This window comes from Streptomyces sp. 4F14 (genome assembly GCF_048159485.1).
Lineage (GTDB): Bacteria > Actinomycetota > Actinomycetes > Streptomycetales > Streptomycetaceae > Streptomyces.
Genome location: NZ_JBLRVY010000015.1, coordinates 53,875 through 110,481 on the forward strand (window position 1 = coordinate 53,875; position 56,607 = coordinate 110,481).

Annotated in this window: 49 protein-coding genes and 2 pseudogenes (2 of these 51 cut by a window edge); 33 read left to right on the forward strand and 18 right to left on the reverse strand. The window is 71.3% G+C overall.

Features of this window, described 5'->3' with window-relative positions:
* On the forward strand, positions 1-610 hold the 3' portion of the coding sequence (locus ACLZOT_RS25595; protein ID WP_416971407.1) for an HAD family hydrolase. Its footprint begins 101 nt before the window's first position; 610 of the gene's 711 nt are visible here — the last part of the coding sequence; the start codon falls outside the window, past its left edge; the stop codon is at positions 608-610.
* Here the strand turns inward: ACLZOT_RS25595 and ACLZOT_RS25600 are convergent.
* Positions 565-837, reverse strand: a complete 273-nt coding sequence (locus tag ACLZOT_RS25600; protein ID WP_079057066.1) for a hypothetical protein — start codon at positions 835-837, stop codon at positions 565-567. The two genes, ACLZOT_RS25595 and ACLZOT_RS25600, sit on opposite strands and share 46 nt — an antisense overlap.
* A gap of 227 nt (positions 838-1,064) precedes the next feature.
* Between ACLZOT_RS25600 and ACLZOT_RS25605 the strand changes: the two genes are divergently transcribed.
* A complete protein-coding gene (locus ACLZOT_RS25605) occupies positions 1,065-1,448 on the forward strand; it encodes a cold-shock protein (protein WP_416971408.1) in 384 nt (127 codons plus the stop codon).
* 24 nt (positions 1,449-1,472) lie between these two features.
* On the opposite strand, the gene ACLZOT_RS25610 is transcribed toward ACLZOT_RS25605, so the two are convergent.
* From ACLZOT_RS25610 to ACLZOT_RS25625, 4 genes are all read right to left on the reverse strand, one after another.
* Positions 1,473-2,324: a 1,4-dihydroxy-6-naphthoate synthase gene (locus ACLZOT_RS25610; protein ID WP_416971542.1), complete on the reverse strand. Its 852-nt coding sequence runs from the start codon at positions 2,322-2,324 to the stop codon at positions 1,473-1,475.
* A 14-nt stretch (positions 2,325-2,338) separates the two neighbouring features.
* Positions 2,339-3,097 carry a futalosine hydrolase gene (locus ACLZOT_RS25615; protein WP_416971409.1) on the reverse strand — a complete coding sequence of 253 codons (759 nt, stop codon included), beginning with the start codon at positions 3,095-3,097 and terminating at the stop codon, positions 2,339-2,341.
* Positions 3,067-3,558, reverse strand: a complete 492-nt coding sequence (locus tag ACLZOT_RS25620; protein WP_416971410.1) for a DUF2771 domain-containing protein — start codon at positions 3,556-3,558, stop codon at positions 3,067-3,069. The genes ACLZOT_RS25615 and ACLZOT_RS25620 overlap by 31 nt, the downstream gene beginning before the upstream one ends.
* A gap of 170 nt (positions 3,559-3,728) precedes the next feature.
* Entirely contained in the window at positions 3,729-5,174 is a 1,446-nt protein-coding gene (locus tag ACLZOT_RS25625) for an MFS transporter (protein WP_416971411.1), read from the reverse strand.
* 335 nt (positions 5,175-5,509) lie between these two features.
* On the opposite strand from ACLZOT_RS25625, the gene ACLZOT_RS25630 reads away from it, so the two are divergent.
* On the forward strand, positions 5,510-6,454 hold the full coding sequence (locus ACLZOT_RS25630) for a DUF3027 domain-containing protein (protein WP_416971412.1): 945 nt from the start codon (positions 5,510-5,512) through the stop codon (positions 6,452-6,454).
* A gap of 49 nt (positions 6,455-6,503) precedes the next feature.
* On the opposite strand, the gene ACLZOT_RS25635 is transcribed toward ACLZOT_RS25630, so the two are convergent.
* Both ACLZOT_RS25635 and ACLZOT_RS25640 read right to left on the reverse strand, forming a co-directional pair.
* Entirely contained in the window at positions 6,504-7,574 is a 1,071-nt protein-coding gene (locus ACLZOT_RS25635) for a helix-turn-helix domain-containing protein (protein WP_416971413.1), read from the reverse strand.
* A gap of 239 nt (positions 7,575-7,813) precedes the next feature.
* Positions 7,814-8,293 (reverse strand): ATP-binding protein, encoded by a 480-nt coding sequence (locus ACLZOT_RS25640; RefSeq protein ID WP_416971414.1) that lies wholly within the window; start codon positions 8,291-8,293, stop codon positions 7,814-7,816.
* A gap of 143 nt (positions 8,294-8,436) precedes the next feature.
* Between ACLZOT_RS25640 and ACLZOT_RS25645 the strand changes: the two are divergent.
* From ACLZOT_RS25645 to ACLZOT_RS25665, 5 genes and pseudogenes are all read left to right on the forward strand, one after another.
* A pseudogene (locus tag ACLZOT_RS25645) lies at positions 8,437-9,203 on the forward strand (helix-turn-helix domain-containing protein).
* The gene (locus ACLZOT_RS25650; protein WP_416971415.1) at positions 9,200-9,403 is read left to right on the forward strand and encodes a DUF397 domain-containing protein; all 204 of its coding nucleotides are present in this window, start codon (positions 9,200-9,202) and stop codon (positions 9,401-9,403) included. The pseudogene ACLZOT_RS25645 and the gene ACLZOT_RS25650 overlap by 4 nt, the downstream one beginning before the upstream one ends.
* Positions 9,404-9,467: 64 nt before the next feature.
* The gene (locus ACLZOT_RS25655; RefSeq protein WP_416971416.1) at positions 9,468-12,704 is read left to right on the forward strand and encodes a sacsin N-terminal ATP-binding-like domain-containing protein; all 3,237 of its coding nucleotides are present in this window, start codon (positions 9,468-9,470) and stop codon (positions 12,702-12,704) included.
* Positions 12,705-12,899: 195 nt separating this feature from the next.
* On the forward strand, positions 12,900-13,661 hold the full coding sequence (locus tag ACLZOT_RS25660) for a calcium-binding protein (protein WP_416971417.1): 762 nt from the start codon (positions 12,900-12,902) through the stop codon (positions 13,659-13,661).
* Between the two features lie 100 nt (positions 13,662-13,761).
* On the forward strand, positions 13,762-14,550 hold the full coding sequence (locus tag ACLZOT_RS25665) for a hypothetical protein (RefSeq protein ID WP_416971418.1): 789 nt from the start codon (positions 13,762-13,764) through the stop codon (positions 14,548-14,550).
* Positions 14,551-14,669: 119 nt separating this feature from the next.
* On the opposite strand, the gene ACLZOT_RS25670 is transcribed toward ACLZOT_RS25665, so the two are convergent.
* Both ACLZOT_RS25670 and ACLZOT_RS25675 read right to left on the reverse strand, forming a co-directional pair.
* Positions 14,670-17,051: a cation-translocating P-type ATPase gene (locus ACLZOT_RS25670; protein WP_416971419.1), complete on the reverse strand. Its 2,382-nt coding sequence runs from the start codon at positions 17,049-17,051 to the stop codon at positions 14,670-14,672.
* Between the two features lie 113 nt (positions 17,052-17,164).
* Entirely contained in the window at positions 17,165-17,431 is a 267-nt protein-coding gene (locus ACLZOT_RS25675; RefSeq protein WP_416971420.1) for a DUF2530 domain-containing protein, read from the reverse strand.
* Positions 17,432-17,547: 116 nt separating this feature from the next.
* Between ACLZOT_RS25675 and ACLZOT_RS25680 the strand changes: the two genes are divergently transcribed.
* Positions 17,548-18,954: an NCS2 family permease gene (locus ACLZOT_RS25680; protein ID WP_416971421.1), complete on the forward strand. Its 1,407-nt coding sequence runs from the start codon at positions 17,548-17,550 to the stop codon at positions 18,952-18,954.
* Between the two features lie 75 nt (positions 18,955-19,029).
* Here the strand turns inward: ACLZOT_RS25680 and ACLZOT_RS25685 are convergent, their stop codons facing one another.
* The gene (locus ACLZOT_RS25685; protein WP_055722695.1) at positions 19,030-19,212 is read right to left on the reverse strand and encodes a ribbon-helix-helix protein, CopG family; all 183 of its coding nucleotides are present in this window, start codon (positions 19,210-19,212) and stop codon (positions 19,030-19,032) included.
* A 164-nt stretch (positions 19,213-19,376) separates the two neighbouring features.
* On the opposite strand from ACLZOT_RS25685, the gene ACLZOT_RS25690 reads away from it, so the two are divergent.
* Positions 19,377-19,814, forward strand: coding sequence for a MarR family winged helix-turn-helix transcriptional regulator (locus ACLZOT_RS25690; protein WP_187748958.1), 438 nt, complete (start codon positions 19,377-19,379; stop codon positions 19,812-19,814).
* Positions 19,815-19,994: 180 nt separating this feature from the next.
* Positions 19,995-21,302, forward strand: a complete 1,308-nt coding sequence (locus ACLZOT_RS25695; RefSeq protein WP_416971543.1) for an MFS transporter — start codon at positions 19,995-19,997, stop codon at positions 21,300-21,302.
* Positions 21,303-21,467: 165 nt separating this feature from the next.
* Here ACLZOT_RS25695 and ACLZOT_RS25700 read toward each other — a convergent pair whose 3' ends face one another.
* Positions 21,468-21,986, reverse strand: a complete 519-nt coding sequence (locus ACLZOT_RS25700; protein WP_416971422.1) for a GNAT family N-acetyltransferase — start codon at positions 21,984-21,986, stop codon at positions 21,468-21,470.
* 34 nt (positions 21,987-22,020) lie between these two features.
* On the opposite strand from ACLZOT_RS25700, the gene thpR reads away from it, so the two are divergent.
* On the forward strand, positions 22,021-22,587 hold the full coding sequence (gene thpR, locus ACLZOT_RS25705) for an RNA 2',3'-cyclic phosphodiesterase (protein WP_416971423.1): 567 nt from the start codon (positions 22,021-22,023) through the stop codon (positions 22,585-22,587).
* Between the two features lie 277 nt (positions 22,588-22,864).
* Here thpR and ACLZOT_RS25710 read toward each other — a convergent pair whose 3' ends face one another.
* Positions 22,865-23,857, reverse strand: a complete 993-nt coding sequence (locus ACLZOT_RS25710; RefSeq protein WP_416971424.1) for an aldo/keto reductase — start codon at positions 23,855-23,857, stop codon at positions 22,865-22,867.
* 183 nt (positions 23,858-24,040) lie between these two features.
* Between ACLZOT_RS25710 and ACLZOT_RS25715 the strand changes: the two genes are divergently transcribed.
* On the forward strand, positions 24,041-24,970 hold the full coding sequence (locus ACLZOT_RS25715; protein ID WP_416971425.1) for a nuclear transport factor 2 family protein: 930 nt from the start codon (positions 24,041-24,043) through the stop codon (positions 24,968-24,970).
* A gap of 45 nt (positions 24,971-25,015) precedes the next feature.
* Here ACLZOT_RS25715 and ACLZOT_RS25720 read toward each other — a convergent pair whose 3' ends face one another.
* On the reverse strand, positions 25,016-25,600 hold the full coding sequence (locus ACLZOT_RS25720; RefSeq protein WP_416971426.1) for a Uma2 family endonuclease: 585 nt from the start codon (positions 25,598-25,600) through the stop codon (positions 25,016-25,018).
* Between the two features lie 144 nt (positions 25,601-25,744).
* On the opposite strand from ACLZOT_RS25720, the gene ACLZOT_RS25725 reads away from it, so the two are divergent.
* Complete coding sequence (locus tag ACLZOT_RS25725; RefSeq protein ID WP_416971427.1) at positions 25,745-26,494, forward strand: aminoglycoside adenylyltransferase domain-containing protein; 750 nt, start codon at positions 25,745-25,747, stop codon at positions 26,492-26,494.
* 138 nt (positions 26,495-26,632) lie between these two features.
* Here the strand turns inward: ACLZOT_RS25725 and ACLZOT_RS25730 are convergent, their stop codons facing one another.
* Positions 26,633-27,310 carry a GDSL-type esterase/lipase family protein gene (locus ACLZOT_RS25730; protein ID WP_416971428.1) on the reverse strand — a complete coding sequence of 226 codons (678 nt, stop codon included), beginning with the start codon at positions 27,308-27,310 and terminating at the stop codon, positions 26,633-26,635.
* Between the two features lie 88 nt (positions 27,311-27,398).
* Between ACLZOT_RS25730 and ACLZOT_RS25735 the strand changes: the two genes are divergently transcribed.
* Positions 27,399-28,370, forward strand: a complete 972-nt coding sequence (locus tag ACLZOT_RS25735) for a WD40 repeat domain-containing protein (RefSeq protein ID WP_416971429.1) — start codon at positions 27,399-27,401, stop codon at positions 28,368-28,370.
* A gap of 37 nt (positions 28,371-28,407) precedes the next feature.
* Here the strand turns inward: ACLZOT_RS25735 and ACLZOT_RS25740 are convergent, their stop codons facing one another.
* A complete protein-coding gene (locus ACLZOT_RS25740; RefSeq protein WP_416971430.1) occupies positions 28,408-29,238 on the reverse strand; it encodes a TetR/AcrR family transcriptional regulator in 831 nt (276 codons plus the stop codon).
* A 162-nt stretch (positions 29,239-29,400) separates the two neighbouring features.
* Here ACLZOT_RS25740 and ACLZOT_RS25745 point away from each other — a divergent pair, with 162 nt between their 5' ends.
* From ACLZOT_RS25745 to ACLZOT_RS25755, 3 genes are all read left to right on the forward strand, one after another.
* Entirely contained in the window at positions 29,401-30,396 is a 996-nt protein-coding gene (locus tag ACLZOT_RS25745; protein ID WP_416971431.1) for an ATP-binding cassette domain-containing protein, read from the forward strand.
* Positions 30,393-31,214 (forward strand): ABC transporter permease, encoded by an 822-nt coding sequence (locus tag ACLZOT_RS25750; RefSeq protein ID WP_416971432.1) that lies wholly within the window; start codon positions 30,393-30,395, stop codon positions 31,212-31,214. The genes ACLZOT_RS25745 and ACLZOT_RS25750 overlap by 4 nt, the downstream gene beginning before the upstream one ends.
* A 105-nt stretch (positions 31,215-31,319) precedes the next feature.
* Positions 31,320-32,837, forward strand: a complete 1,518-nt coding sequence (locus ACLZOT_RS25755; RefSeq protein WP_416971433.1) for a cellulase family glycosylhydrolase — start codon at positions 31,320-31,322, stop codon at positions 32,835-32,837.
* 87 nt (positions 32,838-32,924) lie between these two features.
* On the opposite strand, the gene serC is transcribed toward ACLZOT_RS25755, so the two are convergent.
* Positions 32,925-34,043: a phosphoserine transaminase gene (serC, locus tag ACLZOT_RS25760; protein ID WP_416971434.1), complete on the reverse strand. Its 1,119-nt coding sequence runs from the start codon at positions 34,041-34,043 to the stop codon at positions 32,925-32,927.
* A 147-nt stretch (positions 34,044-34,190) separates the two neighbouring features.
* On the opposite strand from serC, the gene ACLZOT_RS25765 reads away from it, so the two are divergent.
* The 5 genes from ACLZOT_RS25765 (at position 34,191) to ACLZOT_RS25785 (ending at position 41,412) form a co-directional block, all read left to right on the forward strand.
* Entirely contained in the window at positions 34,191-37,103 is a 2,913-nt protein-coding gene (locus ACLZOT_RS25765) for an FAD-binding and (Fe-S)-binding domain-containing protein (protein WP_416971435.1), read from the forward strand.
* Entirely contained in the window at positions 37,100-37,864 is a 765-nt protein-coding gene (locus ACLZOT_RS25770; RefSeq protein ID WP_416971436.1) for a metallophosphoesterase family protein, read from the forward strand. Before ACLZOT_RS25765 ends, ACLZOT_RS25770 begins: the two co-directional genes overlap by 4 nt.
* Before the next feature lie 165 nt (positions 37,865-38,029).
* Positions 38,030-38,164, forward strand: a complete 135-nt coding sequence (locus tag ACLZOT_RS25775) for a hypothetical protein (protein WP_416971437.1) — start codon at positions 38,030-38,032, stop codon at positions 38,162-38,164.
* A 96-nt stretch (positions 38,165-38,260) separates the two neighbouring features.
* Positions 38,261-40,327 (forward strand): ABC transporter ATP-binding protein, encoded by a 2,067-nt coding sequence (locus ACLZOT_RS25780; protein ID WP_416971438.1) that lies wholly within the window; start codon positions 38,261-38,263, stop codon positions 40,325-40,327.
* Between the two features lie 113 nt (positions 40,328-40,440).
* The gene (locus ACLZOT_RS25785; RefSeq protein WP_416971439.1) at positions 40,441-41,412 is read left to right on the forward strand and encodes an EamA family transporter; all 972 of its coding nucleotides are present in this window, start codon (positions 40,441-40,443) and stop codon (positions 41,410-41,412) included.
* A gap of 160 nt (positions 41,413-41,572) precedes the next feature.
* Here ACLZOT_RS25785 and ACLZOT_RS25790 read toward each other — a convergent pair whose 3' ends face one another.
* On the reverse strand, positions 41,573-43,219 hold the full coding sequence (locus ACLZOT_RS25790) for a peptide-N4-asparagine amidase (protein ID WP_416971440.1): 1,647 nt from the start codon (positions 43,217-43,219) through the stop codon (positions 41,573-41,575).
* A 202-nt stretch (positions 43,220-43,421) separates the two neighbouring features.
* On the opposite strand from ACLZOT_RS25790, the gene ACLZOT_RS25795 reads away from it, so the two are divergent.
* From ACLZOT_RS25795 to ACLZOT_RS25840, 10 genes and pseudogenes are all read left to right on the forward strand, one after another.
* The gene (locus tag ACLZOT_RS25795; protein ID WP_416971441.1) at positions 43,422-44,402 is read left to right on the forward strand and encodes a phosphotransferase enzyme family protein; all 981 of its coding nucleotides are present in this window, start codon (positions 43,422-43,424) and stop codon (positions 44,400-44,402) included.
* A gap of 93 nt (positions 44,403-44,495) precedes the next feature.
* Positions 44,496-45,302 carry a TIGR03084 family metal-binding protein gene (locus tag ACLZOT_RS25800; RefSeq protein ID WP_416971442.1) on the forward strand — a complete coding sequence of 269 codons (807 nt, stop codon included), beginning with the start codon at positions 44,496-44,498 and terminating at the stop codon, positions 45,300-45,302.
* A pseudogene (locus tag ACLZOT_RS25805) lies at positions 45,299-46,975 on the forward strand (acyclic terpene utilization AtuA family protein); the annotation flags it as partial. The gene ACLZOT_RS25800 and the pseudogene ACLZOT_RS25805, both read left to right, overlap by 4 nt.
* A gap of 991 nt (positions 46,976-47,966) precedes the next feature.
* Positions 47,967-49,565 (forward strand): acyl-CoA carboxylase subunit beta, encoded by a 1,599-nt coding sequence (locus tag ACLZOT_RS25810; RefSeq protein WP_416971443.1) that lies wholly within the window; start codon positions 47,967-47,969, stop codon positions 49,563-49,565.
* 10 nt (positions 49,566-49,575) lie between these two features.
* On the forward strand, positions 49,576-51,450 hold the full coding sequence (locus tag ACLZOT_RS25815) for a biotin carboxylase N-terminal domain-containing protein (protein WP_416971444.1): 1,875 nt from the start codon (positions 49,576-49,578) through the stop codon (positions 51,448-51,450).
* Positions 51,447-52,607, forward strand: a complete 1,161-nt coding sequence (locus ACLZOT_RS25820) for an acyl-CoA dehydrogenase family protein (RefSeq protein ID WP_416971445.1) — start codon at positions 51,447-51,449, stop codon at positions 52,605-52,607. Before ACLZOT_RS25815 ends, ACLZOT_RS25820 begins: the two co-directional genes overlap by 4 nt.
* A gap of 26 nt (positions 52,608-52,633) precedes the next feature.
* Positions 52,634-54,202, forward strand: coding sequence for a 4-coumarate--CoA ligase family protein (locus ACLZOT_RS25825; protein ID WP_416971446.1), 1,569 nt, complete (start codon positions 52,634-52,636; stop codon positions 54,200-54,202).
* Positions 54,199-54,933, forward strand: a complete 735-nt coding sequence (locus tag ACLZOT_RS25830) for an enoyl-CoA hydratase family protein (RefSeq protein ID WP_416971447.1) — start codon at positions 54,199-54,201, stop codon at positions 54,931-54,933. The genes ACLZOT_RS25825 and ACLZOT_RS25830 overlap by 4 nt, the downstream gene beginning before the upstream one ends.
* A 269-nt stretch (positions 54,934-55,202) precedes the next feature.
* Positions 55,203-55,775: a TetR/AcrR family transcriptional regulator gene (locus ACLZOT_RS25835; protein WP_416971544.1), complete on the forward strand. Its 573-nt coding sequence runs from the start codon at positions 55,203-55,205 to the stop codon at positions 55,773-55,775.
* Positions 55,776-55,833: 58 nt separating this feature from the next.
* Positions 55,834-56,367: a hypothetical protein gene (locus ACLZOT_RS25840; protein ID WP_416971448.1), complete on the forward strand. Its 534-nt coding sequence runs from the start codon at positions 55,834-55,836 to the stop codon at positions 56,365-56,367.
* A 7-nt stretch (positions 56,368-56,374) separates the two neighbouring features.
* Here ACLZOT_RS25840 and pdxH read toward each other — a convergent pair whose 3' ends face one another.
* A protein-coding gene (gene pdxH / locus ACLZOT_RS25845) for a pyridoxamine 5'-phosphate oxidase (RefSeq protein ID WP_416971449.1) crosses the window boundary here: on the reverse strand, positions 56,375-56,607 show its 3' portion. Its footprint extends 454 nt past the window's final position; only the last 233 of its 687 coding nucleotides appear in the window; its start codon lies off the right edge, out of view; the stop codon is at positions 56,375-56,377.

Sequence of the window (56,607 nt, forward strand, 5' to 3'; positions counted from 1 at the left end):
CATGACCCTGATCGACTCCCGCCCCGGCATCCGCGCCTGCTACGTGACCCTCGCCGAGCGGACCGGCGCGCACATCGACGCCGACCTCGTGGTCAGCCGCCTCGGACCGCCGGTCGAGGACGAGATGGCCCACTGGTTCCCGGCGGACAAGGTCGCCGAAATGGCCGCGCTCTACCGCAAGTTGTACCCCGCGTACGCCGTGGAGGGGACCCTCGCGCTGCCCGGCGCCGCCGAGGCGATCGACGCCGTGCACGCGGCGGGCGGCCGGGCCATCGTCGTCACCGCGAAGCACGAGCCCAACGCGAAGCTGCACATGGAGCACCTGAGGCTTACCCCGGACGTGGTAGTCGGTGACCTGTGGGCCGAGCGCAAGGCGGAGGCGCTGAAGGAATACGGCGCCCACGTCTATGTCGGCGATCACGTCGGAGACGTCAGGGGTGCCCGGACCGCCGGCGCGCTCTCGGTGGGGGTGACCACCGGACCGTGCGGTGCGGAGGAATTGCGAACGGCCGGTGCGGATGTGGTGATCACCGATCTCCTCGCGTTCCCGGGATGGCTTTCGGCCTATCTCGCGGACGCCCCGGAAGCCGCTGATCCCTCCCTCGCCTGACGCCGTCCGGCGGCGATCGAACGCAGTACACCCGCGCCCGCGATCAGGAAGCCGACGCCCATGAGCATGCTCAATCCGAACATGTACGCAGGAAAAGGCGTCGTACCGAGGAACAACGGGGTCACGGTGACGAGAGTGGCCACCGTACCGGCGAAGAACACGATCGCACCGGCGCGGATCAGTCGGTCACCGGGAGCGGCGGAATTCGTTTGGGTTTTGTCACGCACCGGACCAGGGTAGTTCCCAGCCCGAAGGAACAACCGGGGGACGTCTTGTCACCCGCGCACAGACCATTAGCCTTGGTACCGGCGGGTCATGGTCGACCCGCTGTCCTGCTATCCGGAGCCGTTCGCGCGGTGCCAAGGCCGTGGTGCCGACGGTTCCACGGGCGGTTTTCAGAAGCGGGTTTTACGACAGAAGCAGTTTTCCGACGAGTACGAGGACGAGGACAGACGTGCCTACCGGCAAAGTCAAGTGGTTCAACAGCGAGAAGGGCTTCGGCTTTCTCTCCCGCGACGACGGCGGTGACGTCTTCGTTCATTCCTCGGTTCTCCCCGCCGGAGTCGAGACACTCAAGCCGGGCCAGCGCGTCGAGTTCGGAGTCGTCGCCGGTCAGCGTGGCGATCAGGCCCTTTCGGTCGTTCTCCTCGACCCGACTCCTTCGGTCGCCGCGGCCCAGCGCCGTAAGCCGGACGAACTCGCCTCTATCGTCCAGGATCTGACCACGGTCCTGGAGAACATCACCCCGATGCTGGAGAAGGGGCGTTATCCGGACAAGGCTTCCGGCGCGAAGATCGCCGGATTGCTGCGGGCGGTCGCCGACCAGCTCGACGTGTAGGAATCCCCGGGTAACTCCCGGGTATCAGGGAAACCGCAGTGCGTCCGGCCCGAGGGGCGGTACCAGCCCCTCGGCCGCCGCGCGCGTGAGCAGCCCCCGTACGGCGGCATACCCCGCCTCCCCGAGATCCGCCGTGAACTCGTTGACGTACAGCCCGATGTGCTGGTCGGCGACGGCCGGGTCCATCTCCTGGGCGTGCTCCATGACGTACGGCCGGGACGTCTCGGGGTCGTCCCAGGCGGCCCGCACCGACGCCCGGATCGATTCGGCCAGCAGCTCCAACCGGTCGGCGCCCAGGGACCGTTTGGCGATGATCGCGCCCAGCGGGATGGGCAGGCCGGTCGTCTCCTCCCAGTGCTCGCCCATGTCCGCGAGCTGGTGCAGCCCGTAGTTCCGGTACGTGAACCGCGCCTCGTGGATGACGAGTCCGGCGTCGACCTTCCCGTCCCGGACGGCCGGCATGATCTCGTGGAACGGCATCACGACGACCTCCCCGACCCCGCCGGGCACGGTGTCCGCCGCCCACAGCCGGAACAGCAGGTACGCCGTCGACTTCTCGCTCGGCACGGCGACCGTACGACCTTCGAGGGAGACCCCCGCCTCCCTCGTGAGGACCAGAGGGCCACAACCGCGCCCCAGGGCCCCGCCGCAGGGCAGGAGGGCGTAGGTCTCAAGTACGTACGGCAGGACGGCGTACGACACCTTCAGGGCGTCGTACTCGCCCCGCTGCGCTAGGCCGTTGGTGATGTCGATGTCCGCGAACGTCACGTCGAGCGCGGGGGCGCCCGCGATGCGGTCGTGCGCGAGGGCGTCGAAGACGAACGTGTCGTTGGGGCAGGGGGAGTAGGCGATCCGCACGGGCCGGTCGGAGGTCATGGGCTGCTCAGAGGTCATGCTCGTTTCCAACTCTCCAGAACGGGGGCGAGCTTCCCGAACCCCGCCGTCAGCGACTCCAGCGCGTCCTTGATCCGCCAGGCCGAACGGTCGCGCGGGCCAACGGGGTTGGAGACCGCGCGCAGTTCGAGTACGGGGATGCCGTGGGCGCCGGCCGCCTCCGCGACGCCGAAGCCCTCCATGGCCTCGGCGAGCGCCCCGGGGTGCCGGGTACGCAGGCCGGTGGCCCGGTGCGCGGTGCCGGTGACCGTCGAGACGGTGAGGACGGTGCCGGTGCGGGCGCCGGTCGCGGCGGCGGCGCGGCGTACGAGGTCCGGGGGCGGGAGGTGGGTGACGGTGCCGAAGCCGAGGTCGGTGACCGGGAGGAAGCCGTCAGGGGTCTCCGCGCCCAGGTCGGCGGCGGTGATCTGGTCCGCGAGGACCAGGGAGGCTACGGGGGCGTCCGGGGCGAAGCCGCCCGCGATGCCCGCCGAGACGACGACGTCGTACGGGTCCCCCTCAAGTACCGCCGCGGTGAGGGCGGTCGCGGTGGAGGCGGCGGCGAGGGCCGGGCCGACTCCGGCGGCGAGGAGGTCGTACCTGTGGGGGAGGGGGGTGAGGCGACGGACGGTCAGTCCGCCCGGCAGCGTACGGAGTTCGCCGGACGGGTCCGGGAACGCCTGTGCCACCGCGTCCCGTTCGGCGGGGACCGCGGTGGCGACCAGGATGCGGACGGCGGACGTGGTCAGCTGTCCTTCTTCAGGCGGAACGACCACAGACCCGTGACGGCCTGGCTGTCCTTCTTGCCGTCACCCGCCTTGATGGTGACGAGCGTCGAGTCGCCCTGCGCGCCGTACTGGGCGTTGAAGAAGACGCTGCTCGGGATCGTGAGGTACGTCTTGCTGCTGTCGCCGGTGAGCGGCTGGCCGTTCATCAGGATCGTCCAGCGCTTGTCGGCGATCTTGGGGTCCACACCGAACCGGACGTTGCCCGCGTCGGCGTCGACCTTGATGGACTCGATGTCCTCGTCCTTCAGGCAGGCCGTCAGCTTCGACGTGTCGAGCGTGGAGCCCTCACCGCCGCAGGTGGCCTCCTCGCTGACCGACGACGTGCCGAAGGTGATCGTGGCCCGCGGGGTCGGCTTGTCGCAGGCCGAGAGCACGAGCAGTCCGGCGGACACGGCGCCGGCGGCGGCGACGGCGCGGCGGCGTCGCACAGCAGCGGATTGCTTGGTCATGGGCGAAGGCTATCGGGCCTGCCCGGCGCAGTTCCTACGCGGGGTACGGCGTCGCTGTGCGTTAGGCCACGCGGGGTGGGTGGTAGCTCTCAGGTACTACCCGGGTACGACCGGAGTCCCGCACCCCCGCCCGCCCCCTCGTAGCCCGCTCACCCTCAGGTACTAGAGCTCTACTCCACCCGAGCCCGGCCCCCGCCGCCCCCGCCACCCGTGCCCCCGTGCCGCGCCGACCCCAGCAGCCCCTTCGCCGTGGCCACCCACCCCACCGCCACCACCCCCGCCGCGACCGACAGCCCCAGCGTCCCGTTCAGCGGCATCACGATGCCCACCGCCCCGCCGAACACCGACGACACCTGGAGCATCGTCTCCGACCGCGCGAACGCCGACGTCCGCACCAACTCCGGTACGTCCCGCTGGATCAGCGCGTCCAGCGACAGCTTGGCCAGCGCCTGCGAGAACCCGGCGACCGCCGCCAGACAGGCCACCAGGAACGCCCCGAACAGCAGCGCCGCCGTGATCGTCGCCCCGAGGACCACCGCGACGACCGTCACGACGATCACCTCCGGCGCCCGCGACCGCAGCCTCGCCCCCACCGCCGTACCCAGCGCGTTCCCCGCCCCCGCCGCGACCGCGACCATGCCCAGCGAGACGGCGGCGCTCTGCCCCGTCAGCGGGTGCTCGCGCAGCAGGAACGCGAGGAAGAACGTGAGGAACCCCGACAGCCAGCGCAGCGCCGCGTTCGCGCCGAGGGCGTGGGTCACCCCGATGCCGACGGTGCGCAGCCCCGGCCGCTTCGCCGACTTGAGCGGGCCGTGCAGATGGTTCTCGTCGGCGGCGAGGAGCGCGACGTCCTCGCCCTTCGCGGAGTCCACCTTGGGAGGGAGCGTGAACGACAGGAACGTACCCACCACGAAGATCACGAACGCGCCGTACAGCGGCCACCCCGGGCCGATCTGGTGCAGCCCCGCCGCGATGGGCGCGGCGATGCCCGTGGCCAGGAGTCCCCCCAGGGTGACCCGGGAGTTGGCCTTCACCAGGGACAGGCGGGGTGGGAGTAGTCGGGGTACTACCGCGGAGCGAACGACCCCGTACGACCTGGAGGCTACGAGTACCCCCAGCGCCGCCGGATACATCTCCAGGCTCCCCGTCGCGACGGCACCCGAAAGTACTAGGGCGAGCAGGGCCCGCGCGAGCATCGCACCGGCCATCGCCGCCCGGCGCCCGTGCGGGAGCCGGTCCAGGAGCGGGCCGACGACGGGGGCGAGGACGGTGAACGGCGCCATCGTGATCGCGAGGTAGAGCGCGACCCGCCCGCGCGCCTCGTCCGTGGGGACGGAGAAGAAGACGGTGGAGGCGAGCGCGACCGTGATCATCACGTCGCCCGCCCCGTTCACGGCGTGCAGTTCGATGAGTTTGCCGAGGCCCGACTCGCCCGCGCCGTGCGCGTGCGTGGCCTTTCTGATGCCACGTGCCGTACCGGTGAACGGGAAGTGCAGGGCACGGCCGATGGAGCGGACGGGTCCGCCCAGCCGACCCGAACCGCCGCTCTTCGTCTTCCCCGTTTTCCCCTGCCCGCCGATTCCGGTCGCGCCCTGGGGTGTCCGCGCGGTTGCCACGACGTTCATAGTGCCCCGAGAAAGCGGTACGTAGTGCGGTTACCGCCCGTACGGGTCGGTAGTTCTCACGGTTTACCCGGGTAGTCCTCAGGTACGGAGGGGCTGCCTCCAGGTGAAGATCCGGGTGTCGTTGTCGATCGACGTGTCCCGTCGGTGTGGGCTGAGCGGCCATGAACAGGTAGCGTGCGTATCTCAGCCATCCCGCACAATGGATGGCACAGGTGCGCCCGAGCACGATCGGACGCGGACGTCGACGCGGCCCACAGGTCCGCTCCGTCCGTTCCGCGGCCCGAGACACCGCACCCGACAGACGGCGTAGGAGAGAAGCGATACCTGTGAGCGCAGCGACCACGCGAAGCCGCACCCCCGACCGCCTGTGCGCCGAGGCCGTCGACCTCGCACGCACCGCAGCCGAGGAGGCGGCGGCCCCCGGAGTCGTCGGTGAACACGTGGACCTCGTCTCCGAGGGTGACCGCGTCGTCACGCACTTCTTCGAGTGCAAGGAACTCGGCTACCGCGGCTGGCGCTGGGCGGTGACCGTCGCGCGCGCGTCCCGCGCCAAGATCGTGACCCTCGACGAGGTCGTCATGCTCCCCGGCCCCGACGCGGTCCTCGCGCCCGAGTGGGTGCCGTGGAGCGAGCGCCTGCGCCCCGGCGACCTCGGCCCCGGCGACCTCCTGCCGACCGACGCGGACGACGACCGCCTGGAGTCCGGGTACGCCGAGTCCGGCTACGACGACCGCCTCGCCCCCGGCGACTCCGGCGACGACGAGCCCGAGCCGCAGCTCGCCGACGCCGAGCCCGACGATGCCGACGACGCCGAGGACACGCCCGACCTCGCGACGCCGCCCGCGCGCGGCACGATCACCGCCGTCGCCGACGAACTCGGTCTGCGCCGCGCTCGCGTCCTGTCCCGCTACGGCCTGCACATCGCCGCCGACCGCTGGGAAGAGGCGTTCGGCGCGCAGACCCCGATGGCCCAGGCGGCCCCCGCGACCTGCGTGAGCTGCGGTTTCCTCACGCCGATCGGCGGCAGCCTCGGCCGGGCGTTCGGCGTCTGCGCCAACGAGTTCTCGCCCGCGGACGGCCGCGTCGTCTCCCTCACGTACGGGTGCGGCGGGCACTCCGAGGCGGCGGTCATGCCCGCGCCGCCGCGGCCCGCGCAGCCTGTCGTCGACGAGACCCGGGTGGACCCGTTCCCCCTGCGTCCGGCGGCCGACTCGGGGTCGGTGCCGGTGGGAGCGGGCGACGAGGAGACGGCTGAGCTGGGGCATTCGTAGCTCGTTCGGCACTCGTTCGGCACTCGTTCGGCGGAGTACCTGGGGCTGACTACCTGAGTGCTACGGGCTCGGGCGGTCGGCAGTCCCGGCAGTGAGTGCCCGGGGCCGTACCCCGGCGGTAGGGGCGGTCGCAGCCGGGGCAGGTGGCGGTGGGTTCCCGGGGGCCCCGGAGTACTACGGGTTGTACGGGTACGAGGCTGTCGGCGCCGGTCGCCGGGGGCGCGTCCGGCGCGGGGTACACGGGTAGTACCGGGCGCCCGGGGCCGAAGTACGGCACAGGTGGGAGCAGGGCCGTCAGCCGGTGGGCCACGAAGGATGCCGGGCGGTGCAGGGGGTCCGCGGGGAGGTTCGCGACCAGGGCCCGGCGTACCGTCCCCGGGGAGACCTCGCGTTCCAGCCAGGCGGCGACGCCGGGGGCCAGATGGGCGACGTCGGCGGCGGAGAGGTAGAGGCGGGGGTCGTGGCGGCGGAGGTCGGTGAGGACCTCGGCGGCTTTCTGGAAGATCCCCGGGACTGTGCAGGAGGGTTGGGGGACCGGGGGGAGGGCCTTGGTGCGGGGGCGGTGTGGGGGGTTGGGGCAGGGGGACGGGGAGTGGTGGGGTCGGCCGGGGCGGTCCGGGTTTTCGGCGTCCTCGCCGGGCGCGTCCCCGCTGGCGTGATCCCCGGCACAGCCGTCGACAGCGGCGCAGTCCTCCGCATCGGCGCCCGTACTGCCCTTGTGGGCAGCCCTGTTGGTGCGGTCCGGCTGATTGCAGGACACGGTCCGGGTGATGAAGCGGCCGCCCTGGACCTGTTCCGGTTTGCGCCGCAGGTAGCCGTGGTGCTCCAACTCCCGTAGCCCACCGGCGATTCGGTCCGGGCCTTCGGGGAAGCGTCCGGCGAGGTGCCGGATGGAGATGCAGGAGCCTGCGGGCAACGACTGGATGTGCGTGCCGAGCCCGATCGCGAGCAGCGAGAGGTCGGGGTGCTGGGCGAGGTGGTTGCCGATGACCGTGAAGCGGTCGGTGTGGCGGGTGTTGTCGTGAACCAGACCTGCGTGCGGGTGACGCCGGTTCGGGTGTTTCCCGTCACTGGGGCGGGACTGGGTACGCGGGGACGAGCTAATGTCGAGGGTATCCATCGGGAAGCGTCTCTCTTCCTTGGTGGTGAGGCCCTCGCAGTGGGATGCCAGTCCCAGGCGGGGGCCGTTGAATTTTCTGATGTTGCTGGGCAGAGCGTAAGGCATACAACCGCCCCCAGATCAAGTCCGGTTGGCGAACGTCACCCACCGGAGTGACCGCCCTCCAACCTCCCGCCTCCCGCTCGCCGGCTCGGGCGGGAGGGGTGGGGTTTGGTCGGGGTCCTTTAGCTCACAGTTCTTTATTTGGAGGAGCTGGCAGCGCCGGAGTACGGAAACCCGGGTCCCGGCGCCCCCAACGCGATCTCCGCCCAGACGGTTTTGCGCGGAGTGGGCCCCTCGGTGACGCCCCAGGCGGTGGTCAGCGCCTGCACGAGCGTCAGCCCGTGGCCCGACTCGGCGTCGGGCTGGGCGAGTTGAGGTTGGGGGAGCCGGTCGGTCCGGGTGTCGGAGACCTCGATACGGAGCGTGTCGCCGAGATCCTGGACGAACAGCAGAAAATCCCGGCCGGGTACGCGGCCGTGCTGGACGGCGTTGTTGGCGAGCTCGGCGATGACGAGACGCGCCGGGTCCAACGGGATTCCCCAGGCGCGGAGTTGTTCCGTGGAGAGGAGGCGGGCGAGGCGGGCACCGCGTCGGGTGGGGGAGAGTTGGATGCTGAAGTGGCGGGTGGGGGTGGTGGGTTGGGGTGCGGGGTGGGGCGGGGGAGTTTTCTGAACCATGTGATGCAGCGTGGCCGGGTGCGGTTCACTTTTCAGGCATATCGCGGCTACGTAGAGCGACTGTCCAATGGCTGTCCAATCGTGTCGAGGAGGTCGAGAGGGTGCGCGGGGTAGGGGCGGCACGTACAGAGTCGTACGAGGGAGTGCGGAATGCAGGACGCTGGGCGAGCCGGGGGGGGGACGGGCCGGGGTGGGAGGTAGATCCCGAGGACGAGTGGGGTGTCGCCGTACTCGTCTGTGTGGGAGGACAGTTGAAGCTGTGGCGTGAGGCCGCGGGGATGAGGGTCGTCGACTTCGCCAAGGCGATCGGGTACGGCGAGGACATGGTCTACAAGGTTGAGTCCGGGATGCGGATCCCCCGGCGGTCGTATCTGGACAAGGCCGACAGTGTGTTGGGGGCGGGGGGCCGCGTCTCGGCGATGTGGGACGACGTGGAGAAGGTCAAGTATTCGCGAGGGCGTTGATGGCGACGGGGCGTCCCCTGCTCTCGGATGACAGGCTTGAGAAGGCGGTGGCCGGACGCATGGCCAGGCAGCGGAACTTCAGTCGCTCACCGGCGCCTGAACTCAGCTTCGTCGTGGAGGAGATGGCGCTGCGCCGCCCGATCGGGGGCGTGCGGGTCTGGCGCGGCCAACTCGAACGCTTCCTGGACGTAGGCCAGTTGCGCAACGTAGAGATACAGGTACTGCCCACCGCCCGTTGGAACCACCCCGGCAACGGAGGGCGGATCCAGATCCTCAAGTTCGCGGACGGCTCGGCTGTCGGCCGTCGGGAAGATGGCGACGGCCGCCCCGTGGACGACCCGAAAAGCCTGATGGTCCTCGAAATGAGCTACGGCGCCATCCGCGGCGAGGCTTGTTCGGTGAAGGAATCCCGGGCGTTCATCGAGCAACTGTTGGGAGAGACATGAACCACAACTCCGCCCAAGCTACCCGCCCGGCGTGGTTCAAGAGCAGTTACAGCAGCGACAGCGAGGGCGACTCCTGCGTCGAGGTCGCCAACACCCCCGGCACCATCCACATCCGCGATTCCAAGTACTCCGACTCCAGCCCCCGCCTCACTGTGACCCCCGCCACCTGGACCGGCTTCCTCGCCTACGCCTCCCAGTGAGCGCTGTACGCCCGCGTAAGACCTGAGCGGTACGGTCTCCTCACGCCGATGAGGAGAGTGCAACGTGAGTAACTTCGTGCGGCCCGCTTCCGAGGGCGCCGACCCCTTCGGCACCGCCCGGCTGCGGCGCGGGGTCCTGGATGCCTGGGCGACCAGCCCCGCCAGGTTCCGGGAGGACGCGAACGCCGAGGAGGACCTCGTACTCGGGGGTTACCGCGATCGGCTGATCGTCGAGCTCGCCCAGAACGCCGCCGACGCCGCCGCCCGCGCGGGTGTGCCGGGGCGGCTTCGGCTCACCCTGCGCGAAGGCGTACTCGTCGCCGCCAACACCGGCGCCCCCCTGGACGCCGCCGGAGTCGAGTCGCTCTCGACACTCCGCGCGTCCGCCAAACGCGACACCCCCTCCGTCGGCCGCTTCGGCGTCGGCTTCGCGGCGGTGCTGTCCGTCACCGACGAGCCGGCGGTCGTCGGGCGGCACGGCGGCGTCCGCTGGTCCCTCGCGGAGGCCCGCGAACTCGCCGCCGAGACCGCTCGCCACAGCCCCGGCCTGGGCGACGAGGTGCGGCGCCGAGACGGCCACGTACCGGTACTACGCCTTCCGTACGCCGCCGAGGGCACCGCCCCCGAGAGCTACGACACGGCCGTCATCCTCCCCCTGCGCGACCCGGCGGCAGCCGACCTCGCCGAGCGCCTGCTCGACGCCGTGGACGACAGCCTGCTGCTGACCCTCGTGGGGCTGGAGGAGGTCGTCGTCGAGGTCGGGGACGACGCCCGCACCCTGTGGCGCCGCACCGACGGTCACCTCACGGTCGTAGAGGACTCCCGCGACGGTACGACGACCTGGCGCACCCTCTCCGCGCACGGCGAGACCGAGCCGGACCTCCTCACCGACCGCCCGGTGGAGGAGCGCCTGCGCCCGCACTGGTCGCTGACGTGGGCCGTGCCGGTGGATACCCAGGGACTACCGGTACGACCCCGGACCGCCCCCGTCCTGCACGCCCCCACCCCCAGCGACGAACCCCTCGGCGTCCCCGCCCTCCTCATCGCCTCCTTCCCCCTCGACACCACCCGCCGCCACGCCGCGCCCGGCCCCCTGACCGACTTCCTGGTCCAGCGCGCGGCCGACACCTACGCCCAACTCCTCGCGGACTGGCGCCCGGTGGACGCCGGCATCATCGACCTCGTCCCCGGCCCGCTCGGCAAGGGCGAACTGGACGGGGCGCTCCGCCAGGCCGTGCTGGAGCGGCTGCCGCGCACCGCGTTCCTGCCGCCCGCTGCGGCACAGGGAGAGCAACGAGGCGAGACGGCCGGACCGGCCTTCGGAGTCGCCGGGGACCTGTACACCGGAAGTGCTACCGACGCCGCTGGTTCCGAGGTACTACCCCTGCCGGGGGACGACCCAGGAGCTACCCCCGAAGTACTCCTCCCCGAAGCCCTCCGCCCCCGCGACGCCGAACTCGTCGAGGGCGCCGGTGCCGACACCGTCCGGGTCCTCGCCGAAGTCCTCCCCACCCTCCTCCCCGCCGGTCTGGAGCGCCGCGTCGAGCTGCGCACCCTCGGCGTCCCCCGGGTCCCCCTCGCGGACGTCATCGACCGCCTCGCCGGGCTGGAGAAGGACCCCGGCTGGTGGTACCGGCTGTACGACAGCCTCGCGGGCACCGACCCCGACCGCCTCTCGGGCCTGCCCGTCCCCCTCGCGGACGGCCGCACCACCATCGGCCCCCGGCAGATCCTCCTGCCCCTCCCCGACACGGCGACCGGCACCGACCCGGAGGTCCTCGCCCGCCTCGGCCTCAAGGTCGCCCACGAGGACGCCGCGCACCCCCTGCTGGAGAAGCTCGGCGCGCTCCCGGCGACACCCAGGGCCGTCCTGACGACCCCCCAGGTCCGCGCGGCCGTCGCCGCCTCCCTGGACGACGACGGCGGCGCGTGGGACGAAGACGCCCCGGACGCCGAGGAGTTGGCGGACACCGTCCTCGCCCTTGTCCGCGAGGCGGCCCTCGAACCCGGCGACGAACCCTGGCTCGGCGCCCTCGCCCTGCCCGACGAGGACGGCGAACTCGTCCCCGCCGGTGAACTCGTCCTCCCCGGCAGCCCGTTCGCCTCCGTCATCCGCGAGGACGAACTCGCCGAAGTCGACCACGAGTTGGCGGACAAGTGGGGCGAACAGCCCCTCACCGCCTGCGGAGTGCTCGCCACCTTCGCCCTCGTCCGCGCCACCGACGTCGTCCTCGACCCCGACGAACTGGAGCCCCGCGAGGGCGACTTCGCCGAACCCGACGACGCCGGCCTGCTGGACGCCGTGGACGTCTGGGCCGAGGACATCCTCGACCGCTTCCCCGACTCGCCGGTCCCCCCGGTCGCGACGGAACTGATCGCCGTACGCGACCTGGACCTCGTGGACGACGACAAGTGGCCCCAGGCGCTGGCCCTGTTGGCACAGCCGCCGCTGCGTGACGCCCTGGTCCAGCCGCTGCGGATCCTGCTGCCCGACGGCACCCACGAGGTCGTCCGGCCGTACACCGCCTGGTGGTTGAGGGGTCACCCCGTCCTCGACGGCCGCCGCCCGGCGGGCCTGCTCGCGGCGGGCGGCGACCCGCTGCTGCGCGGGCTGTACGACGAGGCCGACGCGACCGGCTTCGACGACGAACAGGTCCTGCGCGCCCTGGGAGTCCGGACCTCCGTGGCCGCGCTCCTCGAAGAGCCCGGCGGCGCCGCCGAACTCCTGGAACGCCTCGCCGACCCGGACCGCGAGGTCACCCTGTCCCAACTCCACGGCCTCTACGGGGCCCTGGCCGACCTCGACCCCGAACAGGTCACGCTCCCGGACGACTTGAGGGCCGTCGTCGACGGCTCGGTGGACGTCGTGGACGCGGCCGACGCCGTCGTCGTCGACTCCCCGGACCTCCTCCCCTTCACCGACGGCACCCCCCTGCTGCCCGTACGCCCCACCAGGGCCGCCGAGTTGGCGGAACTCTTCCAGGTGCGCCGGCTCAGCGAGTCCGTCACCGGCGGCGTCGACTCCGAGGGCGCCGAGCACGACGTACCCGAATCGGTCGCCGTGCTCCTCGGCCCCCGTACCCCCAAGTCGTACGTGGAACATGACGAGTTGATCGTCGACGGCGTCGAGATCGACTGGCGGCTCACCGACGACGGGGTGCTCCACGCGGCGACCCTCGAAGGGGTCGCCGCCGGGCTCGCCTGGGCGGCCGGGCAGTGGCCGCGCCGGTTCGAGGTGGCGGCGCTGCTGGAGGACCCGTCCCGGACGGGGGAGCTGGCGCGGGACCGCTGGTTCGACTGAAGGCTGGAGGTCGAAGGCCGAGAACGAAAAAAGCCGAAACCTGAACCGAAACCATACGCTCAGTGATATTCACGTAACTCGCACAATCTCGCAGATATATCTACCAGTCGTGCAACCATCCCCAGGTCCTGTGAGTCTCAAGTACCGGATCGGCGATCACCGCTGATCCGGTGCACCCACAACTGGGGGAATCTCATGCGTTTTCGCGCCACTGTCGCCGTCTCCCTCGGCGCTCTGGCCCTCACCGGGCTCGCCGTCCCCGCCGCCCACGCGGACGGCAGCCTCGGCGACACCAAGATCACCAAGGTGGTCGTCGACGGTGACAACAAGGTGCAGGTCTCGACCTCCGGCGCCAAGACGATCACGGTCAGCGTGACCGCGTCGGACAACTCCGGCATCCTGGGCGCCGACCCGTTCGACCTGTTCGGCCCCGGCTACGGCCTGCTCACCACCGGCAAGCCCGTCTGCAAGGCGATCAGCAAGACCACCTCCACCTGCACCGCCTCGGTGAAGATCGACCCGAGGACCGATGAGTTCCTGAACGGCAACGCCGGTATCTGGTACGTCGACGCCTGGTTCGACGCCAAGGACGAGGACTTCGTCTGGAAGGAGAAGGCCGGTTCCTTCTGGTTCCAGCGCGCCGCCAAGCTCGCCACCGCCAACGCCACGCCCGAGCCGGTGAAGAAGGGCAGGACCCTCACCGTCACGAGCAACGCGACCCGCGCCAATTGGGAGAACCTGAAGTTCGGCGGCTACGCCGGCGCGTCCGCCCAGCTCCAGTACCAGAAGAAGGGTGCCAAGACCTGGACCACCCTCAAGACGGTCAAGGCGGACAGTAGGGGCAACCTGAGGACCACCGTCAAGGCCACGGCCGACGGCTCCTACCGCTACTCCTTCGCGGGTAACTCGACGACGGCCGCGGCAGCCTCCGGCGCCGACTTCGTCGACGTCAAGTAGCACCCCGGTAGTACCCCGGTGGCGCCCAGGCGGTAGTACCTGGGCGCCACTGCACCACTCCACATACATTCACGTACATCCATCCCACTGGGGAACGCACATGCGCATACGCGCCACCGCCACCGCCGCCGTAGTCCTCGGCACCGTGGCTCTCTCCGCCCTCGCCGCTCCGGCCGCGCAGGCCGCCCCGGCCCCCGGCCCGAAGGTGACGTTCTCGAACGTCAAGATCGCCAAGACCCTCGTGGCCGGCGCCACCGGGCGGGCCTCCTTCCCGGTCACGTACACCGTGACCAAGCCGGCGGGCCTGAACGCGAAGTCGTTCCAGAGCGGCCCGGCGATCTACCGGGGGACGATCGCCAAGCCCTCGGACCTGTTCGTCAGCGAGAACCCCGGCACCTGCAAGGCCGCCTCCGCGACGGTCCTGAACTGCACGGCCGCCATGGTCTTCAACGTCTCCGACGGTGAACTCATCAACTCCGAGTCCGGTGCCTGGAAGGTCGGCGCCGTCGCCGTCCCCACGGACAAGGAGGGCTACACCTGGCAGGGCGACCTGGGCTCCACCAAGCTCCTGCGCCAGGCCCGCCTCACCACCGACGCCACCCCGGAGCCGGTGAAGAAGGGCAGGACCATCACGGTCAAGGGCTCGCTGACCCGCGCCAACTGGGAGACCAACAAGTACGCCGGCTACGGCGCGCAGACGGTCCAGCTCCAGTACAAGAAGGCCGGCGCCAAGACCTGGACGACCGTCAAGTCCGTCAAGACCTCGGCCAAGGGCGCCCTGAGCACCACGGTCAAGGCGACGGCCGACGGGTACTACCGGTACAACTTCGTCGCCACGTCGACGACGGGCGCGGTCGCCTCGGCGGCCGACTACGTCGACGTGCGCTGACCTCAGGTACTACCCCTCAGGTACTACCCCTCAAGAGGTACGCCTCCTGAGACACACGAGAGCGCGGCACCCGGCAACGGGCGCCGCGCTCTCCTCGTCCCGGCCCAGCCGGCCCCGCCCTAGTCCGCGTACCGCCGGTCCACCCACCGCCACACGACCTCCAGCAGCGCCGACGCCACCACGGCGATCCCCACCGCGATCCACGGCATCGTCGTCCCCACCAGCTTCAGCGCGAAGAAGTGCTGCAACCACGGCACCGCGAGAACGACGAGGAACGACAGCCCCATCGTCGCCACCAGCAGCACCCGCCACCACGTGTACGGCCGCGCCACGATCGCCAGCACCCACATCGACACCAGGAACAGCGTCAGCGTCGCCGCACTCGTCTCGGCGTCCAACGCGTCCGCCCCCGTGTAGTGGTGACGGGCGATCAGATACGACACGAAGGTCGCCACCGCCGCGATCACCCCGCCGGGGATCGAGTACCGCATCACGCGCCGCACGAAATGGGGCCGCGCCCGCTCCTTGTTCGGCGCAAGGGCCAGGAAGAACGCGGGAGTTCCGATCGTGAGCGTGGACAGCAGGGTCAAGTGCCGTGGCAGGAACGGGTATTCGACCTGCCAGCAGACCACCAGCAGCGCGAGCAGCACCGAGTAGACGGTCTTGACCAGGAACAGCGTCGCGACGCGCGTGATGTTCCCGATGACCCGGCGCCCCTCGGCGACGACCGAAGGAAGCGTCGAGAAGCTGTTGTTGAGGAGCACGATCTGCGCGACGGCCCGCGTCGCCTCGGACCCGGAGCCCATCGAGACGCCGATGTCCGCGTCCTTGAGCGCGAGGACGTCGTTGACCCCGTCCCCGGTCATCGCGACGGTGTGCCCACGGGACTGGAGCGCCGCGACCATCTCCCGCTTCTGCTGCGGAGTAACCCGCCCGAACACCGTGCCCTCGTCGAGGGCCTTCGCCAGTTCCTCTGTGTCGGAGGGGAGTTGGCGTGCGTCCACCGCCTTGCCGGACAGGCCGAGCTTCCCGGCGACCGCCCCGACGGACACCGCGTTGTCCCCGGAGATGACCTTCGCCCGGACGTTCTGCTCGGCGAAGTACCGCAGGGTGTCCGCCGCGTCGGGCCGCAGCCGCTGCTCCAGCACGACGAGCGCGGCCGGTTCGACCCCGACGGAGACCTCCGGGTCGTCCAGGTCGCGGCCCGTACGCGCCAACAGCAGGACCCGCAGGCCCTGTTCGTTCAGCCGCTCGGTCTCCCCGAGGGCCGGGTCGCCCGCCGTCAGCAGCACGTCCGGCGCCCCCAGCAGCCAGGTACTCGACTCCCCGTCGCCCTCGCTGAAGCTCGCGCCGCTGTACTTGCGGGCCGAGGAGAAGGGCAGCGACTCGGTGCAGCGCCAGTCCTCCGCGTCCGGGTAGGCGTCGATGACGGCTTGCAGCGAGGCGTTGGGACGCGGGTCCGACTCGCCCAGGGCGCCGAGGACTTGGCGTACGTACGACTCGTCGTAGCCGTCGAGGACGCGCAGTTCCGTGACGTCCATGCCGCCCTCGGTGAGGGTGCCGGTCTTGTCGAGGCAGACCGTGTCGACGCGGGCCAGGCCCTCGATCGCCGGCAACTCCTGGACGAGGCACTGCTGTCGGCCCAGCCGGATGACGCCGATCGCGAAGGCGACCGAGGTGAGCAGGACCAGCCCCTCGGGGACCATGGGCACGATGCCGCCGATCGTGCGGGCGACGGAGTCCTTGAAGTCGTTCTCCTTGACGACGAGTTGGGTGATGACGAGGCCGATCGCGGCCGGAATCATCATCCACGTCACGTACTTGAGGATCGTCGAGATACCGGTGCGCAGTTCGGAGTGGACGAGCGTGAACCGCGAGGCTTCCTCGGCGAGTTGGGCGGCGTACGCCTCACGGCCCACCTTCGTCGCCCGGAACGCGCCGCCGCCCGCGACCACGAAACTCCCCGACATCACCGGGTCGCCGGGGCGTTTGACGACCGGGTCCGCCTCACCGGTCAGCAGCGACTCGTCGATCTCCAGGCCGTCGGCCTCGACGCAGACGCCGTCCACGACGATCTTGTCGCCGGGTCCGGTCTCTATCAGGTCGTCGAGCACGATCTCCGAGGTGCCGACCTCGACGGCCGTACCGTCCCGCCGCACCGTCGGCCGCGCCTCGCCGATCACCGCGAGGGAGTCCAGGGTCTTCTTGGCCCGCCACTCCTGGACGATGCCGATCCCGGTGTTGGCGAGGATCACGAACCCGAACAGGGCGTCCTGGATGGGCGCCACGACCAGGGTGATCAGCCAGAGCACGCCGATGATCGCGTTGAACCGGGTGAAGACGTTCGCCCGGACGATCTCCCCGAACGTGCGACTGCTGCGGACCGGTACGTCGTTGACCTCGCCGCGCGCGACGCGCTCCGCGACCTCGGCGGTGGTCAGTCCGGTCACCGGCAGGGCCGGGGCGACTGGCGCGGCGTCAGCCGCATCGGTGTGGGCCATGCCAACGACGGTACGTGCGGATCGCCCGGTTCACCCGCCGAAGGCACCGAAGATCCGACTCGGGTAGGAGGCGTGTAGTGCCCTGGTTGTAGGGGGCTTCACCTACGGGGGTACTACGGGGTCTTCGCCGCCTTCAGCGCCGCGTCCCGCTTGATCGCCGCGTCCCTGCGCCGGACGAACCAGATGCCGAACAGGCCGAGACCGGCGCCCGCGAGGCAGGTCCACACCCACCAGAGGTGGCCGTGGTCGTCGTACCACCCGTAGAACGGGAGCTGCGCGAGGAAGAGGACGGACCACAGGATCGTGCCGCCGGTGATGGTCGCGACCACGGGCCCCTCCAGGGGCTCCGGCGCCTCGTGCTTCGGGGTCCACTTCGCCATGGCCTTAGCTTACGAGTCGATGACATCTACGCGCGGAGATGGTTGTTTCCGTCGTCATATGTTCATACTGAAACCGATTACACGTGACCGCTTCTCTTCGTAGGAACCACCAAAAGATGCCTACCCCGGCCCTCGGCGCCCTCGACCGCTACTTCCGGATCTCCGAACGCGGCAGCTCGCTGTCCCGGGAGGTTCGGGGTGGTTTCGCCACCTTCTTCGCGATGGCGTACATCATCGTGCTCAATCCGATCATTCTCGGAAGCGCGAAGGACATGTACGGACATCAGCTGGACAACGGCCAGCTCGTCACCGCGACCTGCCTCACCGCCGCTTTCACGACACTGCTGATGGGCGTCATCGGCAACGTCCCGATCGCGCTCGCGGCCGGCCTCGGCGTCAACTCCGTCGTCGCCCTCCAGCTCGCGCCGCGGATGTCCTGGCCGGACGCGATGGGCATGGTCGTCCTCGCCGGTCTGATCGTCATGCTGCTGGTCGCGACCGGTCTGCGCGAGCGCGTCATGAACGCGGTGCCGTTCGGGCTGCGCAAGGCGATCTCGATCGGTATCGGCCTGTTCATCATGCTGATCGGCCTCGTCGACTCCGGGTTCGTCACCCGCATCCCCGACGCCGCCCACACGACCGTGCCGCTCCAGCTCGGTACCGGCGGTCACCTCCTGGGGTGGCCGGTCCTGGTCTTCGTGCTCGGCGCGCTGCTCACCCTCGCCCTCATCGTCCGCAAGGTGCCGGGCGCGATCCTCATCTCCATCGTCGCCATGACCGTACTCGCGATGATCATCGAGGCGGTCGTACACGTGCAGTCCTGGGGTCTGACGACCCCGAAGTGGCCCGGCAACCCCGTCGCCACCCCCGACTTCGGGCTGATCGGCAAGGTCAGCCTTTTCGGTGGGTTCGGCGAGGTCGGCGTACTGACCGGGATCCTGTTCGTCTTCACCGTCCTGCTGTCCTGCTTCTTCGACGCCATGGGCACGATCATGGGCGTCTCCGACGAGGCGAAGCTGACCGACGCCTCGGGGCAGATGCCGGGCATCAACAAGGTGCTGTTCGTGGACGGCATCGCCGTCGCCGCCGGTGGCGCGACCTCCTCCTCGGCCACCACCTGCTTCGTCGAGTCCACCGCCGGGGTCGGCGAGGGCGCGCGCACCGGCTTCGCGAACGTCGTCACCGGCGCGCTCTTCGCCGTCGCGCTGTTCCTCACGCCCGTCGCGACGATGGTGCCGTCGCAGGCCGCGACCCCCGCGCTGCTCGCGGTCGGGTTCCTGATCCTGGCGGGCTCGGTCAAGGACATCGACTGGGCCGACCACACCATCGCGATCCCGGCCTTCATCACGATGGTGATGATGCCGTTCACGTACTCCATCACCAACGGCATCGGCATGGGCTTCATCGCCTTCGCCGTCCTGCGCCTGGCCGCCGGCCGGGGGCGGGAGGTACCGGTGGCCATGTACGTGGTGTCGGCGGTCTTCGCGTTCTACTACCTGATGCCGGCGCTGGGTCTCACCTGATCCGGCGGGTCCCACCTGAGAGGTAACCGGGGACTACCTGAGAGCCAGACGGCGTCAGGGGCCCTCGGGTAGCCCTCAGGTGAGCCCGTAGAACTTCTCCGTCTCCTCGACGGCGGCCTGGAACCGCTCGTCGAAGTCATCGCGAACGAGCGTCCGGACGACATAGTCCTGGACGCTCATTCCTCTTCTGGCGGCATGGTGCCGGAGCCGTTCGAGCAGTTCGTGGTCTATTCGCAGGCTGAGCACTGTGGTCCCCATGAGTACGAGGGTCGCGGCACGGTTCGGGGTGATGGGGTGGCTTCTGGGCCACTGTCACCCGTTTGAGTGAAAAAGTGCCGTGGGGGCCGCCAGTGGTGGGTATCACGGGCGGTTCGGCGCGTCCCGCTGGTATTTAGCCAGAGTAATGAGTTAGGCTAAGAAACATGCCGGACCTCACCCACGACGACGACGCTGCCGCCGTGAACGACCTCAGATCAGCCGTGATGCGGCTCTCCCGCAGGCTGAAGCACCAGCGGGTCGACGAGTCGCTCAGCCCGACCGAGATGTCGGTGCTCGGGACGCTGTCGCGCTGCGGCAGCGCCACCCCCGGCGAGCTGGCGCGCAAGGAGCACGTCCAGCCGCCGTCCATGACCCGCATCGTGGCCCTCCTGGAGGCCAAGGGGCTGGTCAGCCTGGAGCCGCACCCCGAGGACCGGCGCCAGAAGGTCGTCACCCAGACCGAGCAGGCCGAATCCATGCTGGAGCAGAGCCGCCGCAAGCGGAACGCGTTCCTGGCCGGCCTGGCGGAGGAGCTGGACGACGACGAGTGGGCGAAGCTCAAGGCGGCCGCCCCCGTGCTGGAGAAGCTCGCGCATCTGTAGGCAGACACAAGGAGGCGAACCCTTTTGAGTTCGGGACCCGGAGCAGACTCCGCACCCGCACCGATCCGTACGACCCCGGAGGGACCGCCGGGGGATACCCGTAGTACCCGTAGTACTTCAGAGGTACCGGCGTCGGCCGGGGAGCCCGTGGAACCCGAGCGCACCGCCCGCAGGTCCTCGATGTTCAGCTCCCTCAAGGTCCGCAACTACCGCCTCTTCTTCCTCGGCCAGGTCGTCTCCAACATCGGCACCTGGATGCAGCGCATCGCGCAGGACTGGCTCGTCCTCAGCCTCACCGGCTCCGCGACCGCCGTAGGTGTCACCACCGCCCTCCAGTTCCTGCCGATGCTCCTGTTCGGGCTGTACGGCGGAGTCCTCGTCGACCGGTTCCCCAAGCGCCCGACGCTGCTGATCACGCAGACGGCGATGGGCGTCGCCGGGGTCGTACTCGCCGCCCTCACCCTCTCGGGGTACGTCCAGGTCTGGCATGTCTACGTCGCCGCCTTCGCCGTAGGACTCGCGACCGTCGTCGACAACCCGGCGCGGCAGTCCTTCGTCTCCGAGATGGTCGGCCCGGACCAGCTGCAGAACGCCGTCAGCCTGAACTCCGCGAACTTCCAGTCCGCGCGGCTCGTCGGGCCCGCCGTCGCCGGTCTGATGATCACCGGAGTGGGGACCGGCTGGGCGTTTCTCTTCAACGGGCTGTCCTTCGTCGCCCCGATCGCCGGGCTCCTGCTCATGCGCGGGCGCGAGCTGCACGCCGTCGAGCGCGCGCCGCGCGGGAAGGGGCAGTTGCGCGAAGGGCTGCACTACGTCGCCGGGCGGCCCGACCTGATCTGGACCATCGCGCTCGTCGGGTTCATCGGCACGTTCGGGTTCAACTTCCCCGTCTACCTCTCGGCCTTCGCCGACGACGTCTTCCACGCGGGCGCCGGGTCCTACAGCCTCTTCAACACGCTGATGGCCGTCGGCTCCCTCGCGGGCGCGCTGCTCGCCGCGCGGCGCGGGACCTCGCGGATGCGGGTGCTGATCGGGGCGGCGATCGCCTTCGGCGCGGTCGAGCTGGTCGCCGCGTTCGCGCCCTCGCTGTGGCTGTTCGCGCTGTTCATGGTGCCGATCGGGATGTTCGGCATGACCGTCAACGTCACGGCCAACACCGGCATCCAGATGTCCACCGACCCCGCCATGCGTGGGCGCGTCATGGCCCTCTACATGATGGTCTTCCTCGGCGGCTCCCCCGTCGGGGCGCCGATCGCCGGGTGGATCACCGACGCGTACGGGGTCCGTGCCGGGCTCGCCGTCGGGGGCGCGATCTCCCTGCTGGCCGCGCTTGCGATCGGCCTGGTGCTGACCCGGGTCGGCGGGTTCCGGTTGTCGTTCGGCTGGCACCGGGGGCATCCGCGGGTGCGGTTCGTGCCGCGGGGTGAAGCGGGGGCGGGGGCTGAGGCGGGCGCTGAGGCCGGGGCGGGGCTGGCTCGGACGGCGTAGCTCTGGAGGGGTACGGGGCTGAGGGGTACGGGGCTGAGGGGTACGGAGGTAGGGGGTACGGGAGTAGGGGGTACGGCGTGACGCGGGCTCGTGTGGGTCCGGGGCACGCCGTATCCGTACGTCCGTGGAGGGGCGCGCGGGCGTGGCTCTGGAGGGGTACCCCGGTCAGACCCGGCGTTCCAGGAGCCGACCCGGCCAGGTGTCGTTCACGGTGAACGCCTGGGTCGGGGTGAAGCCGTTGGCCTCGTAGTAGGCGACGAGTCCGCCGTCGTCCCCGGCGTAACAGTCGACGCGCAGGAGGGCGACTCCGGCCGCGCGGGTCTCCTCGGCGGCGTGCGCGAGGAGCGCGCCTCCCACGCCCCGGCCCTTGAAGCGGCGGTCCGAGGCGAGCCAGTGGATGTAGCGCTCGGGCTCGCCGGGGGAGGGGAGGTGGGCGAGGTAGGCGCCGGGCGCGTCGGTGAGGGTGAGGGTCGCGGCCGGGACACCGTCCGCCTCCGCGATGTACGTCACACCCTCCTCCATGTACCGGGTCACCGACTCCACCGTCTTCGGGTTCTCCGAGAGCGGCTTCGACCCCCACTGACCCGTACGCCCCTGCGCGGCCAGCCACTCCACGGAGCTGTCGAGCATGCCGAGGATCACGGGTATGTCGTCCGGGGTGCCTTCTCTGATCGCGATCTCCATGCCGACCATCATGCCGGGCGGCACAATCCCCGGTATGAGACTCTTCGCCGCCGTCCTGCCACCGGACCACGTCTGCGCCGAACTCGACGCCGTGGTCGGCGAGTTGAACACCCTCCCGGACGCGGAGTCGCTGCGCTGGACCGGGCGGGAGGGGTGGCACATCACCCTCGCGTTCTACGGGGACGTCGCGGACGATGCCGTACCCGCACTGTCCGCCGGCCTGGCACGCGTCGCCCACCGCACCGAGCCCTTCGCACTCGCCGTGCGCGGGGGCGGGGAGTTCGGGCAGGGGCGGGTGGTGTGGGCCGGGGTGTCGGGGGACGTCGCCGCACTGCGCTCGCTCGCGGGGCGGGTGGAGGACGCGGGGCGCGAGGCGGGGGTGGAGCTGGAGCCCCGGCGGTACCAGCCGCATCTGACGCTGGCGCGCGGGCGGGAGGGCGTGGCGGGGGAGTACGTCGCGGTGCTGGACCGGTTCGCCGGGCAGGGGTGGGGAGTTGGGGAGGTGGTGCTGATGTGCAGCGAGCTGCCGCGGTCGGGGGTCGCGGGGGAGAGGCCGCGTTATGAGGTGGTCGGGCGGTGGGGGCTCGGGGCGGGCGGTTAGGCTCGGTGGCGTGGATCCTAAGACCCGGAACCGGATCATGGCCGGTGCGCTTGTGTTGATGTTCGCGGTGGTTGCGGTGGCGGCGGCTGTGGGGAGGTAGCTCTGGGGGAGGGGTACGGGGTACGGGGTGCCGGGGGCGTACCCCTCAGGTATGGGGTACCCGAGGGGTAGCTCGTGGGGAGGGGGTACCGGGGGGGGGTAGCTCTCAGGTACGGGATACCGGAGACGTACCTCTCAAGTACGGGGTACCCGAGGGGTAGCTCTCAGGTACTGCCCCCTACCAGGCGAACGCCTCCGGCGACGGGCCCGGTCCCGGGAACACCTCGTCCAGCCCCGTCAGCAACTCCTCGCTCAGCTCCAGCTCCACCGCGCGGATCGCCGACTCCAACTGCCCTGCCGTACGCGGCCCGACGATCGGCCCGGTCACGCCGGGGCGCGTGAGGAGCCAGGCGAGAGCGGCCTCGCCGGGGTCGACGCCGTGCTTGTCGAGGAGATCCTCGTACGACTGGATCCGCGCCCGGACACCCGCGTCGGCGATCGAGTCGGCCGCGCGGCCCGAGGCGCGGCGGCCGCCCTGGACCTCCTTCTTGAGGATGCCGCCGAGGAGCCCGCCGTGCAGCGGCGACCAGGGGATGACCCCGACCCCGTACTCCTGCGCCGCGGGTATGACCTCCATCTCGGCGCGTCGCTCGTAGAGGTTGTACAGGCACTGCTCGCTGACCAGCCCGTACGAACCGCGCCGGGCGGCGGCCTCGTTGGCCTGGGCGATCTTGTAGCCGGGGAAGTTGGAGGAACCGGCGTACAGGATCTTGCCCTGCTGGACCAGGACGTCGATGGCCTGCCAGATCTCCTCGAAGGGGGTCAGGCGGTCGATGTGGTGGAACTGGTAGAGGTCGATGTAGTCGGTCTGGAGGCGCTTGAGCGACGCGTCGACCGCGCGCCGGATGTTCACCGCCGAGAGCTTGTCGTGGTTGGGCCAGGCGTCGCCGTCGGCGGCCATGTTGCCGTACACCTTGGTCGCGAGGACGACCTTGTCGCGGCGGGCGGGGCCGCCGGCCGTGAACCAGTTGCCGATGATCTCCTCGGTGCGGCCCTTGTTCTCGGCCCAGCCGTAGACGTTCGCCGTGTCGAAGAAGTTGATGCCCGCGTCCAGCGCCGCGTCCATGATCGCGTGGCTGTCGGCCTCGTCTGTCTGTGGACCGAAGTTCATCGTGCCGAGCACCAGTCGGCTGACCTTGAGTCCTGTGCGTCCGAGCTGCGTGTACTTCATGGTCCTCAAGCCAACGGCTTGGAGTGGACTCGATGCAAGGGACTTGAGGGTAGGGGGAAGGTCATACCTGAGGGTGCTATCTAGAAGTTAGCGCTTCCCTGTGGTTAGGATCTGGGTCGAAGGGTCAGCTTGAAAGTTCAAGCTGACCCCTACCTGAGAGCCACGCCTCCGGAAGGAAACGCCGTGCCCCCCACCACGTCCGCCCGACGGGCGCTCGCCGCGGTCCTCGCGGCCGGCGCGCTGACCGTCACCGCCGCCGCAGTCCCCGCCGTCGCCGCGCCGTACGACCGGACCGGCCACGTGTCCGTCGACTCGCCGCTGCGCCTCGCCCACCAGAAGGACGTCGCCGTGCGCGTCCTCAAGGGGGTCTTCGAGCGGGGCGACGGGGCCGTCGTCGACCGCTACGTCCGCGCCGACTACATCCAGCACAACCCGTTCGCGCCCGACGGCGCAGCCACGCTGAAGAACCTGGGCACGTCCGTCCACCAGCAGTTCCCCGACGCGAAGTACGACGTCAAGAGGGTCATCTCCGAAGGGGACTTGGTCGTCGTCCACTCCAACGTCGTGATGACGCCCGGGAGTCGGGGGAGCGCCGTCTTCGACATCTTCCGGTTCCAGGGCGGGAAGATCGCCGAGCACTGGGACACCGGGCAGAACGTGCCCGACACCACCGCCAACGGCAACGACATGTTCTCCACGGTGAGTTGGCCGCGTACCCAGCAGCCCGGGCCCGCCTGGCTGACGGCGTACAACAAGAAGCTCGTGGTGAAGGCGTTCGACCAGTTGATCGTGCGCAAGGACGTCAACGCGATCGACCGGTACTGGGGCGCCGACTACCAGCAGCACAACCCGAACATCCCGAACGGCGCCGCCGGCGCCAAGGCCGGGCTCGGCGCGTACTTCGCCCAGTTCCCCCAGCTGAAGGTCGAACCCAAGCGGGTCGTCGCCGAGGGCGACCTCGTCGCCGTCCACAGCCACTACATCCCGGCGCCGGGGCAGCGGGGGCAGGCGATCGTCGACCTGTTCCGGGTGCGGGGCGGGAAGATCGTCGAGCACTGGGACGTCATCCAGGACGTGCCGGAGACTTCGGCGAACGACAACACGATGTTCTAGAGCGGCGACCGGGGACTCCGGGGGTAGTACCGGAGTCCCTGAGAGCTAGTCCCTGGGGAACCCGTCGGTCTTGAGGACCAGGTCGATGACCGTGCCGGTCAGGTCGATGTCCTTGCCGAAGTCGACCCTCAGCATCTTGGCGTAGTCGCCGTCGGTGGGGTCGGTGTAGACGTTGCAGCGGCCCTGGTAGGGGTCGGCCACGAGATAGACGGGGATCTCGGCGACCGCGTACGCGGTGAGTTTGGGGCCGTAGTCGTTGGGGGCGGTGCCGCGGGAGATGACCTCGGCGACGAATGCGACGTCCTTGTGGCTCCAGCGGCCGTCCTCGGACTCGACGGCCTCCTCGGTCAGCAGGGTCAGGTCGGACGCGAACCCGTTGAGATGCCCCGGGTAGTCGATGCGGACGTCGGACAGGATGCGTTCCAAGGGAAACTTGACCCGCAGCTGATCGTAGATTCCGGCGATGATCCGCCAGTGAGTGGTCCGCTGCGGCGTCATGAAGATGTTTCCCCCGATGACCTCGGCCTTGTATCCCTCGGGGACGGGCATGCGCTCCAGCCGCTCGAACAGTTCGTCCAAGCTGTCGGTATTGGCGTCGGCCATGGCGATCCTGTCGTGAAGGACGGTCATCGTGGCGTTCCTCCCCGGCCGCCCTCGTGCAGGCGCAGCCGCGCAGTACAACGATACGTACGGTGACAAGGTCACGCACGATCGCGCGGTACCCACACAAATGTGCTTGCGACCACCACCCCGGCGCCGCTTACCGTGCCCCCTATGACCGTGCTGGGGAGCAGGGAAGCGGAGTTGCTGCGGCGGGTCGTCGGGGAGGGGGATCTGCTCGGGGTCTATCTGCATGGGTCGGCCGTGCTGGGCGGGCTTCGGCCGCACAGTGACATCGATGTGCTCGGGGTGGTGCGAAGGTCACTGAGTGAGCGTCAGAGGCGGGTGATCGTGGATGAGTTGCTGGAGTTGTCGGGGCAAGGTGGTTATCGGTACGTCGAGTTGACCGTGGTGGTGCAGGGCGATGTGCGGCCCTGGAGGTTTCCGCCGCTCTGCGATTTTCTCTACGGGGACTGGCTGCGGGGGGAGTTCGAGAGCGGGGTGCTGCCCGAGCCGGAGGCCAGCGCCGATCTGGCGCCGCTGCTCACCATGGTCCTCCAGGGCGACGCGCCGCTGCTCGGCCCGCCGCCCGGTGTCCTGCTCGACCCCGTCCCGCACGCCGACCTCCTGCGCGGGATCACCGCGGGCGTGCCGGACCTGATGGCCGGCCTGGAGCACGACACCCGCAACGTCCTGCTGACCCTGGCCCGCGTCTGGATGACCCTCGACACGGGGACCGTAGCTGCCAAGGACGAGGCGGCGAGGTGGGCCGAGGCACGGTTGGCGAGGGAGCGGCGGGCGGTGCTGGGGCGGGCTCGGGCGGCGTACCTGGGGGAGGACCGGGAACCGGGGGACGGCGCGAGGGCGTGCGCCGAGGCGATGGCCGAGATCATCGCGGGGTTCGGGGCGCCGTGGGTGTCGTAGGCACCGATGTCGTAGGCACCGATGTCGTAGGCACCGGAGGCGCTGGAGGTACTACCCGGGGACTACCTGAGAGCTAGCCGGGAACTCAACGGGAATCCCCGGAAGCCCCCCCGGGGTCCGGGGTCTACCTCCCCAGAGTTACCCCTCCTCGTAGGGCCCGCCCAGCCCCCACCCCTGGTACATCGCCTCCGCGAACGCCTCCGCGAGCTTGTGCTCGCCGTTCGCGTTGGGATGCGTCCCGTCGTACGTATCGGTATCGATGTCGTACCGGGGAGGGACGGACGCGAGGAGCAGCGGAGAGCCCGGTGTGTCGAGGTCGGCGACCGTCTTCGCGAGGAGTTCGTTGAAGCGGTCGACCTGTTCGGCGAACGCGGGGTCGGCGGTGGCGCGGATGTTGGGGATGACGGGGAGGAGGACGGCACGGACCCGGGGCCGCGCGGCGCGGGCCGCGGCGATGAACTCCCGTGCGTTCTCGGCCGTTTGCTCCGCGTTCGTGTAGAAACCCAGGTCGATGAGGCCGAGGGAGACGAGCAGCACATCGGCCCGTCCGGCCCGCACCGCGTCGCCGATCAGCGGAGCCATGTGCTGCCACCCCTCACCCCACCCGGCGAGGTGCCCGCGCGGGAAGTCGGGTTCGGCGTACGCGTAGGAGACCGGAGAGTTAACTCCCTGGTCGTACAACGTCTCGCGCGGCCCGACCAGCGTGAAGGGGCCGCCGTACGTGGCACACAGATGCCGCCAGAGCCGGTACCGCCACGTGTGGTCCCCCGCGCTGCCGATCGTCATGGAATCACCGACGGGCATGAACCTGAGCATCCGCTCATGATGGACGATCACCGCCGGAGCCGGGGTGTGAGTCCCGACACCTCGCGTGTTGCGCCGCCCGGGATGGCAGGCTGGGAGCATGCGCCGACCGTTCGCCGTCCTCGCCGGGTTCCTGCTCGTGGGGGCCCTCGCCGTGCCCGCCTTCGCCGACGACGACGGCGGGTTCACCATCAAGGACCCGCGGATCAAGGAGTCCAGCGGCATCGCCGCCTCCCGCCAGCACCCGGGCGTCTACTGGACCCACAACGACAGCGGGTACGGCCCGCAGATCTACGCCGTCGACAGCGCCACCGGCGAGACGGTCGCCACGCTCACCCTGCGCGGCATCGGCACCCCGCGCGACGTCGAGGCGATCTCCATCGGCCCCGACAACCAGATCTACGTGGGTGACATCGGCGACAACTTCGACGGCCGCTGGCCCTACCTGTGGATCTACCGGCTGCCCGAGCCGACCGTACTCAAGGACCAGACGGTCAGGGCGACCCAGTACATCGTCAAGTACTCCGACGGCGGCCGCGACGCCGAGTCGATGATGGTCCACCCCAAGACCGGCCGGGTGTACATCATCGACAAGAAGGAGGACGGCGGCCACCTGTACGAGGGCCCCGCCAAGCTCACCGCGTCCGGCGACAACATCTTCAGGCCCATAGCCCCGGTGGACCTCTGGGCCACGGACGCCGCCTTCTCCCCGGACGGTCAACACCTGGCGGTACGCGGGTACTTCGGAGGTATCGCCTACGACTGGAACGGCGGCAGGATCAAGAAGACCGGCCGCCTCGACGTACCCCTCCAGCGCCAGGGCGAGTCCGTCACCTACTCCGCCGACGGCAAGAAGCTGCTGTACGGCAGCGAGGGCGAGCAGAGCGGCGTGGTCGCCCGCGACGCCCCCGACGCCGGCAAGTCCTCGTCCCCGAAGGGGAGTTCGTCGACCTCCGACTCCGCTTCCGCGAGCGGCGGCGACTCCGGCGGCGGGGTGACCAAGGGCGCGATCGCCGTCGCAGTCGTCTGCGCGGCGGTGTTCGGGCTACGGCGACTGCTGCGCCGCAGCTGAGTCACTCCCCGGTAGGGGGTCACTCCCGGGTATCAGGTCACTCCCCGGTACCGGGTCGCTTCTCGGTACTGGGCTGTCCCTCCGCGCGCTGGGCGACGAGCGCGTCGAGGCCGTCCAGGATGCGCTGGAGCCCGAAGCCGAAGTGGTCGAAGGAGGGCGTCCAGGTGTCGGGGTCGAGGGAGGCGAGGACCGGGTAGCGGCCCGACTCCATCACCTTGGAGATGTAGGGGGACTGCGCCTCGTAGAAGTCGGAGGTCGTCAGGCCCGAGACGCGCTCGGCCTCCTGGTAGTAGACCTGGGTGCGCGCGGCGCCGACGACGTACCCCTCGACCGTCATGATCGCCGACACCAGCTCGGTGTCGCTCAGGCCCATCGGCCGGATCCGCGTGAGCACCTTCTCCATGCCGTCCAGCGCGCTCGGGCCGAGCAGCGGGCGGGAGCGGCTGGCGGGTAGTACCCAGGGGTGACGGTGGTAGAGGGCGAGCATGGCGTGGGCCATGGCCTCCAGGGCCTCCCGCCAGGTGCCGTCGCCGAAGTCGCCGGGGTCCTGCGAGACGCGGTTCACCCGGTCCAGCATCAGTTCGACCAGCTCCGACTTGCCGGGGACGTAGCGGTAGAGCGACATCGCTCCCGTACCGAGTTCGGCCGCGACCCGGCGCATCGACACCGCGTCCAGGCCCTCCCGGTCGGCGATCTCGACGGCGGCCTCGACGATCCGGTCCAGGGTGAGCGTCGGCCGCGGGCCGCGCGCGGGGCGGCGGGCGCCCTCCCAGAGGAGTTCGAGGGTGCGCGTGATCTGGTCCCGGCAGTGCTGGTCCCGGCGGTGGGTGTCGTCGCCGGTGCCGCCGGTGTCCGCGCTGCTCGTCATGGGGGCAGTGTAGTTCCGGACGGAAAAACCGGGTACGGCGTACGCGTTATCGGGTACGGTGTACTCGGTTATCGGGTGCGGCTGGGCCCCGAGAGCTGTTCGTGCGGCCAGGACCAGAGAGCTACCGCCGCAGAGCTACCACCACGGAGTGAGGGGAACCCCATGACCACCGCGTACGCCGTCCGCGCCGAAGCCTTACGCAAGAGCTACGCCGGAAAACCCGCCCTCGACGGCTTCGACCTGGCCGTCCGCGAGGGCACGGTGCACGGGCTGCTCGGGCCCAACGGGGCCGGCAAGACCACCGCCGTCCGTATCCTGGCCACCCTGCGGCGCCCCGACGGCGGCCACGCGGAGGTCGCCGGACTCGACGTGGTCCGCAGGGCGCGCGAGGTGCGGGCGCGGATCGGGCTCACGGGGCAGTACGCGGCGGTCGACGAGGTCCTCACCGGCAGGCAGAACCTGGAGATGTTCGGCCGCCTCTTCCACCTCGGCGGCAGGCGGGCCCGGCAGCGCGCCGCCGAACTCCTGGACCGCTTCGGCCTGCGCGATGCCGCCGACCGGGGCGTGGACGGCTACAGCGGCGGCATGCGGCGCCGCCTCGACCTCGCCGCGTCGATGATCTTGGCCCCCGCGGTGCTCTTCCTCGACGAGCCGACGACCGGCCTCGACCCCCGGGGCAGGGGCGAAGTCTGGGACGCCGTACGGGCGTTGGTGGCGGACGGCACCACGGTCCTGCTCACCACCCAGTACCTGGAGGAGGCGGACCGGCTGGCCTCCCGGGTGACCGTGCTCGACCGGGGCCGGTCCATCGCCGACGACACCCCCGACGGCCTCAAGGACATGATCGGCGGCGACCGGATCGAGGTCGTCCTCGCCGAACGCGCCGACATCCAGCGGACGGTGAAGGTGATGGCCCGGGTGGCGGACGGCGAACCCGAGGCGGACGAGGGCGAGTTGAGGGTGCACGCCACCGTCACCGACCGGGTCGCCGCGCTCACCGCGGTGGCCCGCACCCTCCAGGACGAGGGCGTGCGGGTCGAGGACATCGGCCTGCGCCGGCCGAGCCTCGACGACGTGTTCCTGCGTCTGACCGGCCACCGCGCCGAGCCGACCCCGGCCCAGGCCACGGCCGCGACCACGAAGGAGCCCGCCGCGTGAGCACCCTCGACCTCACCCCGGCCCGCGAACACGGCCGCGCCTACTGGGCGTTGGCCGACTGCTGGAACATCGTCCGCCGGGGCCTAACCCACTACCGGCGCCAACCCGTCAACATCCTCTGGCAGTTGGGCTTCCCGATCCTCTCCGTCCTGCTCTACGGCTACGTCTTCGGCAGCGCGATGCACGTGCCGGGAGGCGGGGACTACAAGGACTTCCTGATGCCGGGCATGTTCGTCATGACGATGGCGTTCGGGTTCATCAACACCGCCACGGTCGTCGTGTACGACGCGCAGAAGGGGGTCGTCGACCGGTTCCGTTCGATGCCGATGGCGTCCTCGGCGGTCGTCGCCGGACGCGGGGTCACCGATCTCCTCGTCGCCTGCGCCGAGTTGGCCATCATGATGCTCACCGCACTGGCTATCGGGTGGCGTCCGGAAGGGAGTTGGGGATTCGTCGGCGCTTTCGGGCTGCTGCTGTGGCTGCGCCTCGCGCTGATCTGGCTCGGGGTGTGGCTCGGCTTCGTCGTCCCCAACCCCGAGGCGGCGGGCGGGCTGTTCGCGGTCGCCTTCCCGCTGACGATGATCTCCAGCATCTTCGTCGCGCCCCAGCTCATGCCGGACTGGCTGGGGTTCGTGGCCGCGTGGAACCCCGTCTCGGCGACGGCCGGGGCCACCCGGGAACTGTTCGGGTCACCGGCCGGGGCGGGGGACACCTGGATCGAGCAGAACGCCCAACTGATGGCGTTCGTCTGGCCGTTGCTCCTGGGCGCGCTCTTCCTGCCGCTGGCGGTCGGGCGGTTCAGGAAGCTCGGGAAGTGATGTCGTAGTCCTTGACGGGGTGTTGGGACCGGTCTTCTCTGGGAGGTGCGGATGTGGGAGCGCTCCCACATTTCCGGATCCGCACCTCCGAGAGGAACAAGGGACATGTTCCGCAACGTGCGAAGAGCGCTGTGCGCGGTTGCCGCCGCACTGCTGCTGCCCCTGGGGCTCGCGGCCGCGCAGCCGGCGCGGGCCGCAGAGGCGCCGGGGGCCGGGTACTGGCACACCAGCGGCCGTCAGATCCTCGACGCGGCCGGACAGCCCGTCCGGGTCGCCGGCATCAACTGGTTCGGCTTCGAGACCGGCAACTACGTGGTCCATGGCCTGTGGTCGCGCGACTACAAGAGCATGATCGACCAGATGAAGTCGCTGGGCTACAACACCATCCGCATTCCGTACAGCGACGACATCTTCAAACCCTCGACCGTCCCCAACAGCATCGACTTCTCCAGCGGCAAGAACGCCGACCTCCAGGGCCTCAACTCCCTGGGGATACTGGACAAGATCGTGTCGTACGCCGGTCAGGACGGCCTGCGGGTCATCCTCGACCGGCACCGCCCGGACGGCGGCGGACAGTCCGCGCTCTGGTACACCGCCGCCGTCCCGGAGTCGACCTGGATCGCCAACCTGAAGTCCCTGGCGTCCCGTTACGCCGGGAACCCGGCCGTCGTCGGCATCGACCTCCACAACGAGCCGCACGATCCCGCCTGTTGGGGCTGCGGGGACACGACGAAGGACTGGCGGCTGGCCGCCCAGCGCGCGGGCAACGCGATCCTCTCGGTCAACCCCGACCTGCTGATCTTCGTCGAGGGCGTCCAGACCTTCAACGGAGTCTCCGGCTGGTGGGGCGGCAACCTGATGGGCGTCGCCCAGTACCCCGTCCAACTCTCCGTCCCCAACCGGGTGGTGTACTCCGCGCACGACTACGCCACGAGCGTCGCCCAGCAGAGCTGGTTCAACGACCCCACGTTCCCGAACAACATGCCGGGCATCTGGGACAAGTACTGGGGCTACATCTTCAAACAGAACATCGCCCCTGTGTGGGTGGGCGAGTTCGGTACGACGCTCCAGGCGACCGTGGACCAGAAGTGGCTGGCGGCGCTGGTGAGTTACCTGCGCCCGACCGCCGCGAACGGGGCCGACTCCTTCCACTGGACCTTCTGGTCGTGGAACCCCAACTCCGGTGATACCGGCGGGATCCTGAAGGACGACTGGCAGACCGTCGACACCGTGAAGGACGGCTACCTCGCGAGCGTCAAGGCGCCCGCCTTCCCGCCGGTCGGCGGCGGAGGGGGCGGGGGCGGCGGAGGCGGTGGCGGGAGTGCCGCCTGCACCGCGACCTACGCCGTCACCAGCGACTGGGGCGGCGGCTTCAACGCCGAGGTGAAAGTGGTGAATTCGGGGACCACGGCCATCTCCTCGTGGAAGGTCGCCTGGAGCTTCCCCGGCGCCCAGCAGATCTCCAGCATGTGGAACGCCTCGTACACCCAGAGCGGGGCCTCGGTCACCGCCGCCAACGCCGCCCACAACGGGGCGTTGTCCGCGGGGAGTTCGGCCACCTTCGGGTTCGGGGCCGCGCCCGGCGGGGGCAGCGCGCCCAGCCTCAGCTGCACGGCCACCTGAACGGAGCGAAGGGCGCCCGGAGTTCACCGGGCGCCCTTCAGCGTCGTACCTGTGCGCGGCGGACAACTACGCCGGGCGGCAAGGGAGTCAGAGGTTCTCGATCACGTAGTCGACGCACTTCGTGAGGGCCTCGACGTCCGCCGGGTCGATCGCCGGGAACATGGCGACGCGCAACTGGTTGCGGCCGAGCTTGCGGTAGGGCTCGGTGTCGACGATGCCGTTGGCGCGCAGGACCTTGGCGATCACGGCGGCGTCGATGTCGTCCGCGAAGTCGATCGTGCCGATGACCTGCGAGCGCTTCGCCGGGTCGGTGACGAACGGCGCCGCGTGCTTCGACTCCTCGGCCCAGGTGTAGAGGCGGGTGGAGGAGTCCTTCGTCCTGGCGGTGGAGAAGGACAGGCCGCCCTGGCCGTTGATCCACTTGAGCTGCTCGTTCAGCAGGAACAGGGTGGAGAGCGCCGGGGTGTTGTACGTCTGGTTCTTGCGGGAGTTGTCGATCGCCGTGGGGAGGCTGAAGAACTCCGGGACGTGCCGGCCGGAGGCGTGGACGCGCTCGGCGCGCTCGATCGCGGCCGGGGAGAAGACGCCGATCCACAGGCCGCCCTCGGAGGCGAAGGACTTCTGCGGGGCGAAGTAGTAGACGTCCGTCTCGGCGATGTCGACCGGCAGGCCGCCCGCGCCGGAGGTGGCGTCGACCAGGACCAGCGCGCCCTCGTCGGCGCCCGCGACGCGCTTGACCGGCGCCGCGACACCCGTGGACGTCTCGTTGTGGGTGAACGCGTACACGTCCACGCCCGCCTCGGCCTGCGCCTCGGGGTGGGTGCCCGGGTCGGAGGAGATCACGGTGGGCTCGGCCAGCCAAGGGGCGAGCTTGGCCGCCTTGGCGAACTTCGAGCTGAACTCGCCGAAGGTGAGGTGCTGCGACTTGTTCTCGATCAGCCCGTGGGTCGCGACGTCCCAGAACGCGGTCGAGCCGCCGTTGCCGAGGACGACCTCGTAGCCCTCAGGTAGGGCGAACAGCGCGGAGATGCCCTCGCGGACCTCGCCGACCAGGTTCTTCACCGGGGCCTGCCGGTGTGACGTACCCAGGAGGGACGTACCGGTGGCGGCGAGGGCGTCCAGCGCCTCGATCCGCACCTTGGAGGGACCCGCGCCGAAACGTCCGTCCGCGGGTTTGATGTCAGAGGGAATCCGGATCTCAGCCACGGGGGGAGGGTAGCCGTTGGGAGAAACGCGAGCGAAACGAGGTCCGTCGGATGAGACACCATTCGGACACCGTGATCGCGTACTCCTTGAAGGATCTTGAACGTCCGGCCCCCTGCCCCCGGCCGCCCCGCCTGATTTCCTGTACCCATGCCGAACCTGGAAGCGGAACTGCGCACGGCCCTGCGGGGCGACGTCGGCTTCGACACCGCCTCCCGTGCCGTCGTGACCATGGACGCCTCGAACTACCGGCGGATCCCCCTCGGAGTCGTAGCTCCCAGGGATGACGCCGATGTGGCCGCCGCCCTGGAGATCTGCCGGGAGTACGGGGTACCCGTAGTACCCAGAGGTGGGGGTACCTCCATCGCGGGTCAGGCGACCGGCACCGGCGTCGTCCTCGACTTCACCCGGCACATGAACCGCGTCCTCGACCTGGACCCCGCCACCCGTACCGCCGTGGTCCAGCCCGGCCTGGTCCTCGACCGCCTCCAGGACGCCGCCGCCCCGCACGGCCTGCGCTTCGGCCCCGACCCCTCCACCCACAGCCGCTGCACCCTCGGCGGCATGATCGGCAACAACTCCTGCGGCTCCCACTCCGTCGCGTGGGGGACGACCGCCGACAACGTCCGCACCCTCGACGTCGTCACCGCGCGCGGCGCCCGCCTCACCCTGGGCCCGGACTGGGCGGGTAGTCCCGAAGGACTACGCCGACTGGTCGACACCGAGCTGGCCCGCCTGCGCACCGGCTTCCCCGAACTGCCCCGCCGCATCTCCGGGTACGCCCTGGACTCCCTGCTGCCCGAGAAGGGCGCCGACACGGCCCGCGCGTACTGCGGCTCCGAGGGCACCCTCGCGATCCTCACGCGGGCCACCGTCCGCCTCGTCGAGGCGCCCCGCGCGCGGGCCCTCGCGGTCCTGGGGTACGGCGACGAGGGCGGCGCGGCGGAGGCGGCGGCCGGGCTGCTGCCGTACGGGCCGTTGACGGTCGAAGGTATGGCAGCCGATCTCGTACCTGAGAGCCACGCGCTGCCCCGAGGGGGTGCCTGGCTGTTCGTCGAGACCGGCGGCGAGACACCGGAGGAGGCACGGGTACGGGGTGAGGCGATCGTCCGCGCGGCCGACGCCGTCGACGCGGTCGTCGTCACCGACCCCGCCGAGCAGCGCGCCCTGTGGCGGATCCGGGAGGACGCGAGCGGTACGGCGACCCGGACCCCGGACGGCCGCGAGGCGTGGCCCGGCTGGGAGGACTGCGCCGTACCGCCGGCCCGCCTCGGCGCCTACCTGCGCGACTTCCGCGCCCTCCTCGCCGCGCACGGCCTGCACGGCACCCCCTACGGGCACTTCGGCGACGGCTGCATCCACGTCCGCATCGACTTCGACCTCCTCACCGGCCCCGGCATCGCCCGCTTCCGCCGCTTCTCGGAGGAACTCGCCGACCTCGTCACGGCCCACGGCGGGTCCCTCTCCGGGGAGCACGGCGACGGCCAGGCGCGCGCGGAGCTACTACCCAGGATGTACGGGGAGGAGATGGTCGCCCTCTTCGAACGCGTCAAGGCGCTCTGGGACCCCGACGACCTCCTCAACCCCGGCATGCTCGTCCGGCCCGCACCCCTCGATGCCAACCTCCGCTTCGCCCCGCTGCCCCGCGAGCCCGTCCCGGTCGTCTTTGGCTACCCGGCCGACGGCGGCGACTTCTCCGCCGCCGTACGCCGCTGCGTCGGCGTCGCCAAGTGCCGTACGACGACGGCGTCCGGGCCCGCCGTCATGTGCCCGTCGTTCCGCGCGACCGGCGAGGAGGCCCACTCCACCCGGGGGCGCGCGAGGCTCCTGCACGAGATGCTCGCCGGTGAACTCGTCACCGACGGCTGGCGGTCCACGGAGGTCAGGGACGCCCTCGACCTCTGCCTGTCCTGCAAAGGGTGCCGCTCGGACTGCCCTGTCGGCGTCGACATGGCCACCTACAAAGCCGAGTTCCTCCACCACCACTACGAGGGGCGGCGCCGGCCCGCCGCGCACTACAGCATGGGCCGGCTGCCGCAGTGGCTGCGGTGGATCGCCCGGACACGGACCGCGCCGCTCGTCAACTCCCTCGCCTCCGTACGGCCGTTGGCCGCGCTGGGGAAGCGGATCGGGGGTGTCGCTCCCGAGCGGGGGATTCCCCGGGTGGCGGCGGAGACGTTCAGCCGGTGGTGGAAACGCCGGTTCAGGACCGAACTGAAGCGGGCCCGCTCCGCGTGGCTGCGGGACGGACACCTGGTCGTGCTGTGGCCGGACACTTTTACTGAACACCTGTCACCGGACGTGGGAAAGGCGGCAGTTCGGGTGCTGGAGGCGGCCGGGATGACGGTCCTGCTGCCGCCGGCCGTGCGCTGGAAGGGCGGGGCGGCGCCGTGGCCGGCACGTAGGCGGAAGGTGTGCTGCGGGCTCACCTACGTGTCCACCGGCCAGCTGGAGCGGGCCCGGCAGGTGTTGCGGGAGACGCTGGACCTGCTCGATCCGTACCTGCTCGATCCGTACCCGGTGGAGGAACTCCCCGGCGAGGAAGGCGACTTGCCCCTCCTTCCCTTCGTCGTCCTCGAACCCAGCTGTGCCGCGGCCCTCCGCACCGACCTCCCCGAACTCCTCCCCGACGACCCGCGAGCCGCGCGTCTCGCCGCCCGGGTCCTCACCTTCGCCGAGGCGCTGGAGAGGTACGCCCCCGACTGGACGCCGCCCCGGCTGGACCGGCCGGTGGTCGGGCAGACGCACTGCCACCAGCACGCGGTACTCGGCGACACGGCCGACCGGCGTCTGCGGGACGCCGCCGGTCTCAGCGGGGAGCTGAGCGGCGGATGCTGCGGGCTCGCAGGTAACTTCGGCTTCGAACAAGGGCACTTCGAGGTGTCGTCCGCCTGCGCCGAGGAACAACTCCTGCCGTCCGTACGGCAGGCGCCCGAGGACGCGGTCGTCCTCGCCGACGGCTTCTCCTGCCGGACCCAGCTGGAACAGCTGGCCGGGGTGCGCGGCCGGCACCTCGCGGAGGTCCTCGCCGAGGCGCTGGACGAAGAGAGGGACACCAAGTGACGTACGAGGAAGCCCAGTCGGTCGCCGTCCTGTCCGACATCCACGGCGTTCTGCCCGCCCTGGAAGCGGTGCTGGCCGAGCCGGACGTCGCCGCCGCCGACGTGGTCGTCCTCACCGGGGACATCGCGGCCGGACCCCAACCCGCCGAAGTCATCGACCTGTTGAGGGAGCAGGGCGACCGCGTGCGGTGGGTCTCCGGCAACGCCGACCGGGAACTGGTCGAGTACCGGCGCGGCCTGCGCGACGAAAACCCGGACCCCATAGGCCCGTTCGCCGCGCGGGCGCTCACCGAGGAGCACGTCGGCTTCCTCGCCGCCCTGCCGGCGACCCTGACGCTCACCGTCGCCGGGCTGGGCGCGACCCTGTTCTGCCACGCGACTCCCCGCGACGACGAGGAGGTCGTCCTCGTCGACTCCCGCCCGGCCCGCTGGCGCGAGGTCCTCGCCGGCCTCGATCCCGCCGTACGCACTGTCGTCTGCGGCCACACCCACATGCCCTATCTCCGCCTCGCCGAAGGGAAGTTGGTCGTCAACCCGGGCAGCGTCGGCATGCCCTACGGCCGTCCCGGTGCGCACTGGTGCCTGCTCGGGCCGGGGGTGGACCTGCGGGTCACGCCGTACGACGTGCCGGGAGCCGTCGCGCGGCTGGTCGAGGAGTGCGGGTACCCGGGGATCGCCGAGTGGGCGGACACCTATCTGCACGCCCGGGTGACGGACACGCTGGCGCTGGAGACGTTCGGGCCGCGTGACGGACGCGGCTGACCCCTCTGACGGAACGCCCAGCTTTTTCAAAGGTATTCACAGCGCCTCTTTGCCAACTTTGCCGCCCGTAAACATGAGAGGCGTGTAGGTTCTTCGGTATCGGGTTCCGGACGCGGAATTCGACGAAATCGAAGGTACAGCGCAATCCCCCCCCTAGGAGTTGGAATGAGCTTCAAGAAGCTTGCCCCGCTGCCCCCGAAGCCGAAGTCGAAGCAGCTCCCGCCCCCGCCGAAGCCGAAGCCCAAGGCCAAGCGCCCGGTTCCGCCGGCGCCCAAGCCGATCCCCGGTCAGGGCCACTGATCCAGCGGTGAGCAGAAAAGGGCCGGTGGTGCACTGCCGGCCCTTTTCCGGTTCGTTCGTCCATGATGATTCGGCGGCTGGGAAAGGGTGTTTCACATGGCCGACAGAAATGCGGAGGCCGGTGAATTCGACACCGATGAAGATGCCGACGCAGATGAATACGACACCCCCACCATTCCGTCCCGCGTCGCGTTCCGCCGCTTCTGGCCGCTGACCGAGGGCCTGCGGAAGTGGCTGCTGGTCGTCTGGGTCTGCACGATCCTCGCCGCGCTCGCCGAGACCGAAGCCATCCTGCTGTTCGGCGAGTTGACCGACCACGCCCTCAACCAGGGCTCCCTGAACGCCTTCTGGGTCCCGGCCGCGCAGTGGCTCGGGGTCGCCGTCGTCGGCGCGGTCGTCGCGTACGCGGGCAACTCCCTCGCCGCCTGGGCCACCGAACGCTTCGTGATGAGACTGCGCGAGCATGTCTTCGACCACGTACAGCAGTTGCCCCCGCACTTCTTCCAAGTCCACCGCCAGGGCGACCTGTTGTCCCGGCTGACCAGTGATGTCGAGGCGATCGAGACGATGGTCGTCTCCGGCCTCGTGGGCGCCGCCTCGGCCGGGTTCAGTGCTCTTTTCTACGCCGCCGCCGCGTTCTGGCTGCGCTGGGACCTCGCCACCGCGACCTTCGTCCTGGCCCCCCTGTTCTGGCTCGCCGCCCGCCGCTTCTCCGGCTCCATCAAGGACGTCTCCCGCGCGGGCCGGGTCGCGGACGGCGCGATCACCTCCGTAGTCGAGGAGTCCCTCGGCAACATCGTCCTCACCCAGGCGTACGGCCGCCGCGACGCCGAACGGCGCCGGCTGCGCGAGGAGGCGACCGCGTGGTTCCGTGCCTCCGTCCGGGCGACCCGGCTGAACGAGGCGTACGAGCAGCTCGTCCAGGTCATCGAGACCGTGTGCGTGCTCGCGGTGATCGGCATCGGCGCCTGGGAGATCTCCACCGGACGGATGACGCTCGGCCAACTCCTCGCGTTCGCCGCCTTCTTGGGCTACCTCTATCCGCCCGTGCGCGGCCTCGCGCAGCTCGGGCTCACGATCACGGCGGCCACGGCCGGCGCCGAGCGGCTGATCGAGATCCTCGACGTCCGGCCGTCGGTCACCGACCCCCGGCACGCCGCCGACACCGGCCGCCCGGACGGTGCGATCGCGGTCCGCGACGTCGCCTTCCGCTACCCCGGCGCGGACCGCGACGCCCTCCGGGGGCTCTCCTTCGACGTCAGCCCCGGCGAGCTGGTGATCGTCACCGGGCCGAGCGGCGCCGGGAAGTCCACGGTCTCGAAACTCCTCCTCAGGTTCTACGACCCCGATACCGGAGACGTACGCCTCGACGGCATACCTCTGAGGGACTTCCCCCTAGGCCGGCTGCGGGAGTACGTCACCCTCCTCCCCCAGGAGACGCTGGTCCTGCACGACACCGTCCGCGCCAACATCGCCTGCGGCCGGCCCGGCGCCAGCGACGAGGCGATCGAGGCGGCGGCGCGCGCGGCCGACGCCCACGACTTCGTCGTACGCCTCCCCGACGGGTACGACACCCGTATCGAACCCGGCACCGCGCGGCTGTCCGGCGGGCAGCTCCAGCGGCTCGCCATCGCCCGCGCGATCCTGCGCGACTCCCCGGTGCTGGTCCTGGACGAGCCGACGACCGGGCTCGACGCGATGTCCGCACGCCGGGTGGTCAAACCGCTGCGGCGGCTGATGGCCGGGCGGACGACCCTGATGATCACCCACGACCTCAACCTCGCGCCCGACGCCGACCGCATCCTCGTCGTCGACCGGGGGCGGGTCGTCGAGACCGGACGGCACGAGGAACTGCTCGCGCGCGGCGGGGCGTACTCCCGGCTGCACCGCTCGCAGAACAACGCCGTGATGGACACGGGGGAGCTGCGGATGCCGGTGTTCCCGGAGGAGGCGGCGGCGGTGTGGGTCGGGGGAGCGGGCCAGGCGCACTACGGGTACGGGGGCCACGGGTACGACACCCCGGCTCCCGCACCGGCACCCGACGTCAACCCCTACACCGCGTACGACCCGTACCAGCCCTACTACGGTCACGTACCGCCCGTCCCTCAGAGGTACGACATACCTCAGGAGTACGACCCCGGTCACCCCTACCGCAGCGCCTGAAGGCCATCTCACGGTCCGAGACAGTGGCAAACCCGGTTCACACGCCTGACTGAGTCCATTACCGTGGACTTGGAAGTGCATCACGATGAACTCACCGAGCACCGGGACCGCCAGTGACCACCCCTGAACCGACGATCGCGACCCCGACCGGCGGCGTACCCGGAACCCTCCGCGGCGAGAGCGGTACTACCCCTGGCGGGGGACGGACCAGGGGGACGAGCCCCCTCGGCCCCATCGGCCTGGTGCTGGCCGGCGGTGTGTCGGTGCAGTTCGGCGGCGCCCTGTCCGTGCTGCTGATGCCGAGGGCGGGCGCGCTCGGCGTGGTGACGCTGCGGCTCGTGGTCGCGTCGGTCGTACTCCTGCTGATCTGCCGCCCCCGCCTGCGCGGCCACTCGCGCGCGGACTGGGGCACGGTGATCGTTTTCGGTATCACGATGGCCACGATGAACGGCCTCTTCTACCAGGCCGTCGCCCGCATCCCCCTCGGCCCGGCCGTCACCCTGGAGGTGCTGGGACCCCTGGCACTCTCGGTCCTGGCCTCCCGCCGCGCGGTCAACGCGATCTGGGCGGCCCTCGCGCTCGGCGGCGTCTTCCTGCTCGGCGGCGGGAGCTTCGACAGCCTCGACCCGGTCGGCGTCGCGTTCGCGCTCTCGGCGGGCGTCGCGTGGGCGACGTACATCGTCTTCAGCGCCCGCACCGGCCGCCGCTTCCCGCAGGCGGACGGGCTCGCGCTCGCGATGGCCGTCGGAGCCGTCCTCTTCCTGCCGCTGGGGATCGCGGAGTCGGGTACGAAGCTGCTGCACCCGGCGACCGTGGGGCTCGGCGCGGCCGTCGCGATCCTCTCCTCGGTCCTGCCCTACACCCTCGAACTCCTCGCGCTGCGCCGCCTGCCCGCCTCCACCTTCGCGATCCTCATGAGCCTCGAACCCGCGATCGCGGCGGGGGCCGGTTTCCTCATCCTCGACCAGGCCCTCACCTCGCTCCAGGCCCTGGCCATCGCCCTGGTCATCGCGGCGAGCATGGGGGCCGTGCGGACGCAGGTGGGCCGGGGGAAGGCGAAGGTGCCGGACACCGTCACCGGCTGAGACGGCGGAGCGCCCGGCGCCGGTGTCGGCGTCGGCCGTGGCGAGCGGCTGTCCCCCCGGTTGCTGTCCCCCGGCGGGTGTACCCGGGTAGTACCGGAGAGGGACGACCGGCGAGGAGCGGCTGGGCCCCCGTACCCGTCCCTCGCCGGTACCCCGTACCTCAGTAGCCCCCTACGTCCTTCGTCAGCACCCCCTGCTCCGTCGCGAGCGTGTGGTCGTAGTGGACCCCGGGGCCCCGGAGCCGGTACCGCTCGCTCGTGGCGGCCACGGCGTGCCGCTGCTCGCGGGCCACTCCGAGGGTGAAGGTGGCGTCCCCGCGGTACTGGTCGTCGACGCGGGTGGCGCCGACGGCCGAGCGGTCGCCGACGGACATGATCACGCGCAGCCGGTTCGCGCTGTCGATGGTCGCGCGGCCGTCGAGGGTGTAGGCGCGGTCGGTGCGCGCGACGCGCCCGTCGGTGGTGACGGCCTGGTGGTCGGTCCACTTTCCGGTCTGGTCGTCGGTGTTCTCGTCGGGCGTCCACCGGTGGTCGATCGCCGTGGTGAGGGTCCGCTCGACCGTCGTCGTGACCCGGCCGTGCGAGGTGTCGACGTACCCGGTGACCTTCAGCCGGTCCGTGCCGTCGGTCGCCAGGTGCCGCAGCGAACCGTCGGTGTAGTCATCGACCACCTGGGGACCGCTCTGCCGGTACGACGTGACGGCCCCCGTCACGACCGCCTTGTGGGCGTCCTGCCACACCAGCACGTTCGTCGGCGCGCTCCACCCGGTCTGCCCGGCCGGCACCCCGACCACCGACACGTCGACCTTGTGCGCCTTCCCGTCGTCCAGGACTCCCGCGAACGGCGTCAGGTCGTACACCAGCGGTCGTACGTCGAAAGCATGGGGGGAGGGGATCACCGACCAGAGGTACGGGGACCAGCCGCCGGTCCACACGTTCGGGTACGGCGAGGCGATCCCGGCGACCTTCCCGTCGACGCTGATCCGCACCTCGCGGTACGGCCCGTCGTCCCCGCCCTTGCAGGAGTACGACGCCGACGGGGTGACCGCCGAGTACCAGAACTCCTCGCAGCCGCCGCCCGATCCGGTGGCGTACACCTCCGCGAGGATCCGCTCGGAGTTGCGCGGCACGGTCAGCGAGGCGTCCGTCGTCACGCTGTTGGCGTCACTCAGGGGTATGACGCGGTCGGGCACGGAGGACCTGCGCCCCGGCCCGGCCGATACCCCAGGCGTAGCCGTGTAGAACGTGAGGGTGACCTTGACGTTCAGGACGCCCGTGTAGGTGTCGTCGACAACGTTGCCAATGAGCATGTCGACGGACTGAGGGCTGCTGAGGGTTCGCGCGTACGGGGTCACGTCCTTCTCGACGGACCAGTCGATCCCGTCCTGCGAGGGCTCGGGCGTCGAGGTCCGCAGCATCTGCACGCCGCCGATGTCCAGGTACCCGAGCCGGTCGAACTGCCTGCCTTTCACGCTCCCGTCGAGGCGCAGCACGACCTTGGCCCAACTGCCGGGCGTGCCGCAGCCGTTCGGCGGGGTGTAGGTCCCGGTGTACGGGGTGAAGTCCTGGAACCGCGCCTGCGCGACGGTGACCGAGCACGACCTGGTGTGCGGGGTCGCGATCGGCGGGGCGGCGGTGACGGGGTCGTGGTAGTCGGTCCCGAACTCCGTCGGCACGGTGGTGGCGGAGGCGCTGCCCAGGGACAGGCCGAACGCGGCGACGGCGGCGGCCAGCACGGTGACCGCCCGGCTCGCCCGGCCCGGACGGACCGGGGAACCCGCGGGGCCCGGTGCGCGGGTGGGTCTCATGGCTCGTATCACTCTCATGCGGCGCAGTGAACTGCCACGTCCCGGGCGCGGCCAAGGGGACTTGGAAAGGTATTGACCAACCCTGGGAGGTAACCCGACCGAGTGGCGACACGACCGTGACCTGCGCACCTCCGATCGCATCCATGCCCGGCCCGGAAAATCCCGTACCCCGCAGGTATGGCGGGAACTACAGTCGGCGCTCATGCCCACACCCACCAGGACAGTAGAAGCCGCAGCCATCGCCGACGCCTACTCCCTAGGTCCCGGCCCCTGGACCGTCACCCCCGTGACCCGGGGCGCCCTCGGCCGGATCTGGCGGCTGACCGGCGCCGGATCGTCCTGGGCGGTGAAGGAGATGCTGTTCGGCTGCGACGAGGACCAGGTTCGCCGGGAGGCGCAACTCCGGGACGCGGCAGAGGAGTTGGGCATCTCCGCGCCCCGCCTCCACGTCAACCGCGACGGCGCCCACGTCACCCGCCTGGAGACCTCCGCCGTCAAGCTGTACGACTGGGTGGAGGGGCGCACCGCCGACGCCGCCGACCCCGCGGTCCTGGACTGGTTCGGGCGGACGGCCGGCATCGTGCACCGCGCGGGAGTGGGCGCCGAGGGGCCGGTGAACGACTGGTACGAGCGCTGCCCCGACGACGCCGAGTGGAAGGAACTCGGCGAGAGGGTGCGGCGCGCGGGGCTCCCCTGGGCCGACGAGCTGGACCGCTTCGTCGAGGACGTCGTACCCGAGCTGTCCGCCTGGGTAGGACCTTCGGGTGACGCCGGTCTGGTGACGTCGCACCTCGATCTCCAGCCGCAGAACGTGCTGGTGGGCCCCGCCGGGCCGGTCCTGCTCGACTGGGACAACGCCGGCCCGATCGCGGCCGAACAGGAGCTGGCGCGCGCCCTGTTCCTCTGGTCGGGCGCCAACGAGCCGGATACCGGGCGGACTCGGCGGATCGTCCGGGCTTATCGGGCGGCCGGCGGTCCGGGCGAGATCCGGGGGCTGCGCTCGTTCTCCATGCTCTTCGCGACCGCCGTGAACTATGTGCGGGTCCAGGCCGACTGTGCGGTCACCCCCGAAGTCACCGAGGACCAGCGGGCGTTCGGTGCCGAGCAGGCGGTGCGCTGCATGCGGGCGATCCCGCGGCTCGATGCCGTGGAGGTACTGGCCGAGGCGGCCGCCACGGCCTGAACAGCCTTGCGGGCGGCGGTCCTTGGGGTGGGCGATGACCGAATTCATGCAAGCATGCTTGATTGTTTCTGGGGCCGCTGCCATGCTCGCCCCATGGCCGACTCCACCCCCGTCATCGACGACCTGCGTGCCGAGAGCGAGGAACTCGACCGGCTGGTAGCCGAGTTGAGCCCTGAGCAGTGGAAGCTCCCGACATCCGCGGCCGGTTGGACGATCGCCCACCAGATCGCGCACCTCGCCTGGACGGACCGCTCCGCCCGGCTGGCGATGACCGACCAGGACGCGTTCTCGCGCGAGGTCGAGAAGGCGCTCGTGGCGCCCGGCGACTTCGTCGACGAGGGGGCCAGGGAGGGCGCCCAGCGGCCGCCCGAGCGCTTGCTCGGGGGCTGGCGGGCCGAACGGGAGGCGCTGGACAAGGTCCTGCGGGCGGCGCCCGAGCGGGGGCGGTTCCCCTGGTACGGCCCGCCGATGTCCACCGCGTCCATGGCCACCGCCCGCCTGATGGAGACCTGGGCGCACGGCCTGGACGTCGCTGACGCGCTCGGCGTCACCCCGGCCCCCACCGACCGGCTCCGCCACATCGCCCGACTCGGCGTCCGTACCCGGGACTTCGCGTTCGGCGTGCACGGGCTCGCCGCGCCGTTCGAGGACTTCCGCGTCGAACTCACCTCACCGTCCGGCGAGTTGTGGATCTACGGGCCCGAGGACGCCGACCAGCGGGTCACCGGCCCCGCGCTCGACTTCTGCCTTCTCGTCACCCAGCGCGCCCACCGCGACGACCTCGCTCTGACCGCCGAAGGGCCGGAGGCCCAGCAGTGGTTGGGCGTCGCCCAGGTCTTCGCGGGACCGCCCGGCGGGGGCCGCCCATCGAAGTCGGAGACCGCCGGGGAGGCCGGATGACCCTCCGGATAGGCAACTTCTCAGGGTTCTACGGCGACCGCCTGGACGCCCTCCACGAGATGCTGACCGGAGGCGAACTCGACGTCCTCACCGGGGACTTCCTCGCCGAGCTCACGATGCTCATCCTCGGCCGGGACCGACTCAAGGACCCCGGCGCCGGGTTCGCGCGCACCTTCCTGCGGCAACTGGAGGACTGCCTCGGCCTCGCGCACGAACGCGGGGTGCGGATCGTCACCAACGCCGGCGGGCTCAATCCGGCCGGACTCGCCGACGCCGTACGGGAGTTGGCGCGGCGGCTCGGGGTTCCGGTCCGGGTCGCGCACGTCGAGGGGGACGATCTGCGCGGGCGGTTCCCGGACGCCCTCGCCGCACACGCCTACCTCGGCGGGTTCGGGATCGCCGCGTGCCTGCGGGAGGGCGCCGACATCGTGGTGACCGGGCGGGTGACCGACGCGGCACTCGTCACCGGGCCCGCCGTCGCGCACTTCGGATGGGGGCCCACGGAGTACGACCGGCTCGCGGGCGCGGTCGTCGCCGGGCACGTCCTGGAGTGCGGGACGCAGGCCACCGGCGGCAACTACGCCTTCTTCCGGGAGGCCGACGTACGCCGTCCCGGCTTCCCCGTCGCCGAACTCCACGCCGACGGCAGCTGCGTGATCACCAAGCACCCCGGTACGGGGGGTCTGGTGGACCTGGGTACGGTCACCGCCCAGCTCCTGTACGAGACGGGCGGCGCCCGGTACGCCGGGCCCGATGTGACCGCCCGCCTCGACTCCGTCGTACTGGAGAGTGACGGGCCCGACCGGGTCAGGGTCGCAGGGGTGCGGGGGGAGGCGCCGCCGCCGGACCTCAAGGTCGGGCTGAGCCGGATCGGGGGGTACCGCAACGAGGTCGCCTTCGTGCTCACCGGCCTCGACGTCGAGGCCAAGGCGGCGCTGGTGCGGGAGCAGATGGAGACGTACGCCTTCGGTGAGTCCCGTCCCGCCGAGGTGCGGTGGGACCTCGTCCGCACCGACCGGGCCGACGCCGGGACCGAGGAGGAGGCCAGTGCCGTACTGCGGCTGGTCGTGCGGGACGCACGGGAGGAGACCGTCGGACGTGCCCTGTCCGGCGCCGCCGTCGAGCTGGCTCTCGGGAGCTACCCCGGGTTCCACGTCCTCGCGCCGCCCGGGCGAGGGGCGCCGTACGGGGTGTTCGAGGCCGCGTACGTACCTCAGGGTGACGTCGAGTACCGGGCCGTCCTCGACGACGGGCGGCGGATCGTCGTACCCCCACCCACCCGTACCGCCGTACTCGAACCGGCACCGCAGCCGCCGCTCCCCGAACCGCTGCCTCCCTCTCAGGTACTAGTACGGGTACCCCTGGGGACGATCGCCGGAGCGCGCAGCGGCGACAAGGGCGGTGACGCCAACGTCGGGGTATGGGTCCGCACCGACGAGGCGTGGCGCTGGCTCGCCCACGAACTGACGGTCGACCGCTTCCGTGAACTGCTCCCCGAGACCCGCGCACTTCCCGTCACCCGCCACGTCCTGCCCGGCCTCCGCGCCCTGAACTTCGTGATCGAGGGCATCCTCGGCGCGGGCGTCGCCTCCCAGCACCGCTTCGACCCTCAGGCCAAGGCACTGGGGGAGTGGCTGCGGGCACGGCACGTGGACGTACCGGAGGAGGCGCTTCGCGACGGCCCGCGCGCGAGGGCGAGGAGGGAGGGCGTTGCGCCCGCGCATGCCGAGGCGACGGCGGACCTCGCGCCCGCGCGGGAGTTCAGTGACCGTGCGTCCGGGCGGGCGTCGGCGCCGGTTGACACCGGTGATCTCGTGCTCGCGCGTGAGTCCGGTGGTTCTGTGTCCGCGCGGGGGGAGACAACGGCCGCTCTCGGCGATTCCGAGCCGGCGGTGGCGTCGGCTGATCCCAGTGGCCTTGCCCCCGCAGGGGAACCCGGTGGCCTTGCGTCTACGCACGCGGAGGTGACCGCGTGGGGGTGACGCGGGCGAGCAGCGCGTCGGCTCTTGCAGTCGTGCACGCGGGTGCGGCGGCCGGTTCTGGTGATCCCGCGCCCGCGTGTGGGTCCGGTGACCTCGTGTCCGAGCGGGTGTCGGCGCCGCCTGATCCCGGAGGCTTCGCCCCCGCGCGAGGGCCCGGCAGCCGGGGGTCCGTGCACGCGGGCGTGGCTGCCGAGTCCGGTGACCCGGTGCGTGCGCGCGAGCACCTGCTCTCGGCTGACGCCCGCCTTCCAGCCCGCCGAGGCTCCGGCGAACCCGCGTCCGCGTGCGAGCCCACTGCGAGTTCCCTCTTGGGCGGTTCCCCGGGCGCGGCGCCCGGTTCGGGTACGGGCTTGCGGGTGCCTGTGCGTGGCTCGGAGGCGGCGTCCGAAGCGCCGGGCTTCCCAGCCGCCCCGTACGGCCTCTCACGCCCCGCCGGCGCCGCGGACGGCCCCTCGCTCGTCCGAGGGGCTCCCAGGGCCTCTCGGATGGCTTCTGGCGGCCCGCAGGACCCGTCTGAAGTGGCCGGGCGCCCGGCGTCGTCCTGGGCCTCTGATGCGGCCTCGGGCGGGCCCTCGCGCTCCGCCGCCGTGGAAGCACTCCGCCCACCCGCCTTCCCGGGGCCCGCGACGGCCTCGGACGTGGCGGTGCCGAGCCCTGGACCCACCCCCCTGGAGGCCGCCCCGTGACCGTTCTGACGACCGCCCTGGATGTGCACGGACCGGACTACCGGGCGAACCGTGAGGCGATGCTGACGAAACTCGGCGAGCTGGCGGGCGAGCAGGCGAAGGCGCTTGCGGGAGGCGGGCCGAAGTACGTCGAGCGGCACCGCGCGCGCGGGAAGCTGCTCGCCCGGGAGCGGATCGAGCTGCTGGTGGACGCCGACACGCCGTTCCTGGAGCTGTCGCCGCTCGCGGCGTGGGGGAGCGAGTACCCCGTGGGGGCCTCGCTCGTCACCGGGATCGGGGTCGTCGAGGGCGTGGAGTGCCTGATCACCGCCAACGACCCCACCGTGCGCGGGGGCGCGAGCAATCCGTGGAGCCTCAAGAAGGCCCTCAGAGCGAACGACATCGCGCTGGCCAACCGGCTGCCCTGCATCAGCCTCGTGGAGTCCGGGGGCGCCGACCTGCCGTCCCAGAAGGAGATCTTCATCCCCGGGGGCGCGATCTTCCGCGACCTCACGCGCCTGTCGGCGGCGGGCGTCCCCACGGTCGCCGTCGTGTTCGGCAACTCCACGGCGGGCGGCGCGTACATCCCCGGGATGTCCGATCACGTGATCATGGTCAAGGAGCGCGCGAAGGTGTTCCTCGGCGGCCCGCCGCTCGTGAAGATGGCGACCGGCGAGGAGAGCGACGACGAGTCCTTGGGCGGCGCCGAGATGCACGCGCGCGTGTCGGGCCTCGCGGACCACTTCGCGGTGGACGAGCGGGACGCGATCAGGCAGGCGCGCAGGGTGGTGGCCCGCCTCAACCACCGCAAGGCGTACGACGACCCGCCCCCGGCTCTCCCCCCGAAGTACGACGAGGACGAGCTCCTGGGGATCGTCCCCGGCGACCTGAAGGTTCCCTTCGACCCGCGCGAGGTGATCGCGAGGATCGTCGACGCCTCCGACTTCGACGAGTTCAAACCGCTCTACGGGACGAGCCTCACGACCGGCTGGGCGACCCTGCACGGCTATCCCGTGGGGGTACTCGCGAACGCGCGGGGCGTGCTGTTCAGCCAGGAGTCGCAGAAGGCGGCCCAGTTCATCCAGCTCGCCAACCAGCGGGACGTCCCGCTGCTGTTCCTGCACAACACCACGGGCTACATGGTCGGCCGGGAGTACGAACAGGGCGGCATCATCAAGCACGGCGCGATGATGATCAACGCGGTGAGCAACAGCCGGGTGCCGCACCTGTCGGTCCTCATGGGCGCGTCGTACGGCGCCGGCCACTACGGGATGTGCGGCCGGGCCTACGACCCGCGTTTCCTGTTCGCCTGGCCGAGCGCCAAGTCGGCCGTGATGGGCCCTCAGCAGCTCGCAGGCGTCCTGTCGATCGTGGCCCGGCAGTCCGCCGCCTCCAAGGGCCTCCCGTACGACGAGGAGGCCGACGACGGCCTTCGCGCCATGGTCGAGCGGCAGATCGAGTCGGAGTCCCTGCCGATGTTCCTGTCCGGGCGGCTGTACGACGACGGCGTGATCGACCCGCGCGACACGCGCACGGTCCTCGGCCTGTGCCTGTCCGCGATCCACACAGCCCCCTACGAAGGCGCGCGCGGCGGCTTCGGCGTCTTCCGGATGTGAGTGAGGCCCAGTGATTTCGACGCTGTTGGTGGCCAACCGGGGCGAGATCGCCTGCCGGATCTTCCGCACGTGCGGTGAGCTGGGAATCCGAACCGTCGCCGTCCACTCCGACCCCGACGAGAACGCCCTGCACGCGCGCGTGGCCGACCGCTGCGTACGCCTGCCCGGGGCGACGCCCGCCGAGACGTACCTGCGCGGCGACCTGATAGTGAAGGCGGCCCTCGCGGCCGGAGCGGACGCCGTGCACCCCGGGTACGGCTTCCTGTCCGAGAACGCGGCCTTCGCGCGCGCGGTGCTCGACGCGGGCCTGGTATGGATCGGGCCGTCCCCCGAGGCGATCGAGGCGATGGCGTCCAAGACGCGCGCGAAGGCCCTCATGGGGCTCGCCCCGCTGACGGACGTCACCGACGCCGACCTGCCGGTGCTGGTGAAGGCGGCGGCGGGGGGCGGCGGGCGCGGCATGCGGATCGTGCGCCGCGCGCGGGACCTCGCCCCCGCCCTGGAGGCGGCCCGCGCGGAGGCCGCGAGCGCCTTCGGGGACGGCGAGGTGTTCGTCGAGCCGTACGTCGAGCGCGGGCGCCACGTCGAGGTGCAGATCCTCGCCGACACGCACGGCACCGTGTGGGCGCTCGGCACGCGCGACTGCTCCCTCCAGCGGCGCCACCAGAAGGTGATCGAGGAGGCGCCCGCGCCGGGGCTGTCCGAGGACACCGAACGGGAACTGCGGGAGCTGGCCGTACGCGCGGCGCGCGCGGTGGCGTACACCGGCGCCGGGACCGTCGAGTTCCTCCTCGCCCCCGACGGCACCGCGCACTTCCTGGAGATGAACACCCGCCTCCAGGTCGAACACCCCGTCACGGAGGCCGTGTTCGGCCTCGACCTGGTCGCCGAGCAGATCCGCGTCGCCGAAGGAGCCGCCCTCGCGGACGAGCCCCCTCCCGCGCGCGGGCACGCGATCGAGGCCCGCCTCTACGCCGAGGACCCCGCGCGCGAGTGGACCCCGCAGACCGGCACCCTGCACCGCCTCGCCGTCCCCGAAGGCGTCCGCCTGGACACCGGGTACGCCGACGGCGACACGATCGGCGTCCACTACGACCCGCTGCTCGCCAAGGTGACCGCCCACGCGCCCACCCGCGCGGAGGCCCTCCGTAGGCTGGCCGGCGCCCTGGAGCGCGCCACCGTCCACGGCCCGACGACCAACCGGGACCTCCTCCTGCGCTCCCTGCGCCACGAGGAGTTCACGCACGCGCGCATGGACACCGGCTTCTACGACCGCCACCTCACCGCCCTCACGCGCGCGCCCGCCGACCTCCTCGCCCCTCTCGCGGCGGCTCTCGCGGACGCGCACGGCCGCTCCCGCTTCGGCGGCTGGCGCAACGTCCCCTCGCAGCCCCAGCGCAAGCGGTACGAGCTGGACGGCCGGGAGCACGAGGTCGAGTACCGGCACACCCGCGCGGGCCTCGCCGCGGACGGCGTCCGGGTGGTCCATGCCGACGCGGGCACCGTCGTCCTCGAAGCGGACGGCGTACGGCGCCGGTTCGAGGTCGCGCGCTACGGCGAGCGCGTGCACGTGAACGGGACGGCCCTGACCGCCCTGCCCCGCTTCCCGGACCCGGCGCCGCAGCGCGTCCCGGGTTCGCTGGTCGCGCCGATGCCCGGCACGGTCGTCAAGGTCGCGCCCGGCCTCGTCACCGGATCGAGGGTCGAGGCGGGCGAACCGATCGTGTGGCTCGAAGCGATGAAGATGCAACACGCCCTCACGGCCCCGGTCTCCGGGACCCTGACGGCGCTGGAGGTCCAGGCAGGACAGCAGGTGGAGATGGGAGCCCTCCTCGCAGTGGTCGAGGGCGACCGACAGGACGAACCCGAAGGAGCGCGACAGTGAGCCCGGTCATCGAATCCGACGAGCACAAGGCCCTGCGCGAGGCGGTCGCGTCCTTCGGCAGGCGCTACGGCCGCGACTACCTGACGAAGGTCGTCGACGAGGGCCGCCACCCCACCGAGCTGTGGCAGGAGGCCGCGAAACTCGGCTACGTCTCGGTGAACCTGCCCGAGGAGTACGGCGGCGGAGGCGGCGGCATCGCCGAACTCGCCCTGGTCCTCGAAGAGCTGGGCGCGGCCGGCTCCCCCCTGCTGATGATGATCGTCTCCCCGGCGATCTGCGGCACGGTGATCGCCCGCTTCGGCACCGAGGCCCAGAAGCGCGAGTGGCTCCCCGCGCTCGCGGACGGCTCGCGCCTGATGGCCTTCGGGATCACCGAACCCGACGCCGGCTCCAACAGCCACCGCATCACCACCACGGCCCGCCGCGACGGCGCCGACTGGCTCCTCACCGGCCGCAAGGTCTTCGTCTCCGGCGTGGACGCGGCGGACGCCACCCTGATCGTCGGCCGCACCGCGGACGCCCGCACGGGCCGCCTCAAGCCCTGCCTGTTCATCGTCCCGCGCGACGCGCCGGGCTTCACCCGCCGCTGGATCGACATGGAACTGCACAGCGCGGAGAAGCAGTTCGAACTCACCCTGGACGACGTCCGGCTCCCCGCCGAAGCCCTTGTCGGCGACGAGGACGCGGGCCTCGCCCAGCTCTTCGCCGGCCTCAACCCCGAGCGGATCATGACCGCCGCCTTCGCGATCGGCATGGGCCGCTACGCGCTCGCCCGCGCCGTCGAGTACGCGCGCGAGCGCACCGTCTGGGACACCCCCATCGGCGCCCACCAGGCCATCGCCCACCCCCTCGCGCAGGCGCACATCGACCTCGAACTGGCCCGCCTGATGACCCAGAAGGCCGCCCACCTGTACGACGCGGGCGACGACACGGGCGCGGGCGAGGCCGCCAACATGGCCAAGTACGCGGCCGGGGAGGCGTGCGTGAAGGCCGTCGACCAGGCCGTGCAGACCCTCGGCGGCAACGGCCTCACGCGCGAGTTCGGCCTCGCCTCGCTGATAACGGCCTCGCGCGTGGCTCGTATCGCCCCGGTGAGCCGGGAGATGATTCTCAACTACGTCTCCCACCAGAGCCTGGGCCTGCCCAAGTCGTACTGACCGCCGCCCCTGCGCGAGGAGGAACCGTGTTCCGCAGCGAGTACGCAGACGTCCCGGCCGTGGACCTGCCCATCCACGACGCCGTCCTCGGCCACGCCGCCCGCTTCGGCGACCTGCCCGCGCTGATCGACGGCACGGACGGCACGACCCTCACCTACGAACAGCTGGACCGCTTCCACCGGCGCGTCGCCGCCGCCCTCGCCGACGCGGGCGTGCGCAAGGGGGACGTGCTCGCCCTGCACAGCCCCAACACGGTCGCCTTCCCCATCGCCTTCTACGCGGCCACGCGCGCGGGAGCCTCGGTCACCACCGTCCACCCCCTGTGCACGCCCGAGGAGTTCGCCCGGCAGGTCCGCGACTCGGCCGCCCGCTGGATCGTCACCGTCTCGCCGCTGCTGGAGACCGCCCGGCGCGCGGCCGAACTCGCGGGCGGCGTCGAGGAGATCTTCGTCTGCGACGTGGCCGGCGGCCACCGCTCGCTGATCGACATGCTCGCCTCCCAGGCGCCCGAACCGAGCCTCTACATCGACCCCGTGGAAGACGTCGCGGCCCTCCCGTACTCCTCCGGGACGACCGGGCTCCCCAAGGGCGTCATGCTGACGCACCGCCAGATCGCCACCAACCTGGCCCAGTTGGAGCCCCTGATGCCCGCGGGCCCGGGCGACCGCATTCTGGCGATCCTCCCGTTTTTTCACATCTACGGCCTGACCGCCCTGATGAACGTCCCCCTGCGCCTGGGCGCCACTGTCGTCGTCCTGCCCCGCTTCGACCTGGAGACGTTCCTCGCCGCCATCGAGAAACACCGCATCACCGGCCTGTACGTCGCCCCGCCGATCGTCCTCGCGCTCGCCCAGCACCCGGCCGTCGAGCGCTACGACCTGTCGTCCCTCCAGTACGTCATCAGCGCCGCCGCGCCCCTGGACGCGGGCCTCGCCACCGCCTGCGCGCGCCGGCTGAACCTCCCGCCCGTGGGCCAGGCGTACGGCATGACGGAACTGTCGCCGGGCACTCACGTCGTCCCCCGGGACGCCATGGCCACCGCCCCGCCCGGGACCGTCGGCAAGCTCATCGGCGGCACCCGCATGCGGATCGTGTCCCTCGACGACCCGGACAAGGACCTCGGCCCCGGCGAGACCGGCGAGCTCCTCTTCCGGGGACCCCAGATCATGAAGGGCTACCTAGGCCACCCGGACGCCACCGCCGCGATGATCGACGCCCGGGGCTGGCTGCACACCGGGGACATCGGGTACGTCGACGACGCCGGCTGGCTGTTCGTCGTCGACAGGGTCAAGGAACTCATCAAGTACAAGGGCTTCCAGGTCGCCCCCGCCGAACTCGAAGCCCTCCTGCTCACCCACCCCGGGATAGCCGACGCCGCCGTGATCGGCACGTACAACGCCGACGGGAACGAGGTCCCGCACGCGCACGTGGTGCGCCGGCCGGACGCCCCCGGCCTCTCCGAGGGGGAGGTGCTCATGTACGTCGCCGAACGCGTCGCCCCCTACAAGCGCGTCCGCAAGGTCACGTTCATCGACGCCGTCCCCCGCGCGGCCTCCGGGAAGATCCTCCGACGCGAGCTGAGGGAGCGCGCATGACCCCGATCGGCCGCAGCCGTGAACGCGGCGTCGAGACCCTCAGCCTCGACGCCGTGGACACCCGCAACGCCCTCTCGGCGGCCCTCGTCGCCGCCCTCGCGGACGCGCTCGCCGACTGCGCGAAGGACCCCGCCGTACGCGCCGTCGTCCTCACGCACAGCGGGGGCACCTTCTGCGCGGGCGCCGACCTCAAGGACCCGCCCGCGCCGGAGGAGTTCGTCGGGCTGCTGCGCGCGGTCGTCGCCCTCGGCAAGCCGGTCGTCGCGCGGGTGACGGGGCACGTGCGCGCGGGGGGCCTCGGGCTCGTCGCGGCGTGCGACATCGCCGGGGCCTCGGCCGGGGCGACGTTCGCGTTCACCGAGGTGCGCATCGGGGTCGCGCCCGCCGTCATCTCGCTGCCGCTGCTGCCCCGCGCCGACCCGCGCGCGCTCGCGCGGTACTGCCTCACCGGCGAACGGTTCGACGCCGCCGAGGCCGTACGCGCGGGCCTCCTGACCGTGGCCGGCGCCGACGTGGACGCCGTCCTCGCGCCCGTGCTCGACGGGCTGCGCCGGTCCGCGCCCGACGGCCTGGCCGCGACGAAACGCCTGCTCACGGCTAAGGTTCTCGAAGCCTTCGACCGGGACGCCGTGGAGCTGACGGCGCTCTCCGCGCGGCTGTTCGCCTCGCCCGCGGCCCGCGAGGGGACGACGGCCTTCCTCGAACGACGGGATCCCGCATGGGTGCTGTGACCGCGGCGGACCGCACGCCGGAGGACCGCGCGCGGGGGGAACGGGTGCCGGCAGATCGCGCGCCGGCCGGGCGAGCACCGGAGGACGGCGTGCCCGGCGACCGCACGCCGGACGGTCGCACGCCGGACGACCGTGCGCCCGGCGGCCACGCCCCGGACAGCCGCGCGCGGGGAGATCACGCGCCCGGCGACCGCGTACCCAACCACCGTGCGCCCGGCGACCGCGTACCCAACCACCGTGCGCCCGGCGACCGCCCGTCCGGTGACCGCGTGCCCAAACAGGACCGCAGCCGCCTCACCCGGCAGCGGCTCCTGGAGGCCGCCGTGGCCTGTCTCGCCGAGTACGGGTGGGCGGGGTCCACGGTGTCCGTCGTCGCCGAGCGCGCGGGCGTCTCCCGGGGCGCCGCCCAGCACCACTTCCCCACCCGCGAGGACCTGTTCACCGCCGCCGTCGAGTACGTCGCCGAGGAGCGGTCCGGCGCCCTGCGCGCGCTGTTCCCGCAGGGGGCCACCGACCGCGCGGCCGTCGTCGGCGCCCTCGTCGACCTGTACACCGGGCCCCTGTTCCGCGCCGCCCTCCACCTGTGGGTCGCCGCCTCCAACGAGGAGCAGCTCCGCCCCCGGGTGACCGAACTGGAGGCCCGCGTCGGACGCGAGACCCATCGCATCGCCGTCGACCTTCTCGGCGCCGACGAGAGCCGGCCCGGCGCGCGCGAGACCGTACAGGGCCTGCTGGACATGGCGCGGGGGCTCGGCCTCGCGAACCTCCTCACCGACGACCGGGCCCGGCGGGAGCGGGTCGTGGGGCAGTGGGCGGCGCTGCTGGAGGCCGAGTTGGGGTGAGGAGGGCGGGAAGGCGCAGGTCGGAGGCGTTGTCAGTGGCGGGTTCTACGGTGGGGGCATGGGAGATCGGTTTCAGGTGATCGTCGACCTCGATGCGGGCGAGGCGGAGGCGGCCCGGCTCAAGGAGCGGGTCGTCGCGTGGCTGGCGGGGGAGGGGATCGTCGTCGCGGACGGGGGCGCGTACACGGCCGGTCCCGGGTGGACGCGGGCCGTGGCCGACGACTGGGACCACGAGCCGTCGGGCGGGCTCGCGGTACACGTGGGGCGCGGGGCCTTCCACAGCGGCGCGGACGCCCCGGAGCACGCGGTCTGCCCGGCCTGCGCGGCCCGCAGAAAGCTGGACGCGGACGGCTGGGCCTGGGTCAGCACGGCGATCGAGACCTGGTCCGAGGCAGGCGTGGCCACCCTGACCTGCCCCTCCTGCACAGGGACCGTGCCCCTGCCGGCCTGGCGGTGGGACAACGCGCCCTTCGCCTTCGGCCACCTCGGGCTGAAGTTCTGGGACTGGCCCGACCTCTCCGACGCGTTCCGCGCCCGAATGACCGACGTCCTGGAGGGCCACCGCACGGCGTACATCTGGGGCAAGATCTGACGGCCCCTCAGGGGCTGAGCCGCTCCACCCGCCACCCGCCGTCCGCCTCCTCGACGTACCGGAGCCGGTCGTGGAGGCGGTTCTCGCGGCCCTGCCAGAACTCGACCGACTGCGGGGCGATCCGGAAGCCGCCCCAGTGCGGGGGCACCGGCACCTGCTCCCCCTCGGGATAGCGCGCCGTCAGCTCGGCGTACGAGGCGTCGAGTTCCGCGCGCGAGGGGACGACGGAGGACTGCGTGC

Excerpts from the sequence above, each read along its gene's own strand:
- ACLZOT_RS25790 (WP_416971440.1), bottom strand. The coding sequence starts at position 43,219 with ATGAGACCCACCCGCGCACCGGGCCCCGCGGGTTCCCCGGTCCGTCCG.
- ACLZOT_RS25650 (WP_416971415.1), top strand. The coding sequence starts at position 9,200 with ATGAACCACAACTCCGCCCAAGCTACCCGCCCGGCGTGGTTCAAGAGC.
- ACLZOT_RS25680 (WP_416971421.1), top strand. The coding sequence starts at position 17,548 with ATGCCTACCCCGGCCCTCGGCGCCCTCGACCGCTACTTCCGGATCTCC.
- ACLZOT_RS25640 (WP_416971414.1), bottom strand. The coding sequence starts at position 8,293 with ATGGTTCAGAAAACTCCCCCGCCCCACCCCGCACCCCAACCCACCACC.
- ACLZOT_RS25700 (WP_416971422.1), bottom strand. The coding sequence starts at position 21,986 with ATGGAGATCGCGATCAGAGAAGGCACCCCGGACGACATACCCGTGATC.
- ACLZOT_RS25745 (WP_416971431.1), top strand. The coding sequence starts at position 29,401 with ATGACCACCGCGTACGCCGTCCGCGCCGAAGCCTTACGCAAGAGCTAC.
- ACLZOT_RS25660 (WP_416971417.1), top strand. The coding sequence starts at position 12,900 with ATGCGTTTTCGCGCCACTGTCGCCGTCTCCCTCGGCGCTCTGGCCCTC.
- ACLZOT_RS25675 (WP_416971420.1), bottom strand. The coding sequence starts at position 17,431 with ATGGCGAAGTGGACCCCGAAGCACGAGGCGCCGGAGCCCCTGGAGGGG.
- ACLZOT_RS25725 (WP_416971427.1), top strand. The coding sequence starts at position 25,745 with ATGACCGTGCTGGGGAGCAGGGAAGCGGAGTTGCTGCGGCGGGTCGTC.
- ACLZOT_RS25665 (WP_416971418.1), top strand. The coding sequence starts at position 13,762 with ATGCGCATACGCGCCACCGCCACCGCCGCCGTAGTCCTCGGCACCGTG.
- ACLZOT_RS25800 (WP_416971442.1), top strand. The coding sequence starts at position 44,496 with ATGGCCGACTCCACCCCCGTCATCGACGACCTGCGTGCCGAGAGCGAG.
- ACLZOT_RS25755 (WP_416971433.1), top strand. The coding sequence starts at position 31,320 with ATGTTCCGCAACGTGCGAAGAGCGCTGTGCGCGGTTGCCGCCGCACTG.
- ACLZOT_RS25635 (WP_416971413.1), bottom strand. The coding sequence starts at position 7,574 with ATGGATACCCTCGACATTAGCTCGTCCCCGCGTACCCAGTCCCGCCCC.
- ACLZOT_RS25765 (WP_416971435.1), top strand. The coding sequence starts at position 34,191 with ATGCCGAACCTGGAAGCGGAACTGCGCACGGCCCTGCGGGGCGACGTC.
- ACLZOT_RS25840 (WP_416971448.1), top strand. The coding sequence starts at position 55,834 with ATGGGAGATCGGTTTCAGGTGATCGTCGACCTCGATGCGGGCGAGGCG.
- ACLZOT_RS25795 (WP_416971441.1), top strand. The coding sequence starts at position 43,422 with ATGCCCACACCCACCAGGACAGTAGAAGCCGCAGCCATCGCCGACGCC.
- ACLZOT_RS25670 (WP_416971419.1), bottom strand. The coding sequence starts at position 17,051 with ATGGCCCACACCGATGCGGCTGACGCCGCGCCAGTCGCCCCGGCCCTG.
- ACLZOT_RS25730 (WP_416971428.1), bottom strand. The coding sequence starts at position 27,310 with ATGCTCAGGTTCATGCCCGTCGGTGATTCCATGACGATCGGCAGCGCG.
- ACLZOT_RS25685 (WP_055722695.1), bottom strand. The coding sequence starts at position 19,212 with ATGGGGACCACAGTGCTCAGCCTGCGAATAGACCACGAACTGCTCGAA.
- ACLZOT_RS25695 (WP_416971543.1), top strand. The coding sequence starts at position 19,995 with ATGTTCAGCTCCCTCAAGGTCCGCAACTACCGCCTCTTCTTCCTCGGC.
- thpR (WP_416971423.1), top strand. The coding sequence starts at position 22,021 with ATGAGACTCTTCGCCGCCGTCCTGCCACCGGACCACGTCTGCGCCGAA.
- ACLZOT_RS25775 (WP_416971437.1), top strand. The coding sequence starts at position 38,030 with ATGAGCTTCAAGAAGCTTGCCCCGCTGCCCCCGAAGCCGAAGTCGAAG.
- ACLZOT_RS25735 (WP_416971429.1), top strand. The coding sequence starts at position 27,399 with ATGCGCCGACCGTTCGCCGTCCTCGCCGGGTTCCTGCTCGTGGGGGCC.
- ACLZOT_RS25740 (WP_416971430.1), bottom strand. The coding sequence starts at position 29,238 with ATGACGAGCAGCGCGGACACCGGCGGCACCGGCGACGACACCCACCGC.
- ACLZOT_RS25620 (WP_416971410.1), bottom strand. The coding sequence starts at position 3,558 with ATGACCAAGCAATCCGCTGCTGTGCGACGCCGCCGCGCCGTCGCCGCC.
- ACLZOT_RS25710 (WP_416971424.1), bottom strand. The coding sequence starts at position 23,857 with ATGAAGTACACGCAGCTCGGACGCACAGGACTCAAGGTCAGCCGACTG.
- ACLZOT_RS25610 (WP_416971542.1), bottom strand. The coding sequence starts at position 2,324 with ATGACCTCCGACCGGCCCGTGCGGATCGCCTACTCCCCCTGCCCCAAC.
- ACLZOT_RS25830 (WP_416971447.1), top strand. The coding sequence starts at position 54,199 with ATGACCCCGATCGGCCGCAGCCGTGAACGCGGCGTCGAGACCCTCAGC.
- ACLZOT_RS25720 (WP_416971426.1), bottom strand. The coding sequence starts at position 25,600 with ATGACCGTCCTTCACGACAGGATCGCCATGGCCGACGCCAATACCGAC.
- ACLZOT_RS25780 (WP_416971438.1), top strand. The coding sequence starts at position 38,261 with ATGGCCGACAGAAATGCGGAGGCCGGTGAATTCGACACCGATGAAGAT.
- ACLZOT_RS25690 (WP_187748958.1), top strand. The coding sequence starts at position 19,377 with ATGCCGGACCTCACCCACGACGACGACGCTGCCGCCGTGAACGACCTC.